Raw genomic sequence first — 55,675 nt, 5'->3', positions numbered from 1 at the left:
CGTGACAACACCGGGCGCGGCTGACATCCCCGGCCTACATTGGACGTACGTCACCGTCGACGCACGCCCGGAGCCCACCATGTCGGTCACCCATACCCTCGAGGCCGATGTCCTGCGGCGGCAGGACCCGCAGCTCGCCGACATCCTGCTCGGGGAGCTCGAGCGGCAGTCGACGACGCTTCAGCTCATCGCCGCCGAGAACTACACCTCGCCGGCCGTGCTGGCGGCGCTCGGATCGCCGCTCGCCAACAAGTACGCGGAGGGGTACCCGGGCGCCCGCTACCACGGCGGGTGCGAGATGGTCGACGTCGCCGAGCGCCTCGCCGTCGAGCGGGCCATGGCGCTCTTCGGCGCCGAGCACGCCAACGTCCAGTCGCACTCGGGGTCTTCGGCCGTCCTCGCCGCGTACGCCGCCCTGCTGCGCCCCGGCGACACCGTCCTCGCCCTCGGACTGCCGTACGGCGGACACCTCACGCACGGCTCGCCCGCCAACTTCTCCGGCCGCTGGTTCGACTTCGTCGGCTACGGGGTGGACGCCGAGACCGGGCTCATCGACTACGACCAGGTGCGCACGCTCGCCCGCAACCACCGGCCCAAGGCCGTCGTGTGCGGGTCCATCGCCTACCCGCGCCACATCGACTACGCCGTCTTCCGCGACATCGCCGACGAGGTGGGCGCGTATCTCATCGCCGACGCCGCCCACCCGATGGGGCTCGTCGCCGGCGGAGCGGCCCCGAACCCGGTGCCGTACGCCGATGTGGTGTGCGCCACCACCCACAAGGTGCTGCGCGGTCCGCGCGGCGGCATGATCCTGTGCGGCTCGGACCTCGCCGAGCGGATCGACCGCGCTGTGTTTCCTTTCACACAAGGCGGCGCCCAGATGCACACCATCGCCGCCAAGGCCGTCGCGTTCGGCGAGGCGGCAACCCCGGCGTTCGCGGTGTACGCCCATCAGGTGGTCGCCAATGCCAGAACCCTGGCAGCCGGGCTGGCGGCCGAGGGTCTTGTCGTCACCACGGGCGGCACCGACACGCACCTCATCACCGCCGACCCGGCGCCCCTGGGCGTCGACGGCAGGGACGCACGCGGACGGCTCGCGGCGGCCGGGATGGTGCTGGACTGCTGCGCCCTGCCGCACGGCGACGCCCGCGGCCTGCGCCTCGGCACGGCGGCCGTGACCACGCAGGGCATGGGGGAGGCTGAGATGGTGTGGCTCGCCGCACTGCTGGCGAGCGTGCTGCGAGGGGAGACCGAAACTCAGAAGGCGCGTGAAGAAGTGCGGGAGCTGGCCGGTAGATTTCTGCCGTATCCCGGCTGAGACGGGGTAGACGCACCTGCGCACACAGCCACACGTGCAACCATCGTCGCTACCCGGAAGTCCCCACACATATGCGTCGCGTATCTGTACGTCGCTAGGGTGTGGGGCTGAGATGGCCAGCGAGACTTGTGGGGAAGCCCGTGCGTGAATACCTGCTGACGCTCTGCATCACGGCCGCGGTGACGTATCTGCTGACAGGGCCGGTGCGTAAGTTCGCGATCGTGGCCGGAGCGATGCCGGAGATCCGGGCACGCGACGTGCACCGGGAGCCAACTCCGCGGCTCGGCGGTATCGCGATGTTCTTCGGCCTGTGCGCGGGCCTGCTGGTCGCGGACCACCTGACCAACCTCAGTACGGTCTTCGAGAAGTCCAACGAACCGCGGGCGCTGCTCTCCGGAGCGGCGCTCATCTGGCTGATCGGCGTCCTGGACGACAAGTTCGAGATCGACGCCCTGATCAAGCTGGGCGGCCAGATGATCGCCGCCGGCGTCATGGTCATGCAGGGTCTGACGATCCTGTGGCTGCCGATCCCGACCGTCGGCAATGTCGCGCTGACCCAGTGGCAGGGCACCCTGCTCACCGTCGCCCTCGTCGTCATCACCATCAACGCGGTCAACTTCGTCGACGGCCTGGACGGCCTGGCAGCAGGCGTGGTCTGCATCGCGTCGGCAGCGTTCTTCCTCTACGCCTACCGCGTCTGGGTGTCGTACGGCATCGAGGCCGCCGCCCCCGCCACGCTGTTCTCGGCGATCCTGATGGGCATGTGCCTGGGCTTCCTGCCGCACAACATGCACCCGGCGCGGATCTTCATGGGCGACTCCGGCTCGATGCTGATCGGCCTGGTGCTGGCGGCGGGCGCGATCTCCATCACGGGACAGGTCGACCCGGATGCGCTGAAGCTGTTCGCCGGCTCCGAGAAGGCGGCCGTGCACCAGACGGTGCCGGTCTACATCCCGCTGCTGCTGCCGCTCACGATCATCGCGATCCCGGCCGCCGACCTGGTGCTGGCGATCGTCCGCCGCACCTGGCGCGGCCAGTCGCCGTTCGCCGCCGACCGGGGTCACCTCCACCACCGTCTGCTGGAGATCGGCCACTCCCACAGCCGCGCGGTGCTGATCATGTACTTCTGGTCGGCCCTGATCGCCTTCGGCGCCCTCGCCTACTCCGTGAACTCGGCGTCCATGTGGATCGTGCTCGGGGTGGTGTTCCTCAGCGCCATCGGTCTGATCCTGCTGCTGCTCCCGCGCTTCACGCCGCGTACGCCCCGTTGGGCCGAGGCCTTCGTGCCGCCGCGCTACCGCCGCAGCGGCGCCATCGCGGAGCCGGCGGCCACCACACCGCAGTCCGGCGGTGCCGGGGAGTCGGACGGGTCGGAGGAGGAGCAGCGCACTCCGGTCGCCGCCGGCGTCTCGCGCGTCAACGGGGCGACCGCGATCGGCGCCCGTTCTCGCCACCTGGACCGGCGGAAGGCCGGAACGTCGCGCTGACGGTCCGACCGTCAAGGCAAGGGCCCGGGGCCAAGGTAAGAATCTGACTAGAGCATTGCCAAGTCATGGGGGAGCGAAGCGCCCCAATACCAGACAAGTCGACCGCATGCCTGCACAGACGCGCACCATCACTCTCATGTGTGACACTGAGCACGCCTCCAGGTAAAGACCTCATCAAATAGTTTGTGATACGGTTCACGAGAACCCCCCGGATAGAGCCGAAGGGCCGTAGTGCGACGGTCCATTGGTGTGAGGTTCTCTCTCAGCCCGGGACTACGCTCGTCCATGACGACACCCTGCCCCCACCGTGAAAGCGGAGTTGCCGCCATGCCGTCCAATGACGCCCGGATCCTGCTCCAGGCCGCCCTGCCCACAGCCGCCGCCGGTGCTGTTGCCGCCGTCGTCAGTGGGGTGGTTGCCGGTGGCAAGGGGGCGATCGGGGCGGTCCTCGCGACAATTGTCGTGATCCTGTTCATGGGGCTCGGTCTCTACGTTCTCCAGCGCACTGCCAAATCGCTTCCGCATCTGTTCCAGGCAATGGGCCTGATGCTGTACGCGGCGCAGATCCTGCTGCTGTTCATCTTCATGGCCGCGTTCAAGAACACCACGCTCTTCAATCCCCGGGCCTTCGCGTTCACGCTGCTCGCGACCACGCTCGTGTGGATCGCGCTGCAGACCCGTGCCCACATGAAGGCCAAAATCCTCTACGTCGAACCCGATTCGGGCGTCTCCTCGAAGGGTGACAAGCCCGAAAAGACGGGGCACTCGTCGTGAGGGGTAGGGCCGGGATAAAGCCGCTTGAGAAGTCCTGCTATCGTCCGGTGCCAACTGCGGCATCGCGGGCGCGGGCATCTGAGCTGACGCCTGCTCAATCGCGAGGCGAGATGCCCCACAGCCGCCCCCACATCCGTAACACCAGTCCCGTGCCGAACCGCGGCTGCGCGCCGCGCCGACACAACGAGGTTGCCGTACCTATGCGCCACGCTGAAGGAGCCCGCGGTGAGTGCTGACCCGACGCAGGTGCTCGCCTTCGACACCAACTGCCACCTCTTCGACGGGTGTGGCTTCGCCGATGTGTCCCCGGGCCTGCACTCGTTCATGTTCCAGCCCCTGTGGGGTGACGGCGACAGCAACGTGTACTTCAACAAGACGATGCTGCTGGCGCTGCTCGGCTCGATCATCATCGTGGGCTTCTTCTGGGCCGCCTTCCGTAGGCCGCAGGTGGTCCCGGGCAAGCTCCAGATGGTCGCCGAGGCGGGCTACGACTTCATCCGGCGCGGTGTCGTCTACGAGACCATCGGCAAGAAGGAAGGCGAGAAGTACGTACCGCTCGTCGTCTCGCTCTTCTTCTTCGTCTGGATGCTGAACCTCTGGTCGATCATTCCGATCGCCCAGTTCCCGGTCACCTCGATCATCTCGTATCCGCTGGTCCTGGCCCTGATCGTCTACATCCTGTGGGTGTCCCTGACGTTCAAGCGGCACGGCTTCGTCGGCTTCTGGAAGAACGTCACGGGCTACGACAAGTCGCTCGGCGCGGTGCTTCCGCTTGCCATGCTGATCGAGCTGTTCTCGAACCTGCTGATCCGGCCGTTCACCCACGCCGTGCGACTCTTCGCGAACATGTTCGCGGGGCACACCCTGCTGCTGCTGTTCACGATCGCCAGCTGGTACATGCTGAACGGCTTCGGCATCGCCTACGCGGGTGTCTCGTTCGTGATGGTCATCGTGATGACCGCCTTCGAGCTGTTCATCCAGGCCCTGCAGGCGTACGTGTTCGTCCTGCTGACGTGCACCTACATTCAGGGCGCTCTCGCCGAGCACCACTGAGCCACCGCCCTGCTACCTCCACAGATCGTCCGGTGGCCAACCCCCACCGGTCCGTAAAGAAAAGGAAGAACTGGCATGTCCCAGACCCTTGCTGCTGTCGAAGGCTCCCTCGGCTCCATCGGTTACGGCCTCGCCGCGATCGGCCCGGGCGTCGGCGTCGGCATCATCTTCGGTAACGGCACCCAGGCCCTGGCCCGTCAGCCCGAGGCTGCCGGCCTGATCCGTGCCAACCAGATCCTCGGCTTCGCCTTCTGTGAGGCGCTCGCCCTGATCGGTCTGGTCATGCCGTTCGTCTACGGCTACTGATCAGCGAAAACAGTCCAGCCGACTAGACGAAAGGCACTCACATGAGCCAGCTGCTCATCGCGGCGAGCGAGGGGGAGAACCCCCTCATCCCGCCGGTCCCTGAGCTTGTCATCGGCCTCCTCGCCTTCGTCATCGTCTTCGGCTTCCTCGCCAAGAAGCTCCTCCCGAACATCAACAAGGTTCTGGAAGAGCGCCGCGAGGCCATCGAGGGCGGTATCGAGAAGGCCGAGGCCGCCCAGACCGAGGCCCAGAGCGTTCTGGAGCAGTACAAGGCCCAGCTCGCCGAGGCCCGGCACGAGGCCGCGCGTCTGCGCCAGGAGGCGCAGGAACAGGGCGCCACGCTCATCGCCGAGATGCGCGCGGAAGGCCAGCGGCAGCGCGAGGAGATCGTCGCCGCCGGTCACGCCCAGGTCGAGGCCGACCGCAAGGCCGCCGCGTCCGCGCTGCGCCAGGACGTCGGCAAGCTCGCCACCGAACTGGCCGGCAAGCTCGTCGGCGAGTCCCTCGAGGACCACGCCCGGCAGAGCCGTGTCATCGACCGTTTCCTCGAGGACCTTGAGGAGAAGGCCGAGGCCGCGCGATGAACGGAGCGAGCCGCGAGGCCCTGGCAGCCGCACGTGAGCGTCTCGACGCGCTGACGGACAACACGTCCGTCGACGCGGCCAAGCTCGCCGACGAGCTGGCCGCCGTCACCGCGCTGCTCGACCGCGAGGTGTCGCTGCGTCGGGTCCTCACCGACCCGGCGCAGGCCGGCGAGGCCAAGGCCGAGCTGGCTCAGCGCCTGCTCGGTGGCCAGGTCGGCGGCGAGACCGCTGACCTGCTGGCCGGCATGGTGCGTTCCCGCTGGTCGCAGTCCCGCGACCTGGTGGACGCGCTGGAGGAGCTGGCGGACACCGCCGACCTCACCGCCGCGCAGCGCACGGGCAAGCTCGACGACGTCGAGGACGAGCTGTTCCGGTTCGGCCGGATCGTCTTCTCGAGCACCGAGCTGCGTGCCGCGCTGACCAACCGCGCCGCAACGGCGTCGGCCAAGAGCGAGCTGCTGCGCAGCCTGCTCGGCGGCCGGGCCAAGGCGACCACGGAGCGTCTGGTGACGCGTCTTGTGACCGCGCCGCGTGGACGTAGCCTGGAGTCGGGACTGGAGTCCCTGTCCAAGCTCGCCGCCGAGCGCCGGGACCGCATGGTGGCCATCGTCACCTCGGCGGTGCCGCTGAGCGACCCGCAGAGGCAGCGCCTGGGTGCCGCCCTCGCGAAGCTCTACGGCCGCCAGATGCACCTCAACCTCGACGTGGACCCCGAGGTCGTCGGCGGAATCCGGGTGCGGGTCGGTGACGAGGTCATCAACGGCTCCCTCGCGGACCGCATCGAGGACGCCGGCCGCCGACTGGCGAGCTAGCAGCAACTTCATAGCAAGAGCAGTACGTACTTACGACGGCCCATGTTGGGCCGTGCAGAGGATTCACCTCTTTTACGGGGGGAGTCCCCATCCCCCCAAAGTGAAACTTCGGGCCCAACAAGGAGAGCAGGGAACCCAGATGGCGGAGCTCACGATCCGGCCGGAGGAGATCCGGGACGCGCTGGAGAACTTCGTCCAGTCGTACAAGCCGGACGCGGCCTCGCGCGAGGAGGTCGGTACGGTCACCCTTGCCGGCGACGGCATCGCGAAGGTCGAGGGCCTGCCCTCGGCCATGGCCAACGAACTGCTGAAGTTCGAGGACGGCACCCTCGGCCTCGCGCTCAACCTGGAAGAGCGCGAGATCGGCGCCGTCGTCCTCGGTGAGTTCAGCGGCGTCGAGGAGGGTCAGCCGGTCTCCCGTACCGGTGAGGTCCTCTCCGTGGCCGTCGGTGAGGGCTACCTCGGCCGTGTCGTCGACCCGCTCGGCAACGCGATCGACGGCCTCGGCGAGATCGAGACGTCCGGCCGCCGCGCCCTGGAGCTTCAGGCTCCGGGCGTCATGGCCCGTAAGTCGGTGCACGAGCCGATGGAGACCGGCTACAAGGCCGTCGACGCGATGACCCCGATCGGCCGTGGCCAGCGTCAGCTGATCATCGGTGACCGCCAGACCGGCAAGACCGCCCTGGCCGTCGACACGATCATCAACCAGCGCGACAACTGGCGCACCGGCGACCCGAACAAGCAGGTCCGCTGCATCTACGTCGCCATCGGTCAGAAGGGCTCGACGATCGCGTCGGTCCGCCGCGCGCTGGAGGAGAACGGCGCGCTGGAGTACACGACCATCGTCGCCGCCCCGGCGTCCGACCCGGCCGGCTTCAAGTACCTGGCGCCGTACACCGGTTCGGCCATCGGCCAGCAGTGGATGTACGAGGGCAAGCACGTCCTCATCATCTTCGACGACCTCTCCAAGCAGGCCGACGCCTACCGCGCCGTGTCCCTGCTGCTGCGCCGCCCGCCGGGCCGTGAGGCCTACCCGGGTGACGTCTTCTACCTGCACTCCCGTCTGCTGGAGCGCTGCGCGAAGCTCTCCGACGACATGGGCGCCGGTTCGATGACGGGTCTGCCGATCGTCGAGACCAAGGCCAACGACGTCTCGGCGTTCATCCCGACCAACGTCATCTCCATCACCGACGGCCAGTGCTTCCTGGAGTCGGACCTGTTCAACGCCGGTCAGCGCCCCGCGCTGAACGTCGGTATCTCCGTCTCCCGAGTCGGTGGTTCCGCGCAGCACAAGGCGATGAAGCAGGTCTCTGGTCGTCTCCGTCTGGACCTGGCCCAGTACCGCGAGCTGGAGGCGTTCGCCGCCTTCGGTTCCGACCTGGACGCCGCGTCGAAGGCGCAGCTGGAGCGTGGTTCGCGTCTGGTCGAGCTGCTCAAGCAGGCTCAGTACCAGCCGATGGCCACCGAGGACCAGGTCGTCTCGGTCTGGGGTGCCACCACCGGCAAGATGGACGACGTTCCGGTCAACGACATCCGCCGCTTCGAGAAGGAGCTCCTGGAGTACCTGCACCGCAAGGAGCAGGGCCTCATGACCTCCATCAAGGAGGGCGGCAAGATGTCGGACGACACCCTCACCGCTGTTGCCGACGCGATCGCCGACTTCAAGAAGCAGTTCGAGACCTCGGACGGCAAGCTTCTCGGCGAGGACGCCCCGGCCGCCGCCAAGTGACGTAAGGAAGGGACCTGACTCATGGGAGCCCAGCTCCGGGTCTACAAGCGTCGCATCCGATCCGTCACCGCGACCAAGAAGATCACCAAGGCGATGGAGATGATCGCCGCCTCGCGTGTCGTCAAGGCGCAGCGCAAGGTGGCGGCCTCCACGCCGTACGCGACCGAGCTCACCCGCGCGGTCACGGCGGTCGGTACCGGCTCGAACACCAAGCACCCGCTGACCACGCAGGCCGAGACGGTCACGCGGTCCGCGGTGCTGCTCCTGACGAGCGACCGGGGTCTCGCCGGTGCCTTCAACTCGAACGCCATCAAGATCGCGGAGCAGCTGACCGCGCGTCTGGAGCGCGAGGGCCAGGAGGTCGAGATCTACATCGTCGGCCGCCGCGGTGTCGCCCACTACAACTTCCGTGAGCGCAAGATCGCGGAGTCGTGGAGCGGCTTCACCGACGAGCCGTCGTACGCGGACGCCAAGAAGGTCGCGGCTCCGCTGATCGAGGCGATCGAGAAGGACACGGCCGAGGGCGGCGTGGACGAACTCCACATCGTCTTCACCGAGTTCGTCTCGATGATGACGCAGACGTCGCTCGACGACCGTCTGCTGCCGCTCAGCCTCGAAGAGGTCGCGAAGGAGGCTGCCCCCAAGGGCGAGATCCTTCCGCTGTTCGACTTCGAGCCCTCGGCGGAGGACGTCCTCGACGCCCTGCTGCCGCGCTACGTGGAGAGCCGTATCTACAACGCGCTGCTCCAGTCGGCCGCCTCCAAGCACGCCGCCACGCGGCGGGCGATGAAGTCGGCCACCGACAACGCGGGAGAGCTCATCGAGACGCTCTCGCGGCTTGCCAACGCGGCCCGCCAGGCCGAAATCACCCAGGAAATCAGCGAGATCGTCGGTGGCTCCGCAGCCCTGGCCGACGCGACCGCGGGGAGTGACAGGTAATGACGACGACAGTTGAGACGGCCGTTGCCACGGGCCGCGTCGCCCGGGTCATCGGCCCGGTCGTCGACGTGGAATTCCCCGTCGACGCCATGCCGGAGATCTACAACGCCCTTCACGTCGAGGTGGCCGACCCGGCCAAGGACGGCGAGAAGAAGACGCTGACCCTGGAGGTCGCCCAGCACCTGGGTGACGGCCTGGTCCGCACGATCTCGATGCAGCCCACCGACGGTCTGGTCCGCCAGGCCCCGGTCACCGACACCGGTGCCTCCATCACGGTGCCCGTCGGCGACTTCACCAAGGGCAAGGTGTTCAACACCCTCGGTGAGGTGCTGAACGTCGACGAGAAGTACGACGGCGAGCGCTGGGGCATCCACCGCAAGGCGCCGAACTTCGACGAGCTCGAGTCGAAGACCGAGATGTTCGAGACCGGCGTCAAGGTCATCGACCTTCTCACCCCGTACGTCAAGGGTGGAAAGATCGGCCTGTTCGGCGGTGCCGGCGTCGGCAAGACGGTGCTCATCCAGGAGATGATCTACCGCGTCGCCAACAACCACGACGGTGTCTCCGTGTTCGCCGGTGTCGGCGAGCGCACCCGTGAGGGCAACGACCTCATCGAGGAGATGGCCGAGTCGGGCGTCATCGACAAGACCGCCCTGGTCTTCGGTCAGATGGACGAGCCCCCGGGCACCCGTCTGCGCGTCGCGCTGGCCGGCCTCACCATGGCCGAGTACTTCCGTGACGTCCAGAAGCAGGACGTGCTGTTCTTCATCGACAACATCTTCCGCTTCACGCAGGCCGGTTCCGAGGTCTCGACCCTGCTCGGCCGTATGCCCTCCGCGGTGGGCTACCAGCCGAACCTGGCCGACGAGATGGGTCTCCTCCAGGAGCGCATCACCTCGACCCGTGGTCACTCGATCACCTCGATGCAGGCGATCTACGTCCCCGCGGACGACCTGACCGACCCGGCCCCGGCCACCACGTTCGCCCACCTCGACGCGACGACGGTTCTGTCCCGTCCGATCTCCGAGAAGGGCATCTACCCGGCCGTGGACCCGCTGGACTCCACGTCCCGCATCCTGGACCCGCGCTACATCGCGGCGGACCACTACAACACCGCGATGCGCGTCAAGGGGATCCTGCAGAAGTACAAGGACCTCCAGGACATCATCGCCATCCTCGGCATCGACGAGCTCGGCGAGGAGGACAAGCTGGTCGTCCAGCGTGCCCGCCGTGTCGAGCGCTTCCTGTCCCAGAACACCCACGTCGCCAAGCAGTTCACCGGCGTGGACGGTTCGGACGTGCCGCTGGACGAGTCGATCATCGCGTTCAACGCGATCATCGACGGTGACTTCGACCACTTCCCGGAGCAGGCCTTCTTCCTCTGCGGTGGTATCGAGGACCTGAAGAAGAACGCGAAGGAGCTGGGCGTCTCCTGACGCACCGGTTCTTGTGAGCCATTGAGCTCTGATGAGGGGGCGGGGGTTCGTCCCGCCCCCTCATCCACGCCTACTAGACTTGTAACCAACACCCGGCAGAACCCGCCGGGTGGTGACCCGAGGAGCCACCTTGGCTGCTGAGCTGCACGTCGCGCTGGTCGCCGCCGACCGTGAGGTCTGGTCGGGCCAGGCCACCCTGGTCGTCGCGCGCACCACGTCCGGCGACATCGGCGTCATGCCCGGTCACCAGCCGCTGCTCGGTGTGCTGGAGTCGGGCCCGGTGACCATCCGTACGAGTGAAGGTGGAACCGTCATCGCCGCGGTGCACGGCGGTTTCATCTCCTTCGCCGACGACAAGCTGTCGCTGCTGGCCGAGATCGCCGAGCTGTCGGACGAGATCGATGTCCAGCGCGCGGAGCGGGCGCTGGAGCGCGCGCAGTCCGACGACGACGCCTCCGCCGAGCGCCGCGCGGAGGTCCGTCTGCGGGCGGCGACGGCGCGCTGACCCCTGGAGGTACCTCCCGGGCCCTTTAGGCTCTGGAGGGAGCGCACGCGATGACGTCACTCAGCCGCGGCTGGGACCGGAGCAATCCGGTGCCGGTCGCGGCTGAGGCAGATATGGAAGTTTTTTCCGTTCCGTTACCTAGGAGACGAGGAGGTCGGTGTCGATGGTCCTCGCTCTGACTGTGTGCGGAATCGTCGTCGCCCTCGTGGTGCTGGGGTTGTTCGTCTTCGGCCTGCGCCGAAGGCTCATCCAGCGCTCGGGCGGCACGTTCGACTGTTCCCTGCGCTGGGACGTGCCGGAGAAACCCGACACCAGCGGCAAGGGCTGGAGCTACGGCGTCGCCCGCTACAACGGCGACCGCATCGAGTGGTACCGCGTCTTCTCCTACGCCTATCGCCCGCGCCGCATCCTGGAGCGCTCCGCCATCGAGGTGGCCGGCCGCCGGGTACCCGACGGCGAGGAGGAACTGGCGCTGCTCTCCGACGCGGTGATCCTCACCTGCCTCCATCGGGGCACGCGCCTCGAACTGGCCATGAGCGAAGACGCGCTGACCGGATTTCTCGCGTGGCTGGAAGCAGCCCCGCCCGGTCAGCGCGTCAATGTTGCTTAACGGGCCTACTTCAGCCCGCTGTTGATGGCGGTCACCAGCTCACCGTTGCCGGTGTCGCCGCTGAACTCCCAGAAGAACGCACCGCCGAGGCCCTGGTTCTTGGCCCAGGTCATCTTTCCGGCGATGGTCGACGGGGTGTCGTAGGACCACCAGTTGTTGCCGCAGTGCGCGTAGGCGGTGCCGGCGATGGTGCCGTTCGCCGGGCAGGAGTTCTTGAGGACCTTGTAGTCCTCGATGCCCGCCTCGTAGGTGCCGGGGGCCGCGCCGGTCGCCGAGCCGCCGGGGGCGGACTGGGTGACGCCGGTCCAGCCGCGGCCGTAGAAGCCGATGCCGAGCAGCAGCTTGGCGGACGGGACGCCCTTCGACTTCAGCTTGGCGATCGCGTCGGCGGAGTTGAAGCCCGCCTGCGGGATGCCGGCGTACGAGGTGAGCGGCGAGTGCGGGGCGGTCGGACCGTCCGCGTCGAAGGCGCCGAAGTAGTCGTACGTCATCACGTTGTACCAGTCGAGGTACTGGGAGGCGCCGCCGTAGTCGGCCGCGTCGATCTTGCCGCCGTTGGAGCCGTCGGCGGTGATGGCCGCGGTGACCAGGTAGTTCGAGCCGAACTCGGTGCGCAGGGCGGACATCAGGTTCTTGAACGCGGCAGGTCCTGAGGTGTCGCAGGTCAGGCCGCAGGCGTTCGGGTACTCCCAGTCGATGTCGATGCCGTCGAAGACGTCGGCCCAGCGCGGGTCCTCCACGACGGCCTTGCAGGACTTGGCGAACGCCGCCGCGTTGGCCGCCGCCTGGCCGAAGCCGCCGGAGTAGGTCCAGCCGCCGAACGAGTACAGCACCTTGATGTGCGGGTACTTGGCCTTCAGCTGGCGCAGCTGGTTGAAGTTGCCGCGCAGTGGCTGGTCCCAGGTGTCTGCGGTGCCGCTGACGGACTGGTCGGCGGTGTAGGCCTTGTCGTAGGCGGCGTAGGTGTCGTCGACGGTGCACTGACCGTTCTTGACGTTGCCGAACGCGTAGTTGATGTGGGTGATCTTCGAGGCGGAGCCCGAGGTCACCAGGTTCTTGACGTGGTAGTTGCGGCCGTAGACGCCCCACTCGGTGAAGTACCCGAGGTTGATCTTCGCGCCGGGGTTCGGGTCGGTGCCGCCGCCGGTGGTGCGCACCGCGCGGGCGCCGCTTGCCGGACCGGTCTGGTCGGCGGTGTCGCGGGCCTGGACGGTGTAGGAGTAGTCGGTGCCGGCGGTCAGGCCGCTGTCGGTGTACGACGTGCCCGTCGCCGTCGCGACCTTGGTGCCGTCGCGCAGGACGTCGTAGTTCTTGATGCCCTTGTCGTCGGTGGCGGCCGACCAGGTCAGCTTCACCGAGGTGTTGGTGATGTCGGAGGCGCTGGGCGTCCCGGGGGCGGACGGCGGGTTGTCGCCGGGGACGCTGCCGCCGTCACAACTGCCGCCGTTGAGCTTGCAGTTGGCGGGGGAGCCGGTGCCGCTGCCGTTGAAGCCGAAGGTGACGGAGGCGCCGGGGGCGAGGGAGCCGTTCCAGGACTTGTTCTTGGCGGTCCAGTGAGTGCCGGAGGAGGTGACGTCGGCGTCCCAGGCGGAGGTGACGGACGTGCCGGAGGGGAAGTCCCACTCGACGGTCCAGGAGCTGACGGCGGTCGTGCCGGTGTTCTTCACCGTCCACTTGCCCTCGAAGCCGGAGCCCCAGTCCTGGGTCTTGGCGTAGGTGGCGGTGGCGGACGTGGCGGCTTCGGCCGGGCTCGCGAGGCCGACCAGACCGGCCAGCGGGAGCAGCAGGGTCGCGAACCCTGCCATGGCTCTGTGTCTGAAGCGCATGCTGCGCCTCCTTGGTGGGGAGTCACGGGGCGCGACTGAGCCTCACGCCCTCTCATGGTGCGGTGAGAATAGAAAGGTCTGGACCACCGGTCAATAGGTCTGGACCAGTTCCGAGGCATAAACCTCAGATGCCCAACTCCTGTGCCAATACGGCCGCTTGGACCCGGCTGCGCAACTCCAGTTTCCCCAGCAATCGGCTGACATGTGTCTTAACGGTCGCCTCGGCCATGTCGAGCCGGGACGCGATGTCGGCGTTGGACAGGCCCTCGCCCAGGCAGGACAGCACCTCGCGCTCGCGCCGGGTGAGGCTGTCCAGGACGGACAGGTCGGCCGTCGGCTCCCGTACCGGCTTCGCGGCGAACTCCGAGATCAGGCGCCGGGTGACGGCCGGGGCGATGAGGCCCTCGCCGCGCGCCACCGTACGTACCGCCTCCAGCAGGTCCTTGGCGTCGGTGTTCTTGAGCAGGAACCCGGACGCGCCCGCCCGCAGCGCCCCGAACACGTACTCGTCCAGGTCGAAGGTGGTCAGCACGAGCACGTCGGCCAGCCGCTCGGCGACGACCTGCCGGGTCGCCGACACCCCGTCCAGGCGTGGCATCTGTACGTCCATCAGCACCAGGTCGGGCCGCAGTTCGCGGGCCAGGGCCACCGCCTGCTCACCGTCCGCCGCCTCGCCGACCACGTCGATGTCGGGCGCGCTGCGCAGGATGAGGACCAGCCCGGCGCGGACGGCGGACTGGTCCTCGGCGACGAGCACGCGGATCATGCGGGGTCTCCTTCGACGGTGTCGGTGACGGGGAGGGCGGCGCGTACGGCCCAGACCTTGCCGTCGGGCGAGTCCTCGGGGCCGGCCTCGAAGGTGCCGTCCAGCAGCGCGACGCGTTCCCGCATGCCGACCAGACCGGCGCCGGAGCCGGGGGCGCGCGGGCCGTCACGGTCGCCGTACGGGCTGGTCACGGTGACGGTGAGCGAGCCGTCCCGGCGGGCGAGGGACACGACGACCCGGCCCGGCCCGGCGTGCTTGAGGGCGTTGGTCAGCGACTCCTGAACGATGCGGTAGGCGGCGAGTTCGACGGGGGTGGGGACGGTGCCGGGGGCAGCGTCGAGGTGGACGTCGAGGCCGTTGGTGCGGGCGCCCTCGACCAGTGCGTCCAGGCCGTCGAGCGTGGGGGCGGCGACCGGCTCGGTGTCGCCGCTGGAGTCGCGCAGGATGCCGATGAGCCGGCGCATCTCGGCGAGGCCCTCGACGCTGTTCTCGCGAATGACCGTCAGGGCGTCCCGGGAGGTCTTCGGGTCGTCGAGGGAGAGCGCGGCCGTCGAGTGGATGGCGATGGCGGAGAGGTGGTTGGCGACCATGTCGTGCAACTCGCGTGCCATGCGCGAGCGTTCCGAGGTCACGGCCTGGGCGCGGTCCATCTCGGCGAGCAGCGCGGTCTGTTCGGCGCGCAGCCGGGCGGCCTCGGCGGCGTCACGGTGGTTGCGCACGATCCAGCCCGTGGCGGCGGGACCGTACGCCACGACTCCGACGACCACGCCGATCAGCAGGGCCTCCGGTTTGCGCCACACCGCGAACGGCACCAGTGTCGCGGCCACCGTGAGCAGGCCGGTGATCCACTGGATGCGGCGGGCCGAGGCGAGCGGGCCGTACAGCACGGCCGCGTAGACGATGTCGGTGAACATCAGGACCGTCGCCAGATTGCCCTGCGTCACGACGTCCGCGCAGATCGCGACCGAGCCGGTCAGCAGGGCTGTGCGCGGGGCCGCCCGGCGCAGCAGCTCGCAGCAGGACATGACGCCGAGCGGCACCAGGATGGGCCAGGGGCCGTCGAAGAGCGTGATCGGGTCGTCCGCGGGCCGGGTGCCCAGGCCGATGCCCACCAGCAGCAGGCCGCCGAGCAGCCCGCCGACAGCGATGTACACGTCGAAGCGGCGCGGGCGGGGGAGGAGCATGGCTCCATCCAACACGGTGCGCGCGGTCCGCGCCTGATTCCCGGGAAGGGTCCTGGACTGCATCTTTCGATGTACCGCGAGTTCGTCAGTGGCGACGACGAAAGCGCCCTGTCCCGACGGGAGCCTGGAAGGGTGACCGAAGGGAGCAAGTTGTGATCGTCGCCCTCATCATCGCCTGCGAGGTCGGCTTCTGGGTGCTGCTGGCCCTGGGCCTGTCCGTCCGCTATCTGCTGAAGTGGCGCCGCACGAGCGTGGTGCTGCTTCTGTGCGAGCCGGTGCTGGAGCTCGTCCTGTTCGTCGCCACGGCGATCGACCTGAAGAACGGCGCCGAGCCGGGCTGGGAGCACGGCCTGGCCGCGATCTACATCGGCTACACCGTGGCGTACGGCCACTACACGATCCGCTGGCTGGACGGCCACGCCGCCCATCGCCTGGCCGGCGCCCCGCGCCCGCCCAAGCCTCCGCAGTACGGCATGGCAAGGGCCCGGCACGAGGGAGGCCTGTGGCTGCGGACGCTGCTCGCCGCGACGGTGGCCTGTGCGCTCCTCCAGGGCGCGGTCTGGTACGTCGGGGACGGCGACACCTCGTCCCTGCGGTCCTTCCAGTGGGTGGCACTGCGCGCCGCCGGCATCCACGGCCTGGTCGCGCTGGCCTACCTGATCTGGCCCAAGCAGCCCAAGGGTGAGACAGCGTCGGCCGACCACTTCGCCGCGCCGAAGGAGAAGGCCCGCCGGTGAACTCCTAGCGCTCCCCGCCCGGCACCCACAGCACGTCCCCGACCTCCTTGTTCGCCGTCCTGGCGAGGATGAACAGGAGGTCGGACAGGCGGTTCAGATAGGTCGCCGTCAGCGGGTTCATCACCTCGCCGTGGACCTCCAGTGCCGCCCACGTCGAGCGCTCGGCACGGCGTACGACCGTGCAGGCCTGGTGCAGCAGGGCCGCACCCGGTGTGCCGCCCGGCAGGATGAAGGACCGCAGCTTCTCCAACTGCTCGTTGAAGTGGTCGCAGTCGGCTTCCAGCTTGTCGATGTAGAACTGCTCGACCCGCAGGGGCGGGAACTCCGGGTTCTCCACCACCGGGGTCGACAGGTCCGCGCCCACGTCGAACAGGTCGTTCTGCACACGGGTGAGGACCTTGACGACCTCCTCGTCGAGCCCGCCCAGCACGATGGCTGTGCCGAGCACCGCATTGGCCTCGTTGGCGTCGGCGTACGCCGAGATCCGCAGATCGGTCTTGGCGGTCCGGCTCATGTCGCCGAGGGCGGTGGTGCCCTGGTCGCCGGTCCTGGTGTAGATGCGCGTCAGATTGACCATGTGGCCAGCGTAGTTACGCTCCGGCGGTTCGGAACACGCGTGTGCCGACCGTCACGGCCAGTCCGGCGAAGGCGACGGCGACCAGGACGCCGTACAGCATGGGCGTTGTCGCGTAGGAGCCGACGTACGCGTCGCGCACGGCGTCCACCAGATAGCGGAACGGTACGAAGTGCGACAGCACGTCCAGCCACGTCGGCCCCAGCGTCATCGGCAGCATCAGGCCCGACAGCAGCATCATCGGCATCGTCATGGCGTTGATCGCCGGGCCGAACTCCTGCGGGGTGCGGACCTTCATGGCGAGCGCGTACGACAGCGAGGCCAGCGACACCGTCAGCAGTCCGACGAACGCGAATCCGATCAGCACGCCGGGCAGGGGTGCCCTCAGGCCCATCACCAGCGCCGCGAGTACCAGCAGCACCGCCTGGAAGACGAACACCGTGGCATCGCGCAGCACCCGGCCGAGCAGCAGGGCAAGTCGGCTGACGGGCGTCACCCGCATCCGCTCCACCACCCCCTGACTCTTCTCGATGATGACCGAGAATCCGGCGAACGACGCTCCGAACAAACCGAGTTGGAGCAGCAGCCCGGGGACGAGAACCTGCCATGAACTCCCCTCCCCGCCCAGCGGCAGATCCGTCAGCAGTGGGCCGAAGAACAGCAGGTACAGCAGCGGCATCAGCACGCCGAAGAGCAGGGCGAAGCGGGAGCGCAGGGACTGACGGAGATAGCGGCCGTAGATGAGGGCCGTGTCGTGCAGCAGCATCAGAGGGGTCCTATACGGCTACGGGGGCGGCGTCGGCCGGGGCGGGACCGCGGCCGGTGATGGCGAGGAACGTGTCCTGGAGGCTCGCGTCGATCGAGCCGCCGTACTGCAGCTTCAGCGCGGTCGGCGTGCCCTCGGCCACGACCACGCCCCGGTCGACGACGACCAGGCGGTCGGAGAGGGCGTCGGCCTCGTCGAGGTAGTGGGTGGTCAGGAACACCGTCGTGCCGTGCTCGTCGCGCAGGCGCCGGATCAGGGCCCACAGGTCGGCGCGGCTGCCGGGGTCCAGGCCGGTCGTCGGCTCGTCGAGGAACAGGACCTTCGGGCGGTGCGTGAGCGCCAGCGCGATGTCGAGGCGCCGCCGCTGGCCGCCGGAGAGGGCGCCCGCCTTGCGCTCCAGCAGGTCGGTCAGGTCCAGGTCGCGCGCCAACTCCTCGGCGCGCTCGGTCGCTTGCGGCTTCGTCAGGCGGTACAGCCGGCCCTGGGTGACCAGCTCCTCCCGCACGCTGATCTGCGGGTCGACCCCGCCCGACTGGGCCACGTAACCGCACGCCCGCCGCACTCCGGCGGGGTCGGTCGCGAGATCGCAGCCCGCCACGGTGGCCGCGCCCCCGGTGGGCGCCAGCAGGGTCGTCAGCATCCGCAGGGTCGTCGTCTTGCCGGCCCCGTTCGGGCCCAGGAAGCCGAGGATCTCGCCCTCGCGGACGGTCAGGTCGATGCCGCGCACGGCCTCGACCGGGCCGAGTTTCGTCTGGAAGGTACGGGCCAGTCCGGCCGTACTGATGATGGGCATGGCCCCAGAAAAACAGAGTCTCTTAAATTTTGCAATGGCCCCAAAGTTTCAGAAAGCCCAGCGAAGTTAGGATGGAGTCATGGCTGAAGGGCTCAGGGAGCGGAAGAAGCGCGAGACGAGGCAGCGGCTCTCGGACATCGCCACCGGGCTGTTCCTGGAGCACGGGTTCCTGACGGTGACCATCGCGGACGTGGCGGAGGCCGCCGATGTCTCCGTGAACACCGTCTACAACTACTTCCCGGCGAAGGAGGACCTCTTCTTCGACCGCTCCGCCGGCGTCGTCGAACAGCTCTCCCGCTGGGTGCGCGGCCGCGACGAAGGGGAGTCGGCCGCCCGGGCCGTGCTGCGTGAAATGCGTGCCGAGGTCGAGTCGGTCTCGCCGCGGATCGGCCTCCTGGAGGGCTACGACCGCTTCATGCGCGTCATCCACGAGGCGCCGCCGCTGCGCTCCCGGCTGTGGAGCCTCCAGCAGGAGATCCTCGACCACCTCGAAGCGACCCTGCGCGAGGAGGCCGGTGCGGCGGACGGCGACCCGCTCCCCGGGCTGATCGCGGGTCAGATCTCCTGGATTCACGGCACCGTCTTCGTCGCCGTCGGCCGCGAGATGCTCAAGGGGCGCAATCCGGACGAAGTGTCACGAGAGATGCTGGTCCTTCTCGACGACATGGAGGAGCTGTTGAGCGAGAAGGTGCTCAACTACGCCGTCCGTGGCGCGTAATGGCCCGTGCCGGTGTGATGTCCGTCAAGTGAGACGTGACTCGCGTTACTAACCGGTCACACAGTCCCTCACGAGCGCTAAGGTCCGCCGAAGAGCAACCTAAACAGGGTGTAAGGCGTTTCAAAGGGGAGTCGCAACAGTGGCACGGAAGCTTGCCGTCATCGGCGCCGGCTTGATGGGTTCCGGGATCGCTCAGGTCTCCGCTCAGGCGGGCTGGGACGTGGTCCTGCGTGACGTCACCGACGAGGCGTTGAAGCGCGGCACCGACGGCATCAAGGCGTCGTACGACAAGTTCGTCAGCAAGGGCAAGCTGGAGGCGCACGACGCCGACGCCGCCCTGGCCCGTATCACCGCGACCACCGACCTGGACGCCGCCGCGGACGCGGACATCGTCGTCGAGGCCGTCTTCGAGAAGCTCGAAGTCAAGCACGAGATCTTCCGCGCCCTCGACAAGATCGTGCGCGAGGACGCCGTGCTCGCCTCCAACACCTCCGCCATCCCGATCACCAAGATCGCGGCCGCCACCGAGCGCCCCGAGCGGGTCGTGGGTGTGCACTTCTTCTCGCCGGTCCCGATGATGCAGCTGTGCGAGCTGGTCCGCGGTTACAAGACGAGCGACGAAACCCTCGCCACCGCGCGCGAGTTCGCCGAGTCGGTCGGCAAGACCTGCATCGTTGTCAACCGGGATGTCGCCGGTTTCGTGACGACCCGCCTCATCTCGGCGCTCGTCGTCGAGGCCGCCAAGCTCTACGAGTCGGGCGTCGCCACCGCCGAGGACATCGACCTCGCCTGCAAGCTGGGCTTCGGTCACGCCATGGGCCCCCTCGCCACGGCCGACCTCACCGGCGTCGACATCCTGCTGCACGCCACCGGCAACATCTACACCGAGTCCCAGGACGAGAAGTTCGCCCCGCCGGAGCTGATGCGCCGGATGGTGGACGCGGGTGACATCGGCCGCAAGAGCGGGCAAGGCTTCTACAGCTACTGAGCTTTCGTAAAGCACCGCACAGCCCCTGCGCGCATCACGCGATGGGGTGAATTCGGTATCGGTTCGCTTACAGACGGCAACCTCAGGCCGCTTAACGCAGTCAGAGGTTGCATCACCGGCCACAGCGAAGACTCACAGCAAGCACAGGCACAGATACAGGCACAGGCAACAGGCAACGCATCGCGGAGCACGACGCACGCTTGGGGAGCGCATATGCACATCAGGGGCGACCACGCCGAACTGGTCGTCGGGGGCGTCCTCGACGTCCGCAGCGCGGCGGACGCCCGTACGGTCCTGCACTCGGCCGTCGACGATGGAGTCGGCGATCTGGTGCTGGACCTGTCCGAGCTGGATTCCTGGGACGCCACCGGACTCGGGGTGATCATGGGAGCCCACCGGCGGGCCGGCCGCTGCGGCCGGCGCCTGGTGCTGCGCGGCGTACCGCCGCAGATGCAGCGCCTGCTGGTGGCCACCCGGCTGCACCGGATCCTGGCGATCGAGGGCGGCATCGGGGTGGAGTCCCTGCCTCGGGTGTGACGCCCGGCACGGGTGGGGCGGGACAGCCGGACGTTCCGGTTGCGAATCGTACGTCGCGAACAATTCTCACGAGACTGTGATGTCTCGGGCGGCGCGGTACCCCGACCTGTCGTAGATACTGTGCGAAGGTTTAGGGTTCGGCTGCCCGCTGCCTAGACAAACCCCTTCGAGCGGGCCCGGACCAGAAGCGACAGCGCGGTGTGCAAAGGCCGGGAGGGGCCGCCGACGCACACGAGACGCTTTTGGGGGGCTTGAACCGATGGACCCGAACACCCGGGGACCCGAGGAGTACGGCCATGACGGCGACGGCCAGTCGTCCCGCCAGCGCCCGCCCAGGGATCCCCTCACACCCGACTTCGGACAGCACTCGCCCGCACTGGCCCGCACGGTGCAGCTGGTCTCGGGCGACTTCCTGCTCACCGTCAACCCCGTCGACGGCAGCGAGATCGAGGTCTGCCCGCCGGCCGAGCGGCCCGCGCGGCCCGAGAAGCTGACCCCGGCCGAGCGCGCCGAGGTCGACCGCGCCGCCAGACCGCCCGTCCCGCCCGGACCGACCCGTCCCGCCCAGCCGCTCCTGGCCCGCCAGGACGAGCGCGAACAGCTGGTACGGATGCTGGCCCGCGGCCGCTCCGTACGCCTGGTCGGCTCGCCGGGCGCCGGCCGCACCAGCCTCCTCGACCTCGTCGCCGAGGACTGCGAGGACCTCGCCCCCGACGGCGTGGTCCGCCTCACCGGCTACCGCCGCCCGCCCGCCGATCTGCTGTACGAGCTCTTCTACTCCGTCTACGGCGCACCCCTGCACCGTCCGGATCAGGACGAACTGCTCGGCTTCGTGCGTGAGATCGGCGCGGTCGTCGTCCTGGACGACATCGAGTTCGGCGGCGCCGTGCTCGACGAGCTGCTGGACGCGACCCCCGAGTGCGCGTTCCTGCTCGGCGCCACGCCCGACGTGCCCGCCCCGTCCACCGAGTCCGGCATCGAGGAGGTCGCCCTCAGCGGCCTTGAGCGCGCCGACAGCGTGGAGCTGCTGGAGCGCCAGGTCGGCCGGGTCCTCACCGAGGACGAGGCGAACTGGGCGGGCGACCTGTGGTTCGAGTCGGAGGGTCTGCCGCTGCGGTTCGTCCAGGCCGGAGCCCTGCTGCGGCAGCGGGACCGGCTGCGGGCCGGCGCGGACGCCGTCGACGAGTACGGCGTCTTCGAGGACGCGCCGCCGGTCGACGCCCCGTTCGACGGGCACGTCGACGGGCCGTTCGGCACCGAGAGCGGCGGCGTGGAGACACCCCTGCCGTCGCTCGGCGAGGCGGCAGGACCCGCTCCGCTGCTCGCCTCACGGCTCAGCGCCTCGGCCCGCGCCACCCTGAAGTTCGCCGTCGCGCTCGGCGGCGAGGTGCCGCACCAGGCGCATCTGCCGGCCCTGGTCGGCGACACCCACGCGGACGCCGCCCTCGGCGAGCTGACCGACTGCGGGCTGGTCACGCCGGTCGGCTCCCGCTACCGCCTCGCCGCCGGAGTGCAGGCCCAGCTGGAGGCCGCCGGATACACCGAGGACGTCCGGGAGAGCGCCCTCACCGCCGTGCAGCACTACACCTGGTGGGCCGGGCACCCCTCGGTCACGCCGGAGCGTGTCGCCGCCGAGGCGGACGCCGTGCTCGCCGCCCTCGCGGTGCTCGTGCCGGGCACCACACCGCCCGCCGAGGGTGAGGAGAGCCCGACCGTGCAGCTGGCCCGCACGGCGGCGCCCGCGTTCGCGGCGGGGCTGTGCTGGAGTGCCTGGGAGCGTGCCCTGCGGGCCGGTGCCGAGGCCGCACGCCTGGCCGGTGACGTCACCGAACAGGCCTATTTCCACCACGAGCTGGGCGTCCTCGCGCTCTGCGGCGGCCAGCTGGACCGGGCCCGCGCCGAGCTGGAGACCTCCATCGGCCTGCGCGGCGCCCTCGCCGACAAGCGCGGCACGGTCGCGGGCCGCCGCGCCCTCGCCCTGGTCTCGGACCGCTCCGGTACGACGCCGGGAGTGGCCGCGTTCGGCGCGACGGCGGGCGAGGAGGTGCCGGACGCGCGGTACGAGGAGTCGCAGTCGCCGCCGGGAGGCGTACCGGCCGCATTCCTTCCCGCCGGCGACGCCACGACCCTGGTCACGCACCGCGCCACGTCGGTGTCCCCGTCGTCCCCGGCCGCGCACAAGGGCCGCGGCGGCGTCCGGGGCTTCGCGCGTCGCAACCTCGTCGCGGCCGGCGCGGGCGCGATGCTCGTCGCCGTGCTCGGCACGGTGGTGACGCTCGGCGCCACGTCCGACAACGACCCCGACGGCCCGGCCACCCAGGTCGGCCCCAACCCGTCCGCCAGCCAGGGCGTCGGCGACGACAGCCTCGGCGCCGACAAGGCGGAGGGCGACGACGGGGAGGGCTCCGGCGACACGGGCACGCCCACCCGCAGCCCGACCGACCCGGGCCCCGACGGGACGTACGGCACCTCGGACGACCCGACGCCGACCGACGATGCGACGGACCCGTCGGACGACCCGAGCGGCACGCAGAAGCCGGGCGGCGGTCCGTCGAACTCGCCGACCAAGCCTCCGTCGTCGACGCCGAAGCCGCCGACCTCGCCCAAGCCCACCGAGACGGAGACCGAGGACCCGACGGACCCGCCGACCGAGGAGCCCACCGACCCGCCGACCGAGGAGCCGACGGACCCGCCGACCTCGCCGACGGACACCCCGACCAGCTCGACGTCGGCCAGCGGCCCGGCCTCCTCCAGCCCGACGGAGACCACCAGCTCGGCATCCGCTCCGCAGAGCACGGACGAGGGCTCGCCCAGCGGCGGCTCAGACTCCCTGATCTGACGCTCGCTTCAGGACAAGAGGGCCGGGTCCATCATCAGGACCCGGCCCTCTTCGTCGTACAACTGCCAAGAACGGCGCGTCAGAACAACCGCAGCTTGTCGTCCTCGATGCCCCGCATCGCGTCGTAGTCCAGTACATGGCAGCCGATGCCGCGGTCCGTCGCCAGGACCCGGGCCTGCGGCTTGATCTCCTGGGCCGCGAAGATGCCGCGGACCGGCGCGAGATGGGGATCCCGGTTCAACAGCTCCAGATAGCGCGTGAGTTGCTCCACGCCGTCGATCTCGCCGCGCCGCTTGATCTCCACCGCGACGGTCTGGCCCTCGGCGTCCCGGCACAGGATGTCGACCGGGCCGATGGCGGTCATGTACTCGCGCCGGATGAGCGTGTAGCCCTCGCCGAGGATCTCGATGCGGTCGGCGAGGAGCTCCTGGAGGTGCGCTTCCACGCCGTCCTTGATCAGGCCGGGGTCCACGCCCAGTTCGTGCGAGGAGTCATGGAGGACTTCCTCCATCGTGATGATCAGCTTCTCGCCCGCTTTGTTGATGACCGTCCAGATGTCCTTCTGCTCGCCGTCACCCTCCTTCAGGGTGCAGGGCGGCGACATCCAGTTCAGGGGCTTGTAGGCCCGGTCGTCCGCGTGGATCGAGACGCTGCCGTCCGCCTTGACCAGGATCAGACGGGGCGCCGAGGGCAGGTGGGCGGTGAGCCGGCCCGCGTAGTCGACGGAGCATCGGGCAATGACGAGACGCATGGTCCGCAACGCTACTCGACGGGCCGGTGTCGACGCGATTCGCCCTGGGGGAGTCCGTAAGACCCCGGACTGCCCCTGTTCATTTCTGGCCGATTGTGCGCCTAACGAGGACCGCCCATGTACGCATTCTCCTGGTGCCGTCACCGTCCGTTGCCTACCGTATTAAACGGGAGGTCGCGAGGCGTGTACGCAGAGTGTTCGATATCGCGAACTCCCCTATCTGTCCGGCAACCCCCGCTGCTGCGGGGGTGCGAGAGGAGAACCCATGTCGCTCGACGTCTCACCGGCCCTACTCGAACAGGCCGAGCGAGGCGAGGTCGACGAAGCCGCCTTCGTCGACTGCGTCCGGACCTCCCTGCCCTATGCGTGGGAGATGATCAGCTCCCTGGTGGCCCAGCTGAAGGTCGACGGCGGCTCGTTCGCCGACAACCAGACGCCCCCGCCGGACGAGCAGGCACGTGGCCAGCTGCTGCGTGCGCTTGCGAGTGACGCGATACGCGGCGCGCTGCAGCGGCACTTCGGGGTGCGACTGGCCTTCCAGAACTGCCACCGGGTGGCGGTGTTCCCGCTTGACTCCTCGGTCGACGAGACGCTGACCCGCTTCACCTCGGTCCGCAGTCAGGTGATGAACCAGTCGCCGGAATTCAGGGACTGCTGATGCAGTAGCCGCTTGCTTGCCGCTCCGTACGCGGGAGGTGCAATCAGTACTGGGGCGGCAAGCCCTCTGACGGACCGGGCCGTTGATCCGCGACAGGGCGATTCAGCCGAGTTGGGGGAGGACTTCGGCGCCCAGTCGCCGTACGTTCTCCTCGGTCGCCGCCAGGTCGCCCGAGCCCTCGACGAGCAGGGCGAAACGGGAGATCCCGGTCCGTTCGCTGGTCGCTGCCAGGCGGTCGGCGCACAGGCGCGGGGTGCCCACCGGGTGCAGTCCGCAGAGCAGTTCGGTGTACGCCAGCGGGTCGCGCATCGCGCGATGACGGCCGTCCACCGTGACGTGGGCCTCCAGGCCCTGCCGCAGCCAGCCCGGCATCGCCTTCGTCAGCGTCTCGACCGCGTCCGTGCGCCGGTCCGCGATCTGGCAGACGCCGGCCGACACATGGGCCGCAGCGCGGATCTCGTCGGCGGGCCGCCCCGCCGCGCGCGCGTACTCCCGCCACAGCACGACCATCTCGGCCTTCTCCTCGTCGCCCACGTGCATCCCGAGCAGCATCGGCAGTCCGCGCTCGGCCGCGAGACGGACGCTGTGCGGTGACGTACACGCGACGACGACCTCGGGCCCCGCGGCGGCCTCCGTGAGGCACTCCGACGGCCTGGGCACGACGGGGACCTCGCGGAAGCTGAACTGCTCGCCGGCGGCCGCGACCGACGGTTCGCGCAGCCAGCGCAGCAGCAGATCGAGTGATTCGGGGAACCCCTCCTCGTACGCCCGCAGACCCGAGCCGAACACCTCCAGGTCGACCCAGGGCCCGCCGCGCCCCACGCCCAGCGAGAACCGCCCGCCGGAGGCGATGTGCAGCAGCGCGGCCTGTTCGCCGAGGGCCACCGGGTGCGCGGTGGGCAGTACGCTGACCGCCGTGCCGACCCGCAACCGCTGGGTACGGCCGAGCAGTAACGCGGCCAGCGTGATCGCGGACGGACAGGTGCCGTACGGCACGAAGTGGTGCTCGGCCAGCCAGACCGTGTCGAGCCCCGCTTCCTCGGCGACCTCGGCGGAGCGGACCGCGCGGTGCAGCGCCTCCCCGTCGCCCTGTCCCGGGAACCGGGCCGCCAACACGAAACTACCTACGTGCATTGCCTTTTCCTGCTTCCTTGGCTCCGACGCGGAGCTCCCCCACCCGGCATAACCGTCTGACACGTGCCGAGGACACGGCTTGACGGAGGGATTTGCGGATTGTCTGCAGAATGGTTCGCCGGAGCGGGGGACTTGTGGGGATTGGTGCCGTACGACTACCCCTGACCGTGCCGCGTAGGCTGGACACGGTCCCCGCATCCTGTATAGCCCCGTGAGGTGTTCCGTGTCCCCGCGTCGCAACCGACCCAAGGGAGTCGGCTCGTCCGAACACAGTGCCGAGGACGACCGTTCCGGCCGTTACGGCGGCTGGCAGTCCACGGAGAGCTGGCAGGGCGAGGAGTGGAACGTGCGGCATGTGGCCGGCGCGAGCGCACAGGGCAAGGCGTACCGCTGCCCGGGCTGCGAGCAGCTGATCCCGGACGGCGTCCCGCACGTCGTCGCCTGGCCGGACCACGTCGGCGTCGACGACCGCAGGCACTGGCACAAGGCGTGCTGGAACGCGAAGGACCGCCGCACCACGCGGGTGCAGCGGTCCCGAAACGCGCCGAGGTTCTGAGCCGGAACTACACGTCCCGCTTCTCCAGCAGCGCGTAGGCGGCGGCGAACGCGGCCGCCGTCACGCCGAGCATGATCCACAGCGGCTCCCAGCCGGACGGGCCGCTGTCGGTGAGGGACTGGGCGTAGAAGACGCTGAGCTGGTTCGGGATGGAGTACTCGAACAGGGCCTGCTGAAGGTCCTGCAGGGACTCCGAGAACATGAACAGCGCCATGACCAGCGGGGCCAGCATGACACCGATCATGATCGTGATCGCGCCCGCGGAGTGCCGGATGATCGAGCCGACGACCAGCGAGAGCAGGCCGAGCAGCGCGATGTAGAGCGAGATGCCGACCGTGCCCTTCAGCCACTCCTGGGTGCTGGGCTCACGCGCGTCCAGCATGGCCACGTCGGCGAGGGCGACCAGGACGGCCGACCCCAGCGTCACCACGAACGCGACCACGAAGAAGACGATCGCCTTCGCCAGCAGCACCCGGCTGCGGGTCGGGCATGCGGTCATCGTGGTCCGGATCATGCCGGTGCCGTACTCCGAGGCGGTGGTCAGCACGCCGAGCGTGATGATGCACATGCTGCCGAGCAGCAGCCCGAAGAAGCCGAAGGCCAGCGGGCTCTCGCCGCTCAGGCTGCCGTCGGAGGAGTTCGCGGCGACCAGCGCGGCGGCGGCCAGGCCGATGCCGACGACGAGCAGCACGAACACGCCGAGCGTCCAGATCGTGGAGCGCACCGACCGGATCTTCGTCCACTCGGAGGCGAGCGCGTGCCCGAGGTGCGTGCGCACGACGGGGATCGGCGAGGTGTAGGTGGGGTACGACGAGCCGGGCGCCGCCTGCCAGTTCGGTGCGGCGGTCTGCGGCATCGGGGGCTGGGGCGTGCTCATCGGGCGTCCTCGGGCGTGGTCGGGGCGGCGGGCGCAGGGGCGTAAGGGGCGCCGGGCGGCGCGGGCGGCTGAGCGGGCGCCTGCTGGGGCGCGGGCGCGGCGAAGGCCTGTGGAGCGGCGGGCTGGGCCGCAGGCGGTCCCTGGGGCGCCTGAGGCGCCTGCTGGGCGTACGGGTTGGCCGTACCGGCGCCGGGCGCGGCGGGAGCGCCGTAGGGACCGGCGGGCGCCTGACCCGGCGCGCCCTGCGGCGCGGCGAACGGCTGCCCGCCCTGCTCGGGCGGCGGCGGGGCGTACCAGCCGGGCTGGCCCTGCCCCGCAACCGGCATCGGCGGCTGCGCGCCGGGCGGCAGCGGCTGCTGGAGCCCGGTCTTCTGGTCGACGGTCGAGCGGTAGTCGACGGCACCCTGCGTCATCCGCATGTACGCCTCCTCCAGCGAGGCCTGGTGCGGCGACAACTCCCACAGCCGTACGTCGGTGTCGTGCGCGATGTCGCTGATGCGGGGGAGTGGCAGCCCGGTCACCCGGAGGCCGCCGTCCTGCTCGGGCAGCACGTGCCCGCCCGCCTCGGTGAGCGCGCCGGCCAGCTTCTCGCGCAGCTGCGGCTCGGTGTCGGGCGTACGGACCCGGGCGAAGCCGGCGGAGTTCGCCGCGATGAAGTCCCTGACGCTCATGTCGGCCAGCAGCTGTCCGCGCCCGATGACGATCAGGTGGTCGGCGGTCAGCGCCATCTCGCTCATCAGATGGGAGGAGACGAAGACGGTCCGGCCCTCGGCGGCCAGCGACTTCATCAGGTTCCGCACCCAGAGGATGCCCTCGGGGTCGAGGCCGTTGACCGGCTCGTCGAACAGCAGCACCTGAGGGTCGCCGAGCAGCGCGGCGGCGATGCCGAGGCGCTGGCCCATGCCGAGCGAGAAGCCCTTGGAGCGCCTCTTGGCCACGTCCTGGAGGCCGACCACGCCCAGCACCTCGTCCACGCGCCGGGGCGGGATGCCGGACAGCTGGGCGAGCGACAGCAGATGGTTGCGGGCGGCCCGGCCGCCGTGCACGGCCTTGGCGTCCAGCAGCGCGCCGACCTGGCGGGGGGCGTTGGGCAGCCTGCGGTACGGGTAGCCGCCGATCGTGACATGGCCCGCCGTCGGGTTGTCCAGGCCGAGGATCATCCGCATCGTCGTCGACTTGCCCGAGCCGTTCGGGCCCAGGAAGCCGGTGACGGCCCCGGGCCGCACTTGGAAGGACAGGTTGTACACAGCGGTCTTGTCGCCGTAGCGCTTGGTCAGGCCGACTGCCTCGATCATGCTCCGCACCCATCGAAAGGTTCAGGACAGCGGGGCACACGCCCCCCGTAAGGGTTAGGAGGATACCGACGCGCTGACGGTTCCACTCAAGAGCAAGTAAAACCTCATACCAACCGTGACCCTACGCGTCCCGTTTCTTGAGTGCCGCGTAGCCGCCCGCGAGCGCCACGACCACCCACAGCACCATGATCCCGAGCCCGCCCCAGGGGCCGTACGGCTTGTCGTCGTCGATCGGGGTGACCACCTGCATGATCCTGCTTCCCGCCTGGTCCGGCAGGTACTGGCCGATCTTCTCGGTGGCCGAGACGTTGCCGAGGATGTTGGAGACCAGGAAGAAGAACGGCATCAGGATGCCCAGCGACAGCATCGGCGAGCGCAGCATCGCGGCGACGCCCATCGAGAACATCGCGATGAGGGTCATGTAGAGCCCGCCGCCGATCACCGCGCGCAGCACTCCCGGGTCGCCGATCTCGGCCCGGTGGTCGCCGAGCATCGCCTGCCCCAGGAAGAAGGTGACGAAGCTGGTGGCCAGGCCGACGATCAGTGCGAGGCCGGTCGCCACCGCGATCTTGCTGGCCAGAAAGGTCCCACGTCGCGGCACCGCGGCCAGCGAGGTGCGGATCATGCCGGTGCTGTACTCGTTCGAGACGACGAGCACGCCGAACACGATCAGCGCGAGCTGACCGAGGGTCATCCCCGCGAAGCTGATGAAGGTCGGATCGAAGGAGAGCTTGTCCCGCTCGCTCATGTTGTCGAACTCGCTGTTCGACAGGCCCGAGATCAGCATCCCGAGGGCGATGGTGACCACCACGGCGAGGGACAGCGTCCACACGGTGGAGGCCACGGACCGGATCTTGGTCCATTCGGAGCGGACGACCTGCGTGGCTGCCATGCTCAGCTCCTCCTCCAGTCGTCGCCCCACTGCGGCCGCGGCTCGGGGGGCAGCGGCGCGCCGGTGTGCGCGTGGTACTCCACCGACTCCGCGGTCAGTTGCATGAACGCCTCCTCCAGGGAGGCCTGCTGCGGGCTCAGCTCGTGCAGCACGATCCCGTGCCGCGCCGCCAGCTCGCCGATCTGCTCGGCCTTGCTGCCGTCCACTTCGAGCGAGCCGTCACCCGTCTGCACGGCCGAGATCCCGGCCGTGGGCAGGACGTCGAGCAGCCGCTCCCGCTGCGGGGTGCGGATCCGGACGTACGACCGTGAGTTGCGCTCGATGAAGTCGGCCATGGAGGTGTCGGCGAGCAGCCGCCCCTGGCCGATGACGACGAGGTGGTCGGCGGTCAGCGCCATCTCGCTCATCAGGTGACTGGAGACGAACACCGTCCGCCCCTGGGCGGCCAGGGACTTCATCAGGTTCCGGATCCAGTGGATGCCCTCGGGGTCGAGCCCGTTGACCGGCTCGTCGAACATCAGGATCCGCGGATCGCCGAGCAGCGCGCCCGCGATCCCGAGCCGCTGCCCCATGCCCATCGAGAAGCCCTTGGTCTTCTTGCGCGCGACCGCCGTCAGCCCGACCGTGTCCAGCACCTCGCGCACCCGGCTCCTCGGGATGCCGTTGCTCTGGGCGAGGCACAGCAGGTGGTTGTAGGCGCTGCGCCCGCCGTGCCAGGCCTTGGCCTCAAGCAGGGCGCCGATGTACGTCAGCGGGTCCTTGAGCTGGTCGTAGCGTTTGCCGTCGATACGGACGCCGCCGGCGGTGGGGTGGTCGAGGCCCAGGATCATCCGCATGGTCGTGGACTTCCCGGCGCCGTTGGGGCCGAGGAACCCGGTGACGATGCCAGGTCTGACGGCGAAGGTGAGGTTGTTGACCGCCACCTTCTCGCCGTACCGCTTTGTCAGCCCCTCGAGCTCGATCATGCCGACCACGCTAAAACGCCGCAAAGCCCCCTGCCACCCGAGTGGCAAGGGGCTTCACGGATGTTCAGACGATGTACGCCGAACGGTTACCGGGTCTGCTGCGCCGGAACACCGCGGGAGATCGGCTCGTCCTCGGCCGGGGTGCCGGCGGCGGCCACCGCGGCGCCCGTGAGGGTCGCCAGCATCTCGCGGACGTTCGTCAGCTGAGCGTTGATGCTGTCGCGGCGGTTGGTGAGAGCCGCGAGCTCGCGCTCGGATTCCGAACGGATCCGGTCGGCCTTGGCATTGGCGTCGGCCACGATGTCCTCGGCCTGACGCTGAGCCGTCTCCACCGTCTGACGGGCCCGGCGCTCGGCGTCCGTGCGCAGCTTCTCGGCCTCCAGGCGCAGCTGCTCCGCGCGGTGCTCGATCTCCGCGAGGCGCTTCTCCGCCTTCTGCTGACGGGACGCCAGGTCGCGCTCGGACTGCTCGCGGCGCTTGGCGAGGTTCGTCTCGAAGTCGGCGGCGGCCTGCGCGGCCTTGGCGCGGGTCTCCTCGAAGAGGGCGTCGGCCTCCTCGCGCTTGGACTGCGCGTCCTTCTGCGCCTCGGAACGCAGCTGCGAGGCGTCACTCTTGGCCTTCTCGACGATCCGGACGCCCTCGTCCTCCGCCTTGGACTTGCGCTCCGCAGCGAACGATTCTGCGTCGTTACGGACCTGCTGGGCCGCCGACTCGGCGAGCTCGCGGTGCTGCTCGGCGGCGCGGCGCGCCTCCTCGCGCAGATCCTTGGCCTCTTCCTCGGCGAGGCGGAGGATCTTCTCGACACGCGCGCCGAGGCCGGCGTACGACGGCTCGGCGTCGGTTACCTGGGCCTGGGCGTTCTGCGTCTCGAGGTGGAGCTCCTCGATGCGCTTTTCCAGAGCGGTGATGCGGGCCAGAGCGCTGTCGCGGTCGGAGACGAGCTTCGAGATGCGTTCGTCCACCTGCGCGCGGTCGTACCCACGCCGCACAAGCTCGAAGCCGTAGGGGGAAGTGTCGCTCATGGGGTTCCTGTCGAATGAGACCGGTGAGGTGATAAGTGGAATCCTAGGGGCCGAAGCGGTGTGTCATCGAGCGGATACGTGTTTGATCTGGAGAATGAGACCCCTTTTGAGTGGCTAACCGTTGGACGGCTTGCCAAAAACTTGGTCAAAGGCCCCAGGAGACACCGGAACCCTCTCGCCCCGCTAGCTGTCTGACGACTTGCCACCCGATCGAGGGGCGCCCACCGTCGCACCCGCCTTGACCCCGTTGTCCTTGCCGCCGGCCGGTGTCTCGAAGGACTCCAACGCCTCCAGGACGTCCTGGACACGGGAGATTTCGGCGTTGATGTCCTCGCGGCGCCGGACCAGGACCTCCAGCTCGCGCTTGCCCTCCTCGACCGTGCGCCTGGCCTCGCGGATCGCCTCGGCCTTGAGCTCCTCGGCCTCCTTGATCAGCGAGGACCGCTTCTGCTCGGCCTCCTTGAGCAGGCCCTCGGCCTTCTTCACGGCGGCGATACGGACCTTGCCCGCCTCGGAGTTGGCCTCCGAGACCAGCTCCTTGGCCTTCGCCTGCGCCTTGGACAGCTGCTCCTCGGCCGCCTTGATGAGGGCGTCGCAGCGGTCCCCGGCCGACTTCATCGTCTCGGCGGACTCGCGGCGGGCCCGCTGGTGCAGCTCCTCGATCTCGCTCGTGATGCGGTCGCGCAGCTCCTCGGCGCGCTCCCTTATCGAGGTGGCGTCCCGGCGGGCGCCGACGAGCAGCTCGTCCGCGTCCGTTCGGGCCTTCTCCACCCGCGAGTTGCCCTCCACCGTCGCCTCGGAGACCAGCCGGTCGGCCTCCTTGCGGGCGGCGCCCACCATGGTGTCGGCCTGCGCCTCGGCGTCCGCGGTCGTCTTGTGCGCCTGCTGCTGCGCCTCGGTGAGCAGCTTGTCCGCCTCGGCGGTGGTCTCCGTGATGAGCTTGTCGACCTGCTCGGCCACGTCCTGGCGCCGCTTGCCCGCGTCCTTGCGGGCCTCGTCGAGGGTGCGCTCGGCCTCCTCGCGGGCGGCGGTCACGAGCCGTTCGGCCTCCGCGGCCGCCTCTGCCTTGACGCGCTCGGACTCGCTGCGGGTCCGCTCCGCGTGCTGCTGGGCCGACCCCACCGTCTCGGCGGCCTCGGCGCGCAGCCGCTCCGCGTCCGACGTGGCGTCCCCGACCAGCTTCTCGGCCTTGGCACGCGCCTCGGTGCGCACCCGGTCGGCCTCCGCGACGGTTTCCGACTGGAGCCGCTCCGCCTCGGAACGCGCCTCCGTGATGAGGGTGTCCGCCTGCGTCGCCGCGTCCGAACGGATCCGGTTGGCGTCCTCGCGGGCGTCGGCCCGGGTGCGCGAAGCTGCCTGGTCGGCCTCGGCGATCGCGTCCGACGCCTCCGTACGCACCCGCTGTGCGTGCTCGGTGGCCTCCGAGCGCAGCCGGTCGGCCTCGGCGATCGCCTCGCCGACGGTCCGCTCGGCGAGGGACTTGGCGGCCTCGGACTCGTCGTTGGCCTCGCGCCGGATGCGGCCCGCGTCCTCGCTGGCCCGCTCCCGCTCGGCGTAGGCGTCGGAGCGGACCCGGTCCGCCTCCTCCTGGGCCTCCCGGCGGGTACGGTCCGCCGCGTGCTCGGCGGCGCTGCGCAGGCCGGTGATCTCCTCCTGCGCCTGCTCGTGCAGCCCCGACACGGAGTCGCGGACCTGCTGGGCGTGCTGCTCGGCCGCCGACACCATCTCGGTGGCGCGCCGGTCGGCCTCCTCGACCAGCCGCACCGCCTCGGTCTGCGCCTCCTCGACCCGCTTGCGGGCGGAGGCCAGCAGTTCCTCGCTCTGTTCGCGGGCCCGCTCGCGCTCCTGGTCGGCCTCCTGGCGGGCGGAGCCGAGGAGTTCCTCGGCCTCGCGGCGGCGCCGGGTGGCCTCCTCCTGGGCGGCGGCCAGTGTCTCGGACGCCTCCGTGCCGATCCGCTCGGCGGCGGCCTGGGCCTCCGCACGGACCCGGTCGGCGGTGTCCTGCGCCTCCGACTTCAGCCGCTCGGCCTCGGCCGCGGCCTCGGAACGCAGGCGTACGGCGATGGCCTCGCCCTCGGCACGGGACGTGGAGGCGTCCGACGCGGCCTCGGTGCGCAGCCGGTCGGCCTCTTCCTCGGCCTGCTGCTGCAGCGTGCGAATCCGCTCGGCGGCCTCGGTGCGCAGCCGGTCGGTCTCCTCGGCGGCCTCGCGCCGGATGCGGGAGGCCTCCTCACGGGCGTCCGACAGTGCCTGCTCGGCCGACGCGAGCCGCTGCTCGGCCTCGGTGTGAAGGCGCGTCAGCTCCTCGGCGGCCTCCGTGCGGCGGGCCTCGACGCCGCGCTCGGTCTCCTCGCGCAGCTCGCGGGCGGCGCGCTCGGCGTCGGCCGTGATGCCCTCGGCCTGCTCGACGACCTCCTCGCGGTGCCGCTCGGCCTCCTGACGGGTGCGCTGGAGGGTCTCCTCGGCCTGCCGGCGCAGCGTCGTGGCCCGCTCGATGGCCTCGGTGCGGACCTTCTCGCTGTCCGTCGTGGCCTTCTGGCGCAGCTCGTCCGCGTCCTGCCGGGTCTTGGAGAGCAGCTCCTCGGCGGTCTTGGCCGCCTCCTCGATCTGCTGGACGGCTTCCTTGCGGGCCTCCGCGCGGATCTTCTCGCCCTCGGCGACCGCCTCGGAACGCAGCTGCTCGGCCTCGCCGCGCAGCCGACGGGCCTCCTCCTGCAGCTCGACCGTCTTGGCGCGGTACTCCTTGGTGTCGTCCTTCGCCGAGCCCTTGAGCTGTTCGGCGATGTCGTGCGCCTCGGCGCGCAGCCGGTCCGCCTCGGCCTCGGCCTCGCTGCGGATCCGCTCGGCCTCCTCGGCCGCGGCCTTGGTGGTGTTCTGGGCGTCCTCCTGCGCTTTGTTGAGGACGTCCTCGGCGGTCTTTGCCGCCTTCGACAGCTGGGTCGCGCTCTCCTCGGCGGTGATCGTCCGGGCCTTCTCGGAGGCCTCGGCGACGATCTTCTCGGCCTGCGCGCGGGCGTCGGTGACGACCTGCTCGGCGTCCGCCTTGGTGCTCTCGGCCTCCTTGGTGGCCTCGCTGACCAGGCGGGCGACCTGCTCCTTGGCCGTACGCATGCGCTGTTCGTTGGCCGACTCGGCACTCGACAGGGCCTTCTCGGCGGACGTCGTGGCCTCGGCGACCAGCTTCTCGGCCTCGGACTGCGCCTTGCGCAGCGCCTCCTCGGCCTCCGCCATGCGCTGCTCGGCGGCCCGGCTGAGCTCGGTGGCCTGGCGGCGGGCGCTGTCCGACTCGGTCGCCGTGGAGCTGCGCAGCTGCTCGGCGTGGTCGGTGGCCTCCTGGGCCTGCGTGGACGCGGCGTTCAGCAGCCGCTCGGCGTCCGTACGGGCCCGGAGCAGGATCTGCTCGGCTTCCGCGCGGGCCTCCTCGGCCGCGCCCGTGAGGCGCTGGCGGGCCTCGCCGGTGAGCCGCTCGGCCTCGGCACGCGCGGTCGCCATGGCCTGCTCGGCCTCGGTACGCGACTCGTCGAGGAGCCGGCGGGCCTGCGACTCGGTACGGGCGCGCAGCTGCTCCGCCCACGCCACGTTCTCGTTGACGTGCGACTCGACGGTCTGCCGCCGCTCGGCCAGCTCCTGGTCCAGCTGCTGGCGGCGCGTGACCGCCTCCTGGTGCAGCTCGGCCTGCAACCGGGCCGCGTTCTCCGCGTGCTCCTGGAGGATGCGCTGAGTCTGCGCCCGGGCCTGGCTGAGCTCCCGCTCGGCCTCCTGGCGCAGCTGGTCGGCCTGCACCTGGGCGTTGCGCAGCAGCTGTTCGGCCTGATAGCCGATGTCCCCGCCGTCGAAGGCGGGCCGGGACATGATGGTCCGCCGCGCCTCGTGCAGCTTGGCGCGCAGCACCTCGACCTGGTAGCCGAGGTCCTCGGCGTGCTGGATCGCCTTTTCCCGCTCGGTCTTCAGCCGATCCATCTCGGCCTCGAACCGAGAGAGGTGGTCGACGTCAGCCGCCGGCTCTCGCTCCTGGCGTTCGTAGCCCCGCACTGCGCGGTCCCATCCGTCCCCTGGTCGCAAGTCTCTCCATACGAGCACCGTCCATCCGCCGAACGGGGCCCCCGGGGAATGGTGTCAGATCAACGGCGGAGCACGGGCTGTTGCCCCACCCTCGCCCCCCGAAACCCGGACCCCGGCTCGGTCCCGCCGTCAAAAGGCAGGGCCGGGTCGCCCTGGACTGAGCGGCGACCGCCCCCAACCCTACCGGCCCATATGTACGAGGGTCAGTGCTCAGGTGACTCAACAGGGGCCGAAGTGACCAGTTCTGTCAGTACTCCATGGCAATCCTTTGGGTGCAGGAAGGTGATTCGTGACCCCATGGAGCCGCGCCGGGGCTCTTCGTACAGAACGCGTACGCCCTTGCCCTTGATGTCGGCGGCGTCGCCGTCCACATCCGCCGTACCGAAAGCGATGTGGTGGACACCCTCACCGTTCTTGTCGAGCCACTTGGCGACGGTGGAGTCCGGGCGGGTTGGCTCGAGAAGCTGCAGGTAGGAGGCGCCGCCGTCGGAGGTTTCGTTGATCTTGAGCATGGCCTCGCGGACGCCCTGCTCCTCGTTGACCTCGGAGTGGAACACCTCGAAGCCGTAGGTGGCCCGGTAGAACTCCACGGTCTTGTCCAGGTCGAAACAGGCGATCCCGATGTGGTCGATTCGCGTCAGCATGGAATTCAGTGCAGCGCGGCGGCGATGGTTACGCAACGTGCCAGCGATCACACCTACGGCCCGGTGACGGCACGGAGTGCCATCAGTACATTCGAAGTAAACCCTCGTTCACTCCTCGGCAGTGCAGCCGGAAGGGGATCGCACCTCATGACTGGAACGAACAGCAGTACCTCGGTGATCGTCGCGGGCGCCCGTACGCCCATGGGACGGTTGCTGGGCTCGCTGAAGTCCTTCTCCGGAGCCGACCTCGGCGGATTCGCGATCAAGGCCGCCCTCGACCGTGCGGGTATCGGCGGCGACCAGGTGCAGTACGTGATCATGGGCCAGGTGCTCCAGGCCGGGGCGGGGCAGATCCCGGCGCGCCAGGCCGCGGTCAAGGCCGGCATCCCGATGAACGTCCCGGCGCTCACCATCAACAAGGTGTGTCTGTCGGGCCTCGACGCGATCGCGCTCGCGGACCAGCTGATCCGCGCCGGCGAGTTCGACGTGATCGTCGCGGGCGGTCAGGAGTCCATGACCAACGCCCCCCACCTGCTGCCGAAGTCCCGCGAGGGCTTCAAGTACGGCGCGATCGAGATGATCGACGCGATGGCGTACGACGGTCTGACGGACTCCTTCGAGGGCATCGCCATGGGCGCGTCCACGGAGAAGCACAACACCCGCCTCGGCATCCAGCGCCCCGCGCAGGACGAGATCGCCGCCCAGTCCCACCAGCGCGCCGCCGCAGCGCAGAAGAACGGCCTGTTCGAGGCCGAGATCACCCCGGTCGAGATCCCGCAGCGCAAGGGCGACCCGGTCCTCTTCAGCAAGGACGAGGGCATCCGCGGCGACACCACGGCGGAGTCCCTGGGCAAGCTGCGCCCCGCCTTCTCCAAGGACGGCACGATCACGGCGGGCTCGGCCTCGCAGATCTCCGACGGCGCCGCCGCGGTCGTCGTCATGAGCAAGGCCAAGGCGCTGGAGCTCGGCCTGGACTGGATCGCCGAGATCGGCGCGCACGGCAATGTGGCGGGTCCGGACAACTCGCTTCAGTCCCAGCCCTCGAACGCCATCCAGCACGCCCTGAAGAAGGAGGGCCTGGAGGTCGCCGACCTCGACCTGATCGAGATCAACGAGGCCTTCGCCGCCGTTGCGGTGCAGTCAATGAAGGACCTCGGGGTGTCGTCGGAAAGGGTGAACGTCAATGGCGGAGCCATCGCCCTGGGTCACCCGATCGGTATGTCGGGTGCGCGGCTCGTCCTGCACCTGGCCCTGGAGCTGAAGCGGCGGGGCGGCGGCGTCGGCGCGGCCGCGCTGTGCGGCGGCGGCGGCCAGGGTGACGCACTGATCGTGCGGGTACCCAAGGCCTGAGACCTCGTACGTTTTCCTTTCCGAACGGAGCAGTGATGCAGGACGTCTCCACACTCGTCGCCCAGGCGAGAGAGGGCCGGCCGCGTGCCGTGGCCCGGCTGATCTCCTTGGTGGAGGGGGCGTCCCCGCAGCTCAGGGAGGTCATGGAGACGCTGGCGCCGCTCACGGGCAACGCGTATGTCGTCGGCCTCACGGGTTCGCCCGGAGTCGGCAAGTCGACATCCACGTCGGCGCTCGTGACGGCGTACCGCAAGCAGGGCAAGCGGGTCGGCGTCCTGGCCGTCGACCCGTCCTCGCCGTTCTCGGGCGGCGCGCTGCTCGGCGACCGGGTCCGGATGTCGGACCACGCCTCCGACCCCGGCGTCTACATCCGCTCGATGGCGACGCGCGGCCACCTGGGCGGCCTCGCGTGGGCCGCCCCGCAGGCGATCCGCGTCCTGGACGCGGCGGGCTGCGACGTGGTGCTCGTCGAGACGGTCGGTGTCGGCCAGTCGGAGGTGGAGATCGCCTCCCAGGCGGACACGAGCGTCGTCCTGCTGGCCCCGGGCATGGGGGACGGCATCCAGGCGGCCAAGGCGGGCATCCTGGAGATCGGCGACGTGTACGTCGTCAACAAGGCCGACCGTGACGGCGCCGACGCCACCGCCCGCGAGCTCAACCACATGCTCGGCCTCGGCGAGTCCCGCGGCCCGGGCGACTGGCGTCCGCCGATCGTCAAGACGGTCGCCGCCCGCGCCGAGGGCATCGACGAGGTCGTGGAGGCCCTGGAGAAGCACCGCGCCTGGATGGAGGAGCGCGGAGTCCTCACCGAACGCCGTCGCGCCCGCGCCGCCCGCGAGGTCGAGACCATCGCCGTCACGGCCCTGCGCGAACGCATCGCGGACCTGCACGGCGACCGCAGGCTCGGGGCACTGGCGGAGAAGATCGTCGCCGGGGAGCTGGACCCGTACCGGGCGGCGGACGAGCTGGTGGAGGGGCTCACGGGGGCCTGACCTCCGAAGCGCCCCGAGAGCATTACCCGTGGTCAACTTCCGCCTTCCGCTGCTAGGTTGATGCGCATGTACCTCCTCTTGGCATAGGGCACGCCTGCCCGCGCACGGTGAACGACCGCTCGGTCGTGACCGGCGCGGCGCCCCGGCGTCCCCTTTTCCGCCTCGAGTCGAGGAACCCCCGTGTCTTCCACACACGACGTGCGGCCTTCGTATGCCGCCGTTCTCCGGATCCCCCACGCCCGCCGCACCTTCGCCGCAGCCCTGACCGGCAGGCTGTCGTACGGCATCGCCCCGCTGTCCGTGATGCTCGCCGTGACCCGGTCCTCCGGGTCGTACGCGGTGGCGGGCGTGGTGATGGCGCTGTTCTCCGCGACCAGCGTCTTCCTGTCGCCCGCGAGGGCGGCACTCATCGACCGGTACGGGCCGCGCCGGGCGCTCGTGCCGATGGTCGCGGTCCACGCCGGGCTGCTCGGGCTGCTGGCGGCGCTCCTCTGGCGTCCCGGTGCCGCCTCGCCGTTCGTCCTCGCTGCCGGCGCCGCCCTCGCCGGTGCCTGCACTCCGCCGCTCGGACCCACCATGCGGGCCGTGTGGGGGCGGCTGGCCCCGGACCGGGCGCTGATGCAGCGGGCCTACAGTCTCGACGCCGTCGCGGAGGAACTGCTCTTCGTCTCGGGGCCGTTGCTGGTGGGCCTGCTCGTCGGGTTCGCTCCGCCGGCGGCGGGCATCGTCGTGGGCGCGGCGCTGATGGTGGCGGGGACGGCCGGGTTCGTGTCGTCGCCCGCGGTGCGCTCGGTGCCGGCCGGCAAGCGCGAGCCGGGTCCGGACGCGGCCGGGCGGCGGGTCCTGCGCGGTCTGGGGCGGCCGGTGATCGCGGCCGCGGGGGTCGGCCTCGCCCTGGGCGTGGTCGACCTGCTGGTCGTGGCCTTCGCGGAGGGGCACGGTCACGGAGCCGGCAGCGCGGCCTGGGTGCTCGCCGCCCTGTCCGCCGGAAGTGCCGTCGGCGGGCTGCTCAACGGGGCCGTCGAGTGGCGGGCCTCCGCCGGCACCCGGCTGTCCGTGCAGGCGGCCGGCCTGGGGCTGGCGCTGTGCGGTGCCGGGCTGGCCCAGGGGCTCGGCACCCTGGCCGTGGCGGTCGCGGTCGCCGGTGTCTTCGTGTCGCCGCTGATCACCACCGCGTACCTCATCGCCGACGAGGCCGCCGCGCCCGAGGCCCGGGTCCAGGCCGGGGCCTGGGTCAACACGGCCGTCAATGCGGGCATCACGGGCGGTGCCGCGGCGGCCGGCGTGCTGGTCGGATGGCTTCCGGCGGGGGTGTGCTTCGCGGCCACCGGTGCGGTGATGCTGGTGACGGCGGTGGCCGTGGCCCGGCGGGGGGACGCGAAGAGGGGTACGGGACATCCCGTACCCCTCGTGTGACGCGCTGACGCCCGTCAGTCGTCGTCGCCGTCGCGGTCGTCCTGACCGTTGTCCTGGGCGGTGTCGTCGTCGTGGTCCTGGGTGACCTTGCCCGTCTTGAGGTCGACCTTCCACTCGCCCTTGGTGGTCTCCACGCTCCACGCGGCGGGGCCGTCGTCGTCCAGGTCGACGTCGGTGACGGTGCCCTTCGCCGCTCCGGCCTCGGCGGCCTCGCGGGCGTCCACGCTCGCGCCCTTCAGCGCGGCGAGGTCCTCGCGGCCGTCGTTGTCATCGTCGTCGTCGCGCTGGGCGCCGACGACCTTGGCGGTGTCGGGGGAGACCTGGACGTTGTACTCGGTGCCGTCGCCCTTGACGACGTTCACGTCCCAGGCGCCCGCGTCGGCGCCGTCGTCGTCCCGGTCGGCGGAGACGGCCGTGCCCGGCGTGTTCTTCAGCGCGGCGGCGATCGCGTCGGCGGCGCTGATCGTGGAAGCACGGACCTCGGTGGCGTCGTCGCTCCGGTCGTCCGCGGCATCGCTGCGGTCGTCGGTCGCGTCGTCCTTACGGTCGTCGGCGTCGTCGTTCCGGTCGTCGTCGGTGACCCGGACGTTCGTCTGACGCTGGGTGGGCGCGTTGCCGTCGTCGGCCGACGCGTAGGCCGCGACGGTGCCGCCGCCGACCAGAGCCGCGGCGGTGACGGTGGCGATGACGATGTTGCGCTTCATGGGGTTCCCTCCCAGAGTGTTGTGTTTCACAACGGTTCACGACTCTTGGTGTCGTTTCATGTCGCTCGGTTTCGACGAGAACCAATCTGCCGAACCGACGCTGAGAGGAACCTGAAGCCCCCTGAAGAGATCTTCAGCTTCGTTTTGCCAGGCTGTACGCATGCGCCTGTTGATCGTGGAGGACGAAAAGCGGCTCGCCCTGTCGCTCGCCAAGGGCCTGACCGCCGAGGGGTACGCCGTGGACGTCGTCCACGACGGCCGGGAGGGGCTGTTCCGGGCCTCGGAGGGGTCGTACGACCTCGTGATCCTCGACATCATGCTGCCCGGCATGAACGGCTACCGCGTCTGCGCCGCCCTGCGCGGCGCCGGCCACGACGTGCCGATCCTGATGCTCACCGCCAAGGACGGCGAGTACGACGAGGCCGAGGGGCTGGACACCGGCGCCGACGACTACCTCACCAAGCCGTTCTCGTACGTCGTCCTCGTCGCCCGGGTCAAGGCACTGCTGCGGCGCGGGGGACAGGGTGCCGGGGCCTCGCCCGTGCACGTCCACGGCGACCTCAAGGTCGACACCGCCGCCCGCCGGGTCTTCCTCGGCGACGACGAAGTGTCCCTCACCACCAAGGAGTTCTCGGTCCTGGAGCAGCTCGTGCTGCGGGCCGGCGAGGTGGTGTCCAAGGCCGAGATCCTGGAGCACGTCTGGGACTTCGCGTACGAGGGCGATCCGAACATCGTCGAGGTGTACGTCAGCACCCTGCGGCGCAAGCTGCGCGCCGGGCTCATCAAGACGGTCCGCGGCGCCGGATACCGGCTGGAGAAGGAACGATGAGAAGGCTCTTCGGCTCGGTCCGGTCGCGGGCCACCCTCGCCGCCACCCTCGTCGTCGCCGTGGCGCTGGTCGCGGCCGGCGCGGCGGTCCTGCTGTCGCTGCGGTCCAACCTGATCGACCAGGCGGGCAACGACGCGGAGCGCACGGCGCAGAACGTCGTCGCCCAGCTCGCCGCCGGGAAGCCGTACGACCAGCTGGACATCGACGACGACAGCCCGGTCCAGGTGGTCGACGCGAACGGCCATCTCGTCGCGGCCACCGAGGACCTGGAGCGGATCAGCGGCACGGGCACCGACGCCGTGCAGCCGCAGCCGCGGAAGGGTGACACGGGGGGTACGGGCAACACCGCCGGGCCGGGCGGCGAGGACGCCGACGACGACGCGGACGACGGCAAGGCAGACGCTTCGGACGACGACACGGCCCAGGACGCCGGCGAGATCGGCGAGGTGAGCGCGCTCACCGACGGCTCGGCGACGATCGACGGCGACCCCGCCGACTACCGCTTCGCCGCCGTCCCGGTGGAGACCGAAGACCGGGGCACACTCACGGTCTACGCAGGCGGCTCCCTGGAGGCCGAGCAGAGCGCCGTGAACTCCGCGCTCACCGTCATGCTGATCGGCTTCCCGCTGCTGCTCGGCGTCGTCGCGGCCGTGACCTGGCTGGTCACCCGGCGCGCACTGCGCCCGGTCGAGGGCATCCGGCGCGAGATGGCCGCGATCACCGCGTCCGAGGACCTCGCCCGGCGTGTGCCGCAGCCGGACACGCACGACGAGGTCGCCAGGCTCGCCCGCACCACCAACGAGACGCTGGCCGCGCTGGAGACCTCCGTGGAGCGCCAGCGCCGGTTCGTCGCCGACGCCTCGCACGAACTGCGCAGCCCGATCGCGTCCCTGCGCACCCAGCTCGAAGTGGGCGTCGCCCACCCGGAGTTGCTGGACGTGCCGGGCGCGGTGGAGGACACCGTACGGCTGCAGCGCCTCGCCGCCGACCTGTTGCTGCTCGCCCGCCTGGACGCGGGGGAGGGGCCCGGCGACAAGCGGGTCGACCTGGGTGAGGTGGCGCGGCGGGAGGCGCGGGGCCGGGAGAACGTGGCCGTCGAGGCGGACGTCGCGGAGGTGGCCGGGTCGCGGGGGCAGTTGGAGCGGGTCCTGGGCAACCTGCTCGACAACGCCCAGCGGCACGCCCGGGACGCGGTCACCGTGTCCGTCGGGCGGGACGGGGACTGGGCCGTGGCGGCCGTGGCCGACGACGGGGACGGGGTGGCCGAGGCCGACCGGGAGCGGATCTTCGAGCGGTTCGTACGGCTGGACGAGGCCCGCACCCGCGACGACGGCGGCGCCGGGCTCGGACTCGCCATCGCCCGGGACGTGGCCGCACGCCATGGCGGCACACTCACGGTCCGGGACGCCCCGGCAGGCGGCGCCCTGTTCGAACTCCGCCTGCCGCTCGCCTAGACCCTTCAGCCCCTACCCGGGTGTCACGGACGCCCGCGCTGCCCGCGCAGGTGCTCCGCGATCGGCTTCAGGCCCTTGTCGAGCTCCGCCAGGGCGTCGGTGGACAGCAGGTCGATGAAGTGCCTGCGCACGGACGCCACATGGTGGGGCGCGACCTTCTTCATCGTCTCCATGCCGTGGTCGGTGAGGACGGCGTAGAGGCCGCGGCGGTCGGACTCGCAGTTCTCACGGCGGACCAGGTTCGCGTTCTCCATGCGGGTGATCTGGTGGGAGAGGCGGCTCTTGGACTGGAGGGTGGCCGACGCGAGGTCGCTCATCCGCATCCGTACGTCCTCCGACTCGGAGAGGTTCACCAGGATCTCGTAGTCGTTCATTGTCAGGCCGAACGGCTGCAGGTCTTTTTCGAGCTGGTACGTCAACAGCCTGTTGACCTCCAGGTGGGTGCGCCAGGCGCACTGCTCCGCATCGGTCAGCCAGCGGGTGGCCGTCTCGGTCTCCATGAATGAAGTCTACCTAAAAAGTTGAAAGGCGAACTAGTGAGGGTTTATCTGTGACACGACCGTGTGCGCACACGTTCGATGTCACACTCCGCAGACTACCGCTCACAGCCCGAAGCGACGCTGGAGGTCTCCCAGCTGTCCGGGAAGGCGCGGTGCCCCGGCCTGTTGTGAAGGGCCTGTGTGCGTCCCTCCGGAACCGGGCACTCCGGGCTCCGGCGGAACCGCCCCCGTGGCGTGCTCGGCCATGAGGGTCTCGCTCGACTGGAGCAGGACCGTACCGGCTCCGACGAACTCGAACTGATGCTCCTCTCCGGAGGCCCCGCCGAGGCCTGTCAGTGCACGTAGACCGCCCATCACGCCGGTCATGTAGCCATGGTCGTAGTGATGGCACGGGGAGGGGCAGTCGGCCCAGCCGACGAGTGCCTGTGGGTCCACCCGGATCGGGGGTTCCATGAACACCACCGGACCGTTAGATGCGGCTACGAACTTTCCGGTTCCGATGAGTGTCAGAAAACCCGGCACGATCGACTGCTTGAGAGCAAGAGTTGGCTGAAAAGCGAGCAGGTTGCCGGAGCGAATGGTCAGGTTGCCGTCTTCGAGGTCGAACGAATTCACGTCGAAGGCCCGGTCGGCCAGCAGCATCTTGCCGTTGCCCTCCGCCACGACCCAGTCGCTCGCGTGCAGTGGCGAATGGAAGGACGTACGGACAAGTCGGTCGAGTCGCCCGTGCCCGACGCCGTTGAAGTCCATCGAGCCGTAGTAGGCGATCATCTTCCCCTTCTGCAGGAACCACTGGCTCCCCTTGAGCTCCACGCAGAAGGTGTAGGCGTTGACGTTGTCGTCGGACGGCAGCGTCATCGGGTCGAGGACCGCGGGGCCGCCGGGGGCTTGGTAGGGGGCGCTCACAGTTTCTCCTCCGACGCCTGGACGTACACCGCACCGTTGCCGCTGAGCTCCAGCTGGAAGGCCTCGCCGGAGCCGCGGCCCACCATGTCGCGCCAGCCCAGGGCCGTGGACAGCTTGTTGCGTACGTCGCCGTGGTGGGCGACGTAGGCCTGGGGGTCGACGTGGACGGGCCGTTGCGGGGTGATCGGGATCTCGAAGACGCCGCCGTGCGCCATGACGGCCACGGCCCCGTGCCCCTTGAGGGTGGTCGTGAACAGCCCCTGCCCGCTGATCTGTCCGCGGACCATGCCCATGACCCCGCCCTGCGAGCCGAGGAACATCGTGCCCTGCTGGAGCGTGCCCTCGAAGGCGAGGAGGCGGTCCGCCTCGACGCACAGGGTGTCGCCGGCGAGGTTGATCACCTGGACATGGTGGCCGCCGTGCCCGAAGAGCACCGTGCCGCTGCCCTCGACGGTCATCAGCGGGGTGTCCTCGTTCGCCACCCGGCGCCCGATCATCGACATGATCCCGCCCTGGCCGCCGGCCGTGTTGGGGGTGAAGGACACCTCGCCCTTGTAGGCGAGCATCGCCCCGCGCTGACTGAACAGCCGCTGCCCCGACATGACGGTCGCCTCGACCATCTTGGAGTTGATCTCACGGAAGCCCATCTCAGACATCCCCCGCGATCGTGTTCCGCTCGCTCGGCTGTACGTACACCAGCCCGTCCCCCTCGAACCGGATCTGGAAGGCCTCGCCGCCGCCCTCGCCCATGAGCGTGCGGAAGGTCACACCGGACTGGAAGGACTGCCGCAGATTCCCCTGATGGGCCACATAGGCCCCCGGGTCGACAGTCAGCGGAAACTGCGAACTGACCCGCAGCACGACCGCGGGCCCGTCCGACATGATCGCCGCCTGCCCGTGCCCTTCAACGGTCGTCGTGAAGAGCCCGTTGCCCTGCGAGGCACCGCGCATCCCGGTGAAGGACGTACCGGTCCGCAGCCCACCGTCCGTGGCGAGCAGATTGCTCGACTCCACGTACAGCTTGTCCCCCTGGAGGTTCACGAGATTGATCTCGGAGGCCCGGTCCGCGAACCAGCACGTCCCATGCCCCTTCACCTCCATCACCGTCATCTGCTCACCGGTGAGCCGCCGGGTCACCATGCCCCGGATGCCCTCACCGCCGCCGCTCATCTTCTTGAAGGCCATCTGCCCGTCGTACGCGACCATCGAGCCGTTCTTCGCCTTCACGGCATCACCGGTCATGTCGACGGCGAGCACCTTGCTGCCTTGCAGTCGGAACATCGCCACGCAGCGAAGGTAGCCGCCGGGACCTGCCGCCAACAGATCCCAGAGACGGACTTCACCCCTGACGACACCCCGATCCTCCGGACGCGGAGACGCTGTCATCCACCCGATGCCAACCCGGCGGCCAACGTTTGCCACAATGGGTGAACGTTTGTGCTTGTGTTCACAAGCTGATCCGAGCAGACCTCTCCCGAACCCACCGAAGGTGACCCGTGGACATCAAGACCGCCACCTCCCTCCGCCGCCTCCGTCTCGTCTCGGCCCCCGAGGCGGTGTCGTTCCTGCTCCTGCTCCTGTGCTCGGTGCTGAAGCGGACGACCGACTTCAACGCGGTGCCCGTGATGGGCATGGTCCACGGCGTGCTCTTCATCCTGTACGTGATCTTCTGGGCGGACGCCTGGAACCGCACCAAGTGGTCCCTGAAGACCGCGGCGCTCTACTTCGTCCTCTCCGTCCTGCCGACCGGCGGCTTCTTCGCCGAGCGCATGCTCAAGCGCGAGGCCGAGAACGCGGTGATCGCCTCCCGCGCCCGCAACGAAGGAATCGTGAACGCATGATCGTCGCGTTTTCCGTGACGCCGCTCGGCGTCGGCGAGGACGTGGGGGAGTACGTCGCCGACGCCGTCCGCGTGGTCCGCGAGTCGGGCCTGCCCAACCGCACCGACGCGATGTTCACCTCGATCGAGGGCGACTGGGACGACGTCATGGACGTGGTCAAGCGCGCCGTGGCAGCCGTAGAGGAACGGGCCCCGCGCGTATCGCTGGTCCTCAAGGCCGACATCAGGCCCACAGTGACGGACGGCCTCACCTCCAAGGTGGAAACGGTGGAGCGCCACCTGGCGGAGTAGTGCGCGTATCCCCGCGGCGCGGCACCCGCGTACGGCGCGAAGGGGACGTGCCGGGGGGTGTCCGCCCGCAGCGGTGGGCGTCAAGGCACAGCACCTCTTGAGGCTCGGCAACCGCCCGACCGAGGACGGACACCCCCGGCACGGCCCCGACCCCCGACGCACCGTCAGGCGCCACGCGCACCCCCACCGAACAGCAACGGGCCGCCGCAGGCACAGCCGCGCACCCCCGAACACCCCGCCGACACCCCCTTCTTGGCACCCACCCCGGCCCGCGCCTGACTCAGCGTCGGCGGCCGCCGGACACACAAGCACGGCCAGTTCCCCCCTTTGGCCCGCATGGCTCGCGGACCCCAGAGCCCTGACCCACGATGAAGGCTCAGGGCCGAAACCCGCGTTCGCGCTGGTGGACACGGACGGCCGCCGCTTGCTCCCGCGAAGGAAGGGTCTGCCGGATGACCACTTCGCCCTATACATCCCAGTCGGCGTTCGACGGCTCCAGGATGCGAGTCCTCCTTCTCGTCGACCTCCACGAAGGTGCCGAGCAACAGTTCCTGGACGCCTACGAGCACATGCGCGACCGAGTCGCGTCGGTCCCCGGCCACCTCGGTGACCAGCTGTGCCAGTCCCTGGAGAACCCGTCCCAGTGGCTCATCACGAGTGAATGGGCCACCGCCCCGCCGTACCTCGCCTGGGTGAACAGTGAAGAGCATCTCGAGACGGTCCGGCCCCTGCAGAGCTGCGTCCGCGAACTCCGCTCGATGCGGTACGGCATCGTCCGCGAGACCGGCGGCGCCCGCGCGGAAAAGGCCGGCGGGCTCCAGACGGCCGTAAGGGTGGGCGACGGGGTGATCCGCCACGCCCTGACCTTCACCGTCAAGCCCGGCTCCGAGTCCAAGGTCGCGGAGATCCTCGCCGGATACGCACCGCCCGAGGCCCGCGTCGACGACACCACGCGGCTGCGCCGCACGACCCTGTTCATGCACGGCAACCGGGTCGTCCGCACAGTCGAGGTGGAGGGCGACCTGATGGCGGCCCTGCGCCACGTCTCGCGCCAGCCCGAGGTGCGGGCCGTCGAGGAGGCCCTCAACCTGCATCTGGAGCAGCACCGGGACCTGGCCGACCCCGAGTCCGCGCGGACGTTCTTCATCCGCGCCGCCATGCCGCCCGTCCACCACGTGGCACGCGGCGGCCCGGAGCCGGACGACATCAAGCGGCACGCCCTGTACTACCCGGCCCGCAAGGGCTGCGGAATGGCGCTGGCCCGGTTGCTCTCGCGGCAGGACGAGACCGCGGCGGCCGACCCGGCCGGCCCCGTGCACCGCAGCACCGTCTTCCAGCGCGAGGACATCGTCGTCCGCCTCATCGACGTACGGGGTGATCCCGAGACCGACCCGGTCATGGCGCTCGGCATCCAAGGCCCGAGGAAGGCCGCGGTGCTGGCCCGGCTGCTGGACACCGACGCGCTCGGCGTGGCCGGACCGTTCAGCGGCGGGCGCGAGGCGACCCGCCTCCTGACGCACGCCGACATGGCGCTGATCACCGACCGCAGGGCTGCGCAGTCCTGACCGCGCAGGGACCATCACCCCACCGAACGACCTGGAGACAGACCATGGACAAGATGCGCCCGCGCGTCGTGGACCTCAAAGAGATCGAGCCCAACCGCAAGCGCGGCGGCGACCTGCGCACCCTGCTCACCCCGGTCACGGTGGGTGCCACGAGCGGCTTCATGGGCCTGGCCATCATGCGGCCCGGCGAACGCATCAGCGAGCACTACCACCCGTACTCCGAGGAGTTCATCTACGTCGTCGAGGGCAGGCTGGAGGTCGACCTGGATGGAGAAACGTTTTCCCTCCGTTCCGACCAGGGCCTGATGATCCCCATCGACATGCGGCACCGCTTCCGCAACGTCGGTGACGAGGAGGCCCGGATGGTCTTCCATCTGGGCCCGCTCGCGCCGAACCCCAAGCTCGGCCACGTCGACACCGAGGCACCGGAGATCAGCGACGACCTCAAGCCGTACCCGCTCGTCCAGGAGGAGGGCGGGCAGCCCGAGCGACCCGGAGTGCTCTCGTGACCCGGCGCGTGGCGGTCACCGGCATAGGTGTGGTCGCCCCCGGCGGGATCGGGGTCCCGGCGTTCTGGGACCTCCTCTCCAACGGCCGGACGGCGACCCGCGGCATCACCCTGTTCGACCCCGAGGGCCTACGGTCCCGGATAGCCGCCGAGTGCGACTTCGACCCCCTCACGTACGGCCTCGAACCCAACATCGGAGAACGCGCCGACCGGTACATACAGTTCGCCCTGGTCGCCGCGCAGGAGGCCGTGACCGACAGCGGTGTCGACTTCGCCGCCGAGGACCCCTGGCGCGTGGCCGTGTCCCTGGGCAGCGCGGTGGGCGGCACGACCCGGCTGGAGCACGACTACGTCCTGGTCAGCGAGCACGGGCAGCGCTGGGACGTCGAGCACCGCAACGCCGAGCCGCAACTGCACCGGGCGTTCTCGCCCAGCACGCTCGCGGCCGACGTCGCCGAACGGTTCGGCGCCCAGGGCCCGGTGCAGACCGTGTCCACCGGCTGCACCTCCGGACTCGACGCGGTGGGCTACGCCTTCCACACCGTCGAGGAGGGCCGCGCCGACATCTGCATAGCCGGGGCGTCGGACTCGCCGATCTCCCCGATCACCATGGCCTGCTTCGACGCCATCAAGGCCACGTCGCCCAACAACGACGACCCCGAGCACGCCTCCCGCCCCTTCGACGCCCACCGCGACGGATTCGTCATGGGCGAGGGCGCCGCGGTGCTGGTCCTGGAGGAGCTGGAGCACGCCCGGGCGCGCGGCGCGCACATCTACTGCGAGATCGGCGGCTACGCGACGTTCGGCAACGCGTACCACATGACCGGACTCACCAGTGAGGGCCTGGAGATGGCCCGCGCCATCGACGACACGCTCGACCACGCGCGCGTGGACCCCACCGAGATCGACTACGTCAACGCGCACGGCTCGGGCACCCGCCAGAACGACCGGCACGAGACCGCCGCGGTGAAGAAGTCGCTGGGCTCCCACGCCTACGACACCCCGATGAGCTCGATCAAGTCCATGGTGGGCCACTCGCTCGGCGCGATCGGCGCGATCGAGGTCGTCGCCTGTGTGCTCGCGCTGGCCCGGCAGGTGGTACCGCCGACGGCGAACTACGAGACCCCGGACCCCGAGTGCGACCTGGACTACGTCCCGCGCACCGCTCGCCCCCGCAGGCTCGACAACGTGCTCTCCGTGGGCAGCGGCTTCGGCGGGTTCCAGTCCGCGGTGCTCCTGACGGGGCCGAGTGGGAGGAGACGACAATGAGTGGTCAACGCACCCGGCGCACAGCGGTCACCGGAATGGGTGTGGTCGCGCCCAACGGCCTGAACGCGGACACCTACTGGAAGTCCGTGAAGGAGGGCGCGAGCGTACTGGACCGGGTCACCCGGGAGGGCTGCGAGCACCTTCCGCTCCGCGTCGCCGGAGAGGTCCGCGGATTCGACCCGTCGGCGCTGATCGAGGAGACCTTCCTCGTCCAGACCGACAAGTTCACCCACTTCGCACTGGCCGCCGCCGACGCAGCCCTGCAGGACGCGGGACTCAGCAGCAGCGCCGCCGACTCGCCGTACTCGGTCGGTGTGGTCACCGCGGCCGGGTCCGGCGGCGGCGAGTTCGGCCAGCGGGAACTGCAGAAGCTGTGGGGCAAGGGCTCCCGGTTCGTCGGGCCCTACCAGTCCATCGCCTGGTTCTACGCCGCCAGCACGGGCCAGATCTCCATCCGCAAGGGCTTCAAGGGCCCCTGCGGGGTGGTGGCCAGCGACGAGGCGGGCGGCCTGGACGCCGTCGCGCACGCCGCGCGGGCGGTGCACCGGGGCACGGACGTGGTCGTGGTCGGGGCCGCCGAGGCGCCGCTCGCCCCGTACTCGGGGGTCTGCCAGCTCGGCTACCCCGAGCTCAGCACCGTCGAGGACCCGGCCCGCGCCTACCGTCCCTTCACCTCGGCGGCCTGCGGTTTCGTACCCGCCGAGGGCGGTGCCGTACTGGTCGTGGAGGACCTGGACCGGGCACAGCGCCGGGAGGCGGCCGTCCGGGCCACCGTGGCGGGACACGCGGCCACGTTCACGGGCGCCTCGCGCTGGGACCGGTCGCGGGAGGGCCTCGCGCAGGCCATCCGGGGCGCCCTCGACGAGGCCGGCTGCGCGCCGGAGGAGATCGACGTGGTCTTCGCCGACGCGATGGGCGTGCCCGACGCGGACCGTGCCGAGGCGCTCGCCCTCGCCGACGCCCTCGGCCGGCACGGCACCCGAGTGCCGGTCACCGCCCCCAAGACCGGCATCGGGCGGTCGTACTGCGGGGCGCCCCTGCTGGACATCGTGGCCGCGGTGCAGGCCATGGAGCACGGGCAGATACCGCCGACGCCGGGCGTCTTCGACATCTGCCACGACATCGACCTGGTGACCGGCACGGCACGCCCGGCCGAGCTCCGCACGGCCCTGGTCCTCAGCAGGGGACTGATGGGCTCCAACGCGGCTCTGGTCCTGCGTCGGGGCCCCGAATCCGCCGCATAGAACGACAAGGAGAACCCTCATGACCACCGGAGTGAACCAAGTGACCATCGCCGAGCTGGCCGCGCTGATGAAGCAGGCCGCCGGCGTGTCCGTCGACGCGCACGACCTCGAAGCCCGGGCGGAGACGCCTTTCTCCGAGTTCGGGCTCGACTCGCTCGGCCTCCTCGGCATCGTGGGCGAGCTGGAGAACCAGCACGGCCAGGCACTGCCCACCGACGCGGAGCGCTGCAAGAGCCCCCGCGCCTTCCTCGACCTCGTCAACGGCAGCCTCACGACAGGAGCCTGAAGTGGCCGGACACACCGAGAACGACATCACCATCGCCGCTCCCGTCGACCTCGTCTGGGACATGACGAACGACCTGGAGCGCTGGCCCCAGCTGTTCAGCGAGTACGCGTCCTGCGACGTGCTCTCCCGCGAGGGCGACACGGTGACCTTCCGCCTGACCATGCACCCCGACGAGAACGGCAAGGTGTGGAGCTGGGTCTCGGAACGGGTCGCAGACCGCGAGAAGCTCGTCGTGCGCGCCCGCAGGGTCGAGACCGGCCCCTTCGAGTACATGAACATCGTGTGGGAATACGAGGAGACCCCGGCCGGCACCCGGATGCACTGGACGCAGGACTTCGCCATGAAGCCGGACGCGCCGGTGGACGACGCCGGGATGACGGACATCATCAACCGCAACTCGCCCATCCAGATGGCCCTCATCCGCGACCGTGTGGAGGCCGCATGCACCACGCACTGATCGTCGCCAGGATGGCCCCGCAGTCCGCCTCGGACATCGCGGGCGTCTTCGCGGCCTCCGACCGGGGCGAACTCCCGCACCTCGTCGGGGTGACCCAGCGTTCGCTGTTCCAGTTCGGCGATGTGTACATGCACTTCATCGAGGCCGAGCAGGATCCGGGCCCCGCCATCGCGAAGGTGGCCGGGCACCCCGAGTTCGCCGACATCAGCAGGAAGCTGGAGGCGTTCGTCAGCCCGTACGACCCGCAGACCTGGCGGAGTCCGAAGGACGCGATGGCGCAGCGCTTCTACCACTGGTCGAAGGGCTGAGAGCGAAAAGCCGCCGCCCGCGCCGGACAGGCGCGGGCGGCGGCTTCGTCGTGCGGCCGGTCACCGACGGGCGAGCCCCGGCATCAGCCGCAGCGCGTTCTCCCGGTTGATGCCCTGGAGCTGCTGCTCCGAGAGGAAGGGATCGCCGTCCAGCGCGGGGGTCACGCTGTCGGTGATGACATGCGCGGGGGTGGGCGGCCAGTCCGTGCCGAAGAGGATGCGGTCGGGGTCCACCGCCGCCAGCAGAGTGGGCGTGGCGGACGGCGACATGGGGCCCGCCGTGTCGAAGTAGAACCGGTGCAGGTAGTCACGGACCCGGTCGGCCTCGATCGGGGGGTCGATGCGTCCGCCGAACAGTTCGAGACGGGTGGCCATGTAGGGGAGGAAGCCCCCTCCGTGCGGCAGGACGAAGCTGAGGTTCGGGTAGCGGTCCAGGGTGCCGTTGCGGATGAGGTTGATGGCCGCGCGGGTGGTGTCCAGCAGGAAGTCGCACACGAAGGGCGGCATCCCCGGCAGCCCCGCGTCACCGTCCTTCCCGGCCTGTACCTCCATGGGGTGCGTGCTGATGACCGCGGACCGCTCGTTCAGCTCCTGCAGGAGACGGTCGTGCGACTCGTCGCCCAGGAAGACGCCGTTGACGCTCGTGCGCGTGCTCACGCCGACGGCACCGAGCTCGTCGAGGCCGTGGCGCACGCTCCACGAGGAGAGCTCCAGGTCGTCGAGGAAGACGGGCGTGAAGAAGGCGAAGCGCGCGGGGTTGGACTCGACGACGTCGGCCGCCGCCCGCAGGGCGACGCGTGCGCTCTCCTGGCGCTCGGCGCGCTCACGGAACCGGCCCAGCATCGCGACGGTCATGACGGACGTGCCGATGCCGTTCTTGTCCATGACCTCCAGTGCCGCGTTCAGGTCCCACCGGGTCCACCAGGGCAGCTTCTCGCGGCTGACGACGCCCCGCTCCTCGGCCCAGTCCAGCCAGGCCGGGGCGGTGAAGTGGTGGTGGACGTCGATGCGTCCGGCAAGGGTCATAACAACGTCCTCGGTGTGGGGTGTTCAGGGGTGACGGGGGTTCACGGGGGGTTCAGTCGCGGCAGAGCAGGGTCTGCAGCACGTTCGTCAGGACGCGGTCGGCGTCCGGCATCGCGGCGTCCGCCCGCCAGGCGACGAAGCCGTCCGGGCGGACCAGGACGGCGCCGTCCTCGGCCGTGCCGTGCAGCTCCGCCCAGTCGGCGTCCCTGTCGGGGACGAGGTCGTGGTCGGGTCCGGTGCCCACGAGGTACGCCTCGACCGGGACGCCCAGGTTCAGGGAGGCCTTCTCCACCGCGGTCCGCCACTTCTGGCCGCCGGATCCGGCGAGCAGCACGAAGGAGCGCTCGTACAGATCGAGCGTGGAGATCCTGCCGCCCCCTCGCACGACCCACATGTGCGGCGCACGGCTGCCCGGTTCGCCGCCCAGCTGGAACGTGTCGGGGACGATCGGCTGCTCCGGGTGGGCGCCCACCACGGCGCTCGACGCGTACCGGTAGCAGAGGGCGACGGTCATCAGGTCCGCCGGGTCGTTGTTGCGTCCCGCGGCGGGGCTGAACCCCGGGTGCTGTTCGTCGGCCGCCTGGACGCACGCGCGTGTGCCGGTCGCGAGGGCGACGGGCCGCCGCTCCCGCTCGTAGGACTCGAGCAGCGGCAGGCCGGCCCAGCCGCGCAGCACCGAGGCCAGTTTCCAGGCGAGGTTGTGAGCGTCCTGGATTCCGGTGTTGGAGCCGAACGCCCCGGTGGGCGGCATCTCGTGGGCCGAGTCGCCGGCCAGGAAGACCCGGCCCTCGCCGTAGCTGTCCGCGACCCGCTTCGACGCGTGCCACGGGGCCTTGCCGGTGATCTCGACGTCGATGTCCGAGGCGCCGACGGCGGCGCGGATGTGGGCCGAGAGCCGCTCGTCGGTGAAGTCGTCCAAGTCCTCGCCCCGGTCGGGATACCAGGGAACGTGGATCACCCAGCGCTCCTCGTTGTCCACCGGCAGCAGAGCACCCTCCCCGTCGGGGTCGGTGACGTAGCAGACAACGAATCGTTGCTCTCCGACGTACTTCTTCAGCGCCCTGCTGCGGAAGGTGACGCTGACGTTGTGGAACAGCTCGCCCGGCCCCGACTGGCCGATCCCCAGGTGCTTGCGGATGGGGCTTCTGGGACCGTCGGCGGCCACCAGGAAGTCGGCGTTCACGGTGTAGGTCTCACCGGTCTCCCGGTTCCTGACCCGGGCCTGCACTCCGTCCCCGGTCTCCGTGAAGGAGAGCAGCTCCGAGCTGAAGCGGATGTCGGCACCCTGCTCGCGGGCGTAGCTCAACAGCACGGGCTCCAGGTCGTTCTGACTGCACAGGCACCAGTCCGCGGAACTGACCCGCGAGACGTCCATGCCGCCGGAGATGTCCCCGACGATCCAGCGGCGCTCCTTCCCGGTGAGCTTGTCCACCTGGAGGATGCCGTCGTTCCCGGAGAGCACGCGGGCCGCCTCCCGGATGCCCGACTCCAGGCCGGCGGTCCGGTAAATCTCCATGGTGCGCACGTTGTTGCCACGGCCGCGCGGGTGCGTCGATGTCCGGGCATGCCGCTCCACGAGCATGTGCTCAATTCCGAGGCGTCCCAGGAAAACCGAAGTGGAAAGACCCACCAGGGAGCCGCCGACGATGAGAACTGGTACAGATTCCGCTTCGTGTCCGCTCACGTCGACGATGTTTACCAGTTCGGACTCCGGTCCACACGTCCTCCGGTGACCCGACCCGTTTGGCGCAGTGCCGTTTGCGGCGGGTTGCCGCCCGGGAAACGGTGGCACTGACCGACGGAATCCGACCGCCGGAATCCACGCCTACCCGGGGACAGTCATGACGCAAGCTTTCGCATCCGAGGAATCCGGGGCACTGTCGCGCGAAGAAGCCGCGGCCGCGGCCGCGGCGTGCAGCCGGGAGTTCCGCGCCGACCCGCATCCCGTGTACGCCACGCTGCGGGAAACGGCACCCGTCTGCCCGATGTCGCCGCCGCACGGCGTCGAGACGTACCTCATCACGCGGTACGACGACGGCCGCGCCGCGCTGGCCGACCCCCGGCTGAGCAAGGACATGTACGGCGCCATCGACGCCTACCACCGCATCTTCGGTGACTCGTCGATCGCGCTGGACGACAACATGCTGTTCTCGGACCCGCCGAAGCACACGAGGCTGCGCAGGATCGTCGGCAGTACGTTCACTCCGAAAAGGGTGGAATCGCTGCGCACCCGGATCCAGGAGATCACCGACGGACTGCTGGATCAATGTCCGACGTCCGGTCCGTTCAATCTGCTCCCGGAGTTCTGCTTCCCGCTGCCGCTGCAGGTGATCTGTGAACTCCTGGGCGTCCCGGAAAACGAGCGCAAACAGGCTCAGGAATGGTCGGCGACCGTCGCGCAGACCGGTTTTGGACCGGAGGCGAGAAAGGCGCTGGAAATCGCCGAGGGAAATCTCCGCGAGTATCTGGTGGACCTGTGCGCGCGAAAGCGGAAGGCGCCGGACTCGGGCCTGCTCAGCGCGCTCGTCACGGCCAAGGACCAGGAAGGCGCGCTCACCGACAGCGAACTCGTGTCCACGGCGTGGGTGCTCCT

The 55,675-nt window shown here is 70.0% G+C and carries 56 protein-coding genes (1 of these 56 cut by a window edge); 34 read left to right on the top strand and 22 right to left on the bottom strand.

Features of this window, described 5'->3' with window-relative positions:
• The first annotated feature begins 79 nt into the window (after positions 1 to 79).
• The 12 genes from glyA to OG331_RS17575 all read left to right on the top strand — a co-directional run bounded on the left by glyA (position 80) and on the right by OG331_RS17575 (position 11,553).
• A complete protein-coding gene (glyA, locus tag OG331_RS17630) occupies positions 80 to 1,318 on the top strand; it encodes a serine hydroxymethyltransferase (RefSeq protein ID WP_406197216.1) in 1,239 nt (412 codons plus the stop codon).
• Between the two features lie 140 nt (positions 1,319 to 1,458).
• Positions 1,459 to 2,805, top strand: coding sequence for an MraY family glycosyltransferase (locus OG331_RS17625; RefSeq protein WP_406197214.1), 1,347 nt, complete (start codon positions 1,459 to 1,461; stop codon positions 2,803 to 2,805).
• 327 nt (positions 2,806 to 3,132) lie between these two features.
• The gene (locus OG331_RS17620) at positions 3,133 to 3,579 is read left to right on the top strand and encodes a hypothetical protein (RefSeq protein WP_406197212.1); all 447 of its coding nucleotides are present in this window, start codon (positions 3,133 to 3,135) and stop codon (positions 3,577 to 3,579) included.
• A 225-nt stretch (positions 3,580 to 3,804) separates the two neighbouring features.
• The gene (atpB, locus tag OG331_RS17615) at positions 3,805 to 4,632 is read left to right on the top strand and encodes a F0F1 ATP synthase subunit A (protein WP_062717686.1); all 828 of its coding nucleotides are present in this window, start codon (positions 3,805 to 3,807) and stop codon (positions 4,630 to 4,632) included.
• 75 nt (positions 4,633 to 4,707) lie between these two features.
• A complete protein-coding gene (gene atpE / locus OG331_RS17610; protein ID WP_009321656.1) occupies positions 4,708 to 4,938 on the top strand; it encodes an ATP synthase F0 subunit C in 231 nt (76 codons plus the stop codon).
• Positions 4,939 to 4,979: 41 nt separating this feature from the next.
• Positions 4,980 to 5,522: a F0F1 ATP synthase subunit B gene (locus OG331_RS17605; RefSeq protein ID WP_406197209.1), complete on the top strand. Its 543-nt coding sequence runs from the start codon at positions 4,980 to 4,982 to the stop codon at positions 5,520 to 5,522.
• The gene (locus OG331_RS17600) at positions 5,519 to 6,334 is read left to right on the top strand and encodes a F0F1 ATP synthase subunit delta (RefSeq protein ID WP_406197207.1); all 816 of its coding nucleotides are present in this window, start codon (positions 5,519 to 5,521) and stop codon (positions 6,332 to 6,334) included. Before OG331_RS17605 ends, OG331_RS17600 begins: the two co-directional genes overlap by 4 nt.
• A 139-nt stretch (positions 6,335 to 6,473) precedes the next feature.
• Positions 6,474 to 8,063, top strand: a complete 1,590-nt coding sequence (gene atpA, locus OG331_RS17595; protein WP_362380519.1) for a F0F1 ATP synthase subunit alpha — start codon at positions 6,474 to 6,476, stop codon at positions 8,061 to 8,063.
• A 21-nt stretch (positions 8,064 to 8,084) separates the two neighbouring features.
• Complete coding sequence (locus OG331_RS17590) at positions 8,085 to 9,002, top strand: F0F1 ATP synthase subunit gamma (protein ID WP_406197204.1); 918 nt, start codon at positions 8,085 to 8,087, stop codon at positions 9,000 to 9,002.
• Positions 9,002 to 10,438: a F0F1 ATP synthase subunit beta gene (atpD, locus tag OG331_RS17585; protein ID WP_406197202.1), complete on the top strand. Its 1,437-nt coding sequence runs from the start codon at positions 9,002 to 9,004 to the stop codon at positions 10,436 to 10,438. The genes OG331_RS17590 and atpD overlap by 1 nt, the downstream gene beginning before the upstream one ends.
• A gap of 130 nt (positions 10,439 to 10,568) precedes the next feature.
• Positions 10,569 to 10,943 (top strand): F0F1 ATP synthase subunit epsilon, encoded by a 375-nt coding sequence (locus OG331_RS17580; protein ID WP_328879293.1) that lies wholly within the window; start codon positions 10,569 to 10,571, stop codon positions 10,941 to 10,943.
• A gap of 163 nt (positions 10,944 to 11,106) precedes the next feature.
• Positions 11,107 to 11,553, top strand: coding sequence for a DUF2550 domain-containing protein (locus OG331_RS17575; protein WP_062709764.1), 447 nt, complete (start codon positions 11,107 to 11,109; stop codon positions 11,551 to 11,553).
• A 5-nt stretch (positions 11,554 to 11,558) separates the two neighbouring features.
• On the opposite strand, the gene OG331_RS17570 is transcribed toward OG331_RS17575, so the two are convergent.
• From OG331_RS17570 to OG331_RS17560, 3 genes are all read right to left on the bottom strand, one after another.
• Positions 11,559 to 13,379 carry a glycosyl hydrolase family 18 protein gene (locus OG331_RS17570; protein WP_406197199.1) on the bottom strand — a complete coding sequence of 607 codons (1,821 nt, stop codon included), beginning with the start codon at positions 13,377 to 13,379 and terminating at the stop codon, positions 11,559 to 11,561.
• A 124-nt stretch (positions 13,380 to 13,503) separates the two neighbouring features.
• On the bottom strand, positions 13,504 to 14,145 hold the full coding sequence (locus tag OG331_RS17565) for a response regulator transcription factor (protein ID WP_362380516.1): 642 nt from the start codon (positions 14,143 to 14,145) through the stop codon (positions 13,504 to 13,506).
• Positions 14,142 to 15,392 carry a sensor histidine kinase gene (locus OG331_RS17560; RefSeq protein ID WP_406197195.1) on the bottom strand — a complete coding sequence of 417 codons (1,251 nt, stop codon included), beginning with the start codon at positions 15,390 to 15,392 and terminating at the stop codon, positions 14,142 to 14,144. The genes OG331_RS17565 and OG331_RS17560 overlap by 4 nt, the downstream gene beginning before the upstream one ends.
• An 89-nt stretch (positions 15,393 to 15,481) precedes the next feature.
• Between OG331_RS17560 and OG331_RS17555 the strand changes: the two genes are divergently transcribed.
• Positions 15,482 to 16,066 (top strand): hypothetical protein, encoded by a 585-nt coding sequence (locus OG331_RS17555; RefSeq protein WP_406197192.1) that lies wholly within the window; start codon positions 15,482 to 15,484, stop codon positions 16,064 to 16,066.
• A gap of 4 nt (positions 16,067 to 16,070) precedes the next feature.
• Here the strand turns inward: OG331_RS17555 and OG331_RS17550 are convergent, their stop codons facing one another.
• From OG331_RS17550 to OG331_RS17540, 3 genes are read right to left on the bottom strand one after another with little or no spacing between them, the layout of a single operon-like run.
• A complete protein-coding gene (locus OG331_RS17550; RefSeq protein WP_406197190.1) occupies positions 16,071 to 16,643 on the bottom strand; it encodes a cob(I)yrinic acid a,c-diamide adenosyltransferase in 573 nt (190 codons plus the stop codon).
• A gap of 13 nt (positions 16,644 to 16,656) precedes the next feature.
• Entirely contained in the window at positions 16,657 to 17,406 is a 750-nt protein-coding gene (locus OG331_RS17545) for an ABC transporter permease (protein WP_406197187.1), read from the bottom strand.
• A 10-nt stretch (positions 17,407 to 17,416) separates the two neighbouring features.
• Entirely contained in the window at positions 17,417 to 18,199 is a 783-nt protein-coding gene (locus OG331_RS17540; protein ID WP_406197185.1) for an ABC transporter ATP-binding protein, read from the bottom strand.
• Positions 18,200 to 18,278: 79 nt separating this feature from the next.
• Between OG331_RS17540 and OG331_RS17535 the strand changes: the two genes are divergently transcribed.
• From OG331_RS17535 to OG331_RS17520, 4 genes are all read left to right on the top strand, one after another.
• Complete coding sequence (locus OG331_RS17535) at positions 18,279 to 18,917, top strand: TetR/AcrR family transcriptional regulator (protein WP_406197182.1); 639 nt, start codon at positions 18,279 to 18,281, stop codon at positions 18,915 to 18,917.
• A 139-nt stretch (positions 18,918 to 19,056) separates the two neighbouring features.
• Positions 19,057 to 19,905, top strand: a complete 849-nt coding sequence (locus OG331_RS17530) for a 3-hydroxyacyl-CoA dehydrogenase family protein (RefSeq protein ID WP_406197180.1) — start codon at positions 19,057 to 19,059, stop codon at positions 19,903 to 19,905.
• Between the two features lie 213 nt (positions 19,906 to 20,118).
• A complete protein-coding gene (locus OG331_RS17525) occupies positions 20,119 to 20,442 on the top strand; it encodes an STAS domain-containing protein (protein ID WP_030046661.1) in 324 nt (107 codons plus the stop codon).
• 259 nt (positions 20,443 to 20,701) lie between these two features.
• On the top strand, positions 20,702 to 23,281 hold the full coding sequence (locus OG331_RS17520) for an ATP-binding protein (RefSeq protein WP_406197178.1): 2,580 nt from the start codon (positions 20,702 to 20,704) through the stop codon (positions 23,279 to 23,281).
• A gap of 79 nt (positions 23,282 to 23,360) precedes the next feature.
• Here OG331_RS17520 and nucS read toward each other — a convergent pair whose 3' ends face one another.
• On the bottom strand, positions 23,361 to 24,032 hold the full coding sequence (nucS, locus tag OG331_RS17515; RefSeq protein ID WP_406197175.1) for an endonuclease NucS: 672 nt from the start codon (positions 24,030 to 24,032) through the stop codon (positions 23,361 to 23,363).
• A 265-nt stretch (positions 24,033 to 24,297) separates the two neighbouring features.
• On the opposite strand from nucS, the gene OG331_RS17510 reads away from it, so the two are divergent.
• Positions 24,298 to 24,690 (top strand): SCO5389 family protein, encoded by a 393-nt coding sequence (locus OG331_RS17510; protein ID WP_328879279.1) that lies wholly within the window; start codon positions 24,298 to 24,300, stop codon positions 24,688 to 24,690.
• Between the two features lie 102 nt (positions 24,691 to 24,792).
• On the opposite strand, the gene OG331_RS17505 is transcribed toward OG331_RS17510, so the two are convergent.
• Positions 24,793 to 25,824, bottom strand: coding sequence for an LLM class flavin-dependent oxidoreductase (locus OG331_RS17505; RefSeq protein WP_406197173.1), 1,032 nt, complete (start codon positions 25,822 to 25,824; stop codon positions 24,793 to 24,795).
• 223 nt (positions 25,825 to 26,047) lie between these two features.
• Between OG331_RS17505 and OG331_RS17500 the strand changes: the two genes are divergently transcribed.
• The gene (locus OG331_RS17500) at positions 26,048 to 26,380 is read left to right on the top strand and encodes an ATP/GTP-binding protein (protein ID WP_406197171.1); all 333 of its coding nucleotides are present in this window, start codon (positions 26,048 to 26,050) and stop codon (positions 26,378 to 26,380) included.
• Between the two features lie 7 nt (positions 26,381 to 26,387).
• Here OG331_RS17500 and OG331_RS17495 read toward each other — a convergent pair whose 3' ends face one another.
• The 7 genes from OG331_RS17495 to mce all read right to left on the bottom strand — a co-directional run bounded on the left by OG331_RS17495 (position 26,388) and on the right by mce (position 36,137).
• Entirely contained in the window at positions 26,388 to 27,257 is an 870-nt protein-coding gene (locus OG331_RS17495; RefSeq protein ID WP_406197169.1) for an ABC transporter permease subunit, read from the bottom strand.
• On the bottom strand, positions 27,254 to 28,552 hold the full coding sequence (locus OG331_RS17490; protein WP_406197165.1) for an ABC transporter ATP-binding protein: 1,299 nt from the start codon (positions 28,550 to 28,552) through the stop codon (positions 27,254 to 27,256). Before OG331_RS17490 ends, OG331_RS17495 begins: the two co-directional genes overlap by 4 nt.
• A 121-nt stretch (positions 28,553 to 28,673) precedes the next feature.
• Positions 28,674 to 29,444, bottom strand: a complete 771-nt coding sequence (locus OG331_RS17485; protein ID WP_406197163.1) for an ABC transporter permease subunit — start codon at positions 29,442 to 29,444, stop codon at positions 28,674 to 28,676.
• Between the two features lie 2 nt (positions 29,445 to 29,446).
• Complete coding sequence (locus OG331_RS17480) at positions 29,447 to 30,409, bottom strand: ATP-binding cassette domain-containing protein (protein ID WP_406197161.1); 963 nt, start codon at positions 30,407 to 30,409, stop codon at positions 29,447 to 29,449.
• A gap of 86 nt (positions 30,410 to 30,495) precedes the next feature.
• A complete protein-coding gene (locus OG331_RS17475) occupies positions 30,496 to 31,431 on the bottom strand; it encodes a cellulose-binding protein (protein WP_328423347.1) in 936 nt (311 codons plus the stop codon).
• 183 nt (positions 31,432 to 31,614) lie between these two features.
• Positions 31,615 to 35,463 (bottom strand): polarized growth protein Scy, encoded by a 3,849-nt coding sequence (scy, locus tag OG331_RS17470; RefSeq protein ID WP_406210079.1) that lies wholly within the window; start codon positions 35,461 to 35,463, stop codon positions 31,615 to 31,617.
• Between the two features lie 233 nt (positions 35,464 to 35,696).
• A complete protein-coding gene (gene mce / locus OG331_RS17465; RefSeq protein WP_030046674.1) occupies positions 35,697 to 36,137 on the bottom strand; it encodes a methylmalonyl-CoA epimerase in 441 nt (146 codons plus the stop codon).
• A gap of 147 nt (positions 36,138 to 36,284) precedes the next feature.
• Between mce and OG331_RS17460 the strand changes: the two genes are divergently transcribed.
• The 3 genes from OG331_RS17460 (at position 36,285) to OG331_RS17450 (ending at position 39,895) form a co-directional block, all read left to right on the top strand.
• Positions 36,285 to 37,487: an acetyl-CoA C-acetyltransferase gene (locus OG331_RS17460; protein WP_406197158.1), complete on the top strand. Its 1,203-nt coding sequence runs from the start codon at positions 36,285 to 36,287 to the stop codon at positions 37,485 to 37,487.
• Positions 37,488 to 37,522: 35 nt separating this feature from the next.
• Entirely contained in the window at positions 37,523 to 38,479 is a 957-nt protein-coding gene (meaB, locus tag OG331_RS17455) for a methylmalonyl Co-A mutase-associated GTPase MeaB (protein ID WP_328879269.1), read from the top strand.
• Positions 38,480 to 38,659: 180 nt separating this feature from the next.
• Positions 38,660 to 39,895, top strand: coding sequence for an MFS transporter (locus OG331_RS17450; RefSeq protein ID WP_406197155.1), 1,236 nt, complete (start codon positions 38,660 to 38,662; stop codon positions 39,893 to 39,895).
• 14 nt (positions 39,896 to 39,909) lie between these two features.
• Here the strand turns inward: OG331_RS17450 and OG331_RS17445 are convergent, their stop codons facing one another.
• Positions 39,910 to 40,599 carry a PepSY domain-containing protein gene (locus tag OG331_RS17445; RefSeq protein WP_406197152.1) on the bottom strand — a complete coding sequence of 230 codons (690 nt, stop codon included), beginning with the start codon at positions 40,597 to 40,599 and terminating at the stop codon, positions 39,910 to 39,912.
• 160 nt (positions 40,600 to 40,759) lie between these two features.
• On the opposite strand from OG331_RS17445, the gene OG331_RS17440 reads away from it, so the two are divergent.
• Both OG331_RS17440 and OG331_RS17435 read left to right on the top strand, forming a co-directional pair.
• On the top strand, positions 40,760 to 41,428 hold the full coding sequence (locus OG331_RS17440) for a response regulator transcription factor (protein ID WP_363040767.1): 669 nt from the start codon (positions 40,760 to 40,762) through the stop codon (positions 41,426 to 41,428).
• Positions 41,425 to 42,882 carry an ATP-binding protein gene (locus tag OG331_RS17435; RefSeq protein ID WP_406197149.1) on the top strand — a complete coding sequence of 486 codons (1,458 nt, stop codon included), beginning with the start codon at positions 41,425 to 41,427 and terminating at the stop codon, positions 42,880 to 42,882. The genes OG331_RS17440 and OG331_RS17435 overlap by 4 nt, the downstream gene beginning before the upstream one ends.
• A 23-nt stretch (positions 42,883 to 42,905) precedes the next feature.
• Here OG331_RS17435 and OG331_RS17430 read toward each other — a convergent pair whose 3' ends face one another.
• The 4 genes from OG331_RS17430 to OG331_RS17415 form a co-directional block, all read right to left on the bottom strand.
• Complete coding sequence (locus tag OG331_RS17430; RefSeq protein WP_328879264.1) at positions 42,906 to 43,382, bottom strand: MarR family transcriptional regulator; 477 nt, start codon at positions 43,380 to 43,382, stop codon at positions 42,906 to 42,908.
• A 102-nt stretch (positions 43,383 to 43,484) separates the two neighbouring features.
• Positions 43,485 to 44,240, bottom strand: a complete 756-nt coding sequence (locus OG331_RS17425; RefSeq protein WP_406210076.1) for an AIM24 family protein — start codon at positions 44,238 to 44,240, stop codon at positions 43,485 to 43,487.
• Positions 44,241 to 44,284: 44 nt separating this feature from the next.
• Complete coding sequence (locus OG331_RS17420) at positions 44,285 to 44,935, bottom strand: AIM24 family protein (protein ID WP_328884319.1); 651 nt, start codon at positions 44,933 to 44,935, stop codon at positions 44,285 to 44,287.
• Position 44,936: 1 nt separating this feature from the next.
• The gene (locus tag OG331_RS17415) at positions 44,937 to 45,569 is read right to left on the bottom strand and encodes an AIM24 family protein (protein WP_362380851.1); all 633 of its coding nucleotides are present in this window, start codon (positions 45,567 to 45,569) and stop codon (positions 44,937 to 44,939) included.
• A 215-nt stretch (positions 45,570 to 45,784) separates the two neighbouring features.
• Between OG331_RS17415 and OG331_RS17410 the strand changes: the two genes are divergently transcribed.
• The 9 genes from OG331_RS17410 (at position 45,785) to OG331_RS17370 (ending at position 52,056) form a co-directional block, all read left to right on the top strand.
• Positions 45,785 to 46,129 carry a DUF3817 domain-containing protein gene (locus OG331_RS17410; protein WP_362380493.1) on the top strand — a complete coding sequence of 115 codons (345 nt, stop codon included), beginning with the start codon at positions 45,785 to 45,787 and terminating at the stop codon, positions 46,127 to 46,129.
• Positions 46,126 to 46,419 (top strand): MTH1187 family thiamine-binding protein, encoded by a 294-nt coding sequence (locus OG331_RS17405; protein ID WP_328879262.1) that lies wholly within the window; start codon positions 46,126 to 46,128, stop codon positions 46,417 to 46,419. Before OG331_RS17410 ends, OG331_RS17405 begins: the two co-directional genes overlap by 4 nt.
• A gap of 452 nt (positions 46,420 to 46,871) precedes the next feature.
• A complete protein-coding gene (locus OG331_RS17400; RefSeq protein WP_406197144.1) occupies positions 46,872 to 47,984 on the top strand; it encodes a SchA/CurD-like domain-containing protein in 1,113 nt (370 codons plus the stop codon).
• Between the two features lie 44 nt (positions 47,985 to 48,028).
• Positions 48,029 to 48,493: a cupin domain-containing protein gene (locus OG331_RS17395; protein WP_369273455.1), complete on the top strand. Its 465-nt coding sequence runs from the start codon at positions 48,029 to 48,031 to the stop codon at positions 48,491 to 48,493.
• Positions 48,490 to 49,761, top strand: coding sequence for a beta-ketoacyl-[acyl-carrier-protein] synthase family protein (locus tag OG331_RS17390; protein WP_406197142.1), 1,272 nt, complete (start codon positions 48,490 to 48,492; stop codon positions 49,759 to 49,761). Before OG331_RS17395 ends, OG331_RS17390 begins: the two co-directional genes overlap by 4 nt.
• Positions 49,758 to 51,005, top strand: a complete 1,248-nt coding sequence (locus OG331_RS17385) for a ketosynthase chain-length factor (RefSeq protein WP_406197140.1) — start codon at positions 49,758 to 49,760, stop codon at positions 51,003 to 51,005. Before OG331_RS17390 ends, OG331_RS17385 begins: the two co-directional genes overlap by 4 nt.
• Positions 51,006 to 51,024: 19 nt before the next feature.
• Positions 51,025 to 51,291, top strand: a complete 267-nt coding sequence (locus tag OG331_RS17380; protein WP_406197138.1) for an acyl carrier protein — start codon at positions 51,025 to 51,027, stop codon at positions 51,289 to 51,291.
• Position 51,292: 1 nt separating this feature from the next.
• Positions 51,293 to 51,748 (top strand): SRPBCC family protein, encoded by a 456-nt coding sequence (locus OG331_RS17375; protein ID WP_406197136.1) that lies wholly within the window; start codon positions 51,293 to 51,295, stop codon positions 51,746 to 51,748.
• The gene (locus OG331_RS17370) at positions 51,733 to 52,056 is read left to right on the top strand and encodes a TcmI family type II polyketide cyclase (protein ID WP_406197134.1); all 324 of its coding nucleotides are present in this window, start codon (positions 51,733 to 51,735) and stop codon (positions 52,054 to 52,056) included. The genes OG331_RS17375 and OG331_RS17370 overlap by 16 nt, the downstream gene beginning before the upstream one ends.
• Positions 52,057 to 52,116: 60 nt before the next feature.
• On the opposite strand, the gene OG331_RS17365 is transcribed toward OG331_RS17370, so the two are convergent.
• Both OG331_RS17365 and OG331_RS17360 read right to left on the bottom strand, forming a co-directional pair.
• Entirely contained in the window at positions 52,117 to 53,082 is a 966-nt protein-coding gene (locus tag OG331_RS17365; protein ID WP_406197131.1) for an amidohydrolase family protein, read from the bottom strand.
• A gap of 52 nt (positions 53,083 to 53,134) precedes the next feature.
• Complete coding sequence (locus OG331_RS17360) at positions 53,135 to 54,766, bottom strand: FAD-dependent oxidoreductase (RefSeq protein ID WP_406197128.1); 1,632 nt, start codon at positions 54,764 to 54,766, stop codon at positions 53,135 to 53,137.
• Between the two features lie 157 nt (positions 54,767 to 54,923).
• Here OG331_RS17360 and OG331_RS17355 point away from each other — a divergent pair, with 157 nt between their 5' ends.
• Positions 54,924 to 55,675, top strand: partial view of a cytochrome P450 gene (locus tag OG331_RS17355; RefSeq protein WP_406197126.1) — the 5' portion only. It continues 517 nt past the right edge of the window; the window shows 752 of its 1,269 coding nt (coding positions 1–752); the start codon lies at positions 54,924 to 54,926; the stop codon falls past the right edge of the window.

Origin of the sequence: Streptomyces sp. NBC_01017, from assembly GCF_045162795.1 — a bacterium.
Taxonomy (GTDB): domain Bacteria; phylum Actinomycetota; class Actinomycetes; order Streptomycetales; family Streptomycetaceae; genus Streptomyces; species Streptomyces machairae.
The sequence above is the reverse complement of the archived record's forward strand: the minus strand, read 5'-3'. Positions and strand labels throughout refer to the sequence as shown.

Coding starts and splice junctions, on each gene's coding strand:
- glyA (WP_406197216.1), top strand. CDS start 80: ATGTCGGTCACCCATACCCTCGAGGCCGATGTCCTGCGGCGGCAGGAC.
- OG331_RS17620 (WP_406197212.1), top strand. CDS start 3,133: ATGCCGTCCAATGACGCCCGGATCCTGCTCCAGGCCGCCCTGCCCACA.
- atpE (WP_009321656.1), top strand. CDS start 4,708: ATGTCCCAGACCCTTGCTGCTGTCGAAGGCTCCCTCGGCTCCATCGGT.
- OG331_RS17605 (WP_406197209.1), top strand. CDS start 4,980: ATGAGCCAGCTGCTCATCGCGGCGAGCGAGGGGGAGAACCCCCTCATC.
- OG331_RS17600 (WP_406197207.1), top strand. CDS start 5,519: ATGAACGGAGCGAGCCGCGAGGCCCTGGCAGCCGCACGTGAGCGTCTC.
- atpA (WP_362380519.1), top strand. CDS start 6,474: ATGGCGGAGCTCACGATCCGGCCGGAGGAGATCCGGGACGCGCTGGAG.
- OG331_RS17590 (WP_406197204.1), top strand. CDS start 8,085: ATGGGAGCCCAGCTCCGGGTCTACAAGCGTCGCATCCGATCCGTCACC.
- atpD (WP_406197202.1), top strand. CDS start 9,002: ATGACGACGACAGTTGAGACGGCCGTTGCCACGGGCCGCGTCGCCCGG.
- OG331_RS17575 (WP_062709764.1), top strand. CDS start 11,107: ATGGTCCTCGCTCTGACTGTGTGCGGAATCGTCGTCGCCCTCGTGGTG.
- OG331_RS17570 (WP_406197199.1), bottom strand. CDS start 13,379: ATGCGCTTCAGACACAGAGCCATGGCAGGGTTCGCGACCCTGCTGCTC.
- OG331_RS17565 (WP_362380516.1), bottom strand. CDS start 14,145: ATGATCCGCGTGCTCGTCGCCGAGGACCAGTCCGCCGTCCGCGCCGGG.
- OG331_RS17560 (WP_406197195.1), bottom strand. CDS start 15,392: ATGCAGTCCAGGACCCTTCCCGGGAATCAGGCGCGGACCGCGCGCACC.
- OG331_RS17550 (WP_406197190.1), bottom strand. CDS start 16,643: ATGGTCAATCTGACGCGCATCTACACCAGGACCGGCGACCAGGGCACC.
- OG331_RS17545 (WP_406197187.1), bottom strand. CDS start 17,406: ATGCTGCTGCACGACACGGCCCTCATCTACGGCCGCTATCTCCGTCAG.
- OG331_RS17540 (WP_406197185.1), bottom strand. CDS start 18,199: ATGCCCATCATCAGTACGGCCGGACTGGCCCGTACCTTCCAGACGAAA.
- OG331_RS17535 (WP_406197182.1), top strand. CDS start 18,279: ATGGCTGAAGGGCTCAGGGAGCGGAAGAAGCGCGAGACGAGGCAGCGG.
- OG331_RS17525 (WP_030046661.1), top strand. CDS start 20,119: ATGCACATCAGGGGCGACCACGCCGAACTGGTCGTCGGGGGCGTCCTC.
- OG331_RS17520 (WP_406197178.1), top strand. CDS start 20,702: ATGGACCCGAACACCCGGGGACCCGAGGAGTACGGCCATGACGGCGAC.
- nucS (WP_406197175.1), bottom strand. CDS start 24,032: ATGCGTCTCGTCATTGCCCGATGCTCCGTCGACTACGCGGGCCGGCTC.
- OG331_RS17510 (WP_328879279.1), top strand. CDS start 24,298: ATGTCGCTCGACGTCTCACCGGCCCTACTCGAACAGGCCGAGCGAGGC.
- OG331_RS17505 (WP_406197173.1), bottom strand. CDS start 25,824: ATGCACGTAGGTAGTTTCGTGTTGGCGGCCCGGTTCCCGGGACAGGGC.
- OG331_RS17495 (WP_406197169.1), bottom strand. CDS start 27,257: ATGAGCACGCCCCAGCCCCCGATGCCGCAGACCGCCGCACCGAACTGG.
- OG331_RS17490 (WP_406197165.1), bottom strand. CDS start 28,552: ATGATCGAGGCAGTCGGCCTGACCAAGCGCTACGGCGACAAGACCGCT.
- OG331_RS17485 (WP_406197163.1), bottom strand. CDS start 29,444: ATGGCAGCCACGCAGGTCGTCCGCTCCGAATGGACCAAGATCCGGTCC.
- OG331_RS17480 (WP_406197161.1), bottom strand. CDS start 30,409: ATGATCGAGCTCGAGGGGCTGACAAAGCGGTACGGCGAGAAGGTGGCG.
- OG331_RS17475 (WP_328423347.1), bottom strand. CDS start 31,431: ATGAGCGACACTTCCCCCTACGGCTTCGAGCTTGTGCGGCGTGGGTAC.
- mce (WP_030046674.1), bottom strand. CDS start 36,137: ATGCTGACGCGAATCGACCACATCGGGATCGCCTGTTTCGACCTGGAC.
- OG331_RS17460 (WP_406197158.1), top strand. CDS start 36,285: ATGACTGGAACGAACAGCAGTACCTCGGTGATCGTCGCGGGCGCCCGT.
- meaB (WP_328879269.1), top strand. CDS start 37,523: ATGCAGGACGTCTCCACACTCGTCGCCCAGGCGAGAGAGGGCCGGCCG.
- OG331_RS17445 (WP_406197152.1), bottom strand. CDS start 40,599: ATGAAGCGCAACATCGTCATCGCCACCGTCACCGCCGCGGCTCTGGTC.
- OG331_RS17440 (WP_363040767.1), top strand. CDS start 40,760: ATGCGCCTGTTGATCGTGGAGGACGAAAAGCGGCTCGCCCTGTCGCTC.
- OG331_RS17435 (WP_406197149.1), top strand. CDS start 41,425: ATGAGAAGGCTCTTCGGCTCGGTCCGGTCGCGGGCCACCCTCGCCGCC.
- OG331_RS17430 (WP_328879264.1), bottom strand. CDS start 43,382: ATGGAGACCGAGACGGCCACCCGCTGGCTGACCGATGCGGAGCAGTGC.
- OG331_RS17425 (WP_406210076.1), bottom strand. CDS start 44,240: ATGACGCTGCCGTCCGACGACAACGTCAACGCCTACACCTTCTGCGTG.
- OG331_RS17420 (WP_328884319.1), bottom strand. CDS start 44,935: ATGGGCTTCCGTGAGATCAACTCCAAGATGGTCGAGGCGACCGTCATG.
- OG331_RS17415 (WP_362380851.1), bottom strand. CDS start 45,569: ATGTTCCGACTGCAAGGCAGCAAGGTGCTCGCCGTCGACATGACCGGT.
- OG331_RS17405 (WP_328879262.1), top strand. CDS start 46,126: ATGATCGTCGCGTTTTCCGTGACGCCGCTCGGCGTCGGCGAGGACGTG.
- OG331_RS17400 (WP_406197144.1), top strand. CDS start 46,872: ATGACCACTTCGCCCTATACATCCCAGTCGGCGTTCGACGGCTCCAGG.
- OG331_RS17395 (WP_369273455.1), top strand. CDS start 48,029: ATGGACAAGATGCGCCCGCGCGTCGTGGACCTCAAAGAGATCGAGCCC.
- OG331_RS17385 (WP_406197140.1), top strand. CDS start 49,758: ATGAGTGGTCAACGCACCCGGCGCACAGCGGTCACCGGAATGGGTGTG.
- OG331_RS17380 (WP_406197138.1), top strand. CDS start 51,025: ATGACCACCGGAGTGAACCAAGTGACCATCGCCGAGCTGGCCGCGCTG.
- OG331_RS17370 (WP_406197134.1), top strand. CDS start 51,733: ATGCACCACGCACTGATCGTCGCCAGGATGGCCCCGCAGTCCGCCTCG.
- OG331_RS17365 (WP_406197131.1), bottom strand. CDS start 53,082: ATGACCCTTGCCGGACGCATCGACGTCCACCACCACTTCACCGCCCCG.